55 protein-coding genes (1 of these 55 only partly in view) are annotated in these 57,178 nt (G+C 60.1%); 30 read left to right on the top strand and 25 right to left on the bottom strand.

Annotated elements, in window-relative coordinates; translation table 11 throughout:
- From H7H48_RS05275 to H7H48_RS05310, 8 genes are all read left to right on the top strand, one after another.
- Nucleotides 1-1,447, top strand: partial view of a LuxR C-terminal-related transcriptional regulator gene (locus H7H48_RS05275; RefSeq protein WP_229447735.1) — the 3' portion only. It extends 455 nt beyond the left edge of the window; 1,447 of the gene's 1,902 nt are visible here — the last part of the coding sequence; its start codon lies beyond the left edge, outside the window; the stop codon is at nt 1,445-1,447.
- A 131-nt stretch (nt 1,448-1,578) separates the two neighbouring features.
- Nucleotides 1,579-2,607 (top strand): ABC transporter permease, encoded by a 1,029-nt coding sequence (locus H7H48_RS05280; RefSeq protein WP_229447736.1) that lies wholly within the window; start codon nt 1,579-1,581, stop codon nt 2,605-2,607.
- On the top strand, nt 2,607-3,482 hold the full coding sequence (locus H7H48_RS05285) for an ABC transporter permease (RefSeq protein WP_229447737.1): 876 nt from the start codon (nt 2,607-2,609) through the stop codon (nt 3,480-3,482). Before H7H48_RS05280 ends, H7H48_RS05285 begins: the two co-directional genes overlap by 1 nt.
- Nucleotides 3,483-3,484: 2 nt before the next feature.
- Complete coding sequence (locus H7H48_RS05290) at nt 3,485-5,164, top strand: ABC transporter ATP-binding protein (protein ID WP_229447738.1); 1,680 nt, start codon at nt 3,485-3,487, stop codon at nt 5,162-5,164.
- A gap of 29 nt (nt 5,165-5,193) precedes the next feature.
- On the top strand, nt 5,194-6,750 hold the full coding sequence (locus H7H48_RS05295; protein ID WP_229447739.1) for a hydantoinase/oxoprolinase family protein: 1,557 nt from the start codon (nt 5,194-5,196) through the stop codon (nt 6,748-6,750).
- Entirely contained in the window at nt 6,743-7,861 is a 1,119-nt protein-coding gene (locus tag H7H48_RS05300; RefSeq protein ID WP_229447740.1) for a DUF917 domain-containing protein, read from the top strand. Before H7H48_RS05295 ends, H7H48_RS05300 begins: the two co-directional genes overlap by 8 nt.
- A complete protein-coding gene (locus tag H7H48_RS05305) occupies nt 7,858-8,943 on the top strand; it encodes a DUF917 domain-containing protein (RefSeq protein ID WP_229447741.1) in 1,086 nt (361 codons plus the stop codon). The genes H7H48_RS05300 and H7H48_RS05305 overlap by 4 nt, the downstream gene beginning before the upstream one ends.
- Before the next feature lie 43 nt (nt 8,944-8,986).
- Nucleotides 8,987-10,558: an ABC transporter substrate-binding protein gene (locus H7H48_RS05310; RefSeq protein ID WP_229447742.1), complete on the top strand. Its 1,572-nt coding sequence runs from the start codon at nt 8,987-8,989 to the stop codon at nt 10,556-10,558.
- Between the two features lie 91 nt (nt 10,559-10,649).
- Here H7H48_RS05310 and H7H48_RS05315 read toward each other — a convergent pair whose 3' ends face one another.
- Nucleotides 10,650-11,666, bottom strand: a complete 1,017-nt coding sequence (locus H7H48_RS05315; RefSeq protein ID WP_229447743.1) for a glycosyltransferase — start codon at nt 11,664-11,666, stop codon at nt 10,650-10,652.
- Nucleotides 11,663-12,562: a glycosyltransferase family 2 protein gene (locus H7H48_RS05320; RefSeq protein WP_229447744.1), complete on the bottom strand. Its 900-nt coding sequence runs from the start codon at nt 12,560-12,562 to the stop codon at nt 11,663-11,665. Before H7H48_RS05320 ends, H7H48_RS05315 begins: the two co-directional genes overlap by 4 nt.
- A 130-nt stretch (nt 12,563-12,692) precedes the next feature.
- Here H7H48_RS05320 and H7H48_RS05325 point away from each other — a divergent pair, with 130 nt between their 5' ends.
- A complete protein-coding gene (locus tag H7H48_RS05325) occupies nt 12,693-14,513 on the top strand; it encodes a glycosyltransferase (RefSeq protein ID WP_229447745.1) in 1,821 nt (606 codons plus the stop codon).
- A gap of 52 nt (nt 14,514-14,565) precedes the next feature.
- On the opposite strand, the gene H7H48_RS05330 is transcribed toward H7H48_RS05325, so the two are convergent.
- The 9 genes from H7H48_RS05330 to H7H48_RS05370 all read right to left on the bottom strand — a co-directional run bounded on the left by H7H48_RS05330 (nt 14,566) and on the right by H7H48_RS05370 (nt 23,207).
- On the bottom strand, nt 14,566-15,522 hold the full coding sequence (locus H7H48_RS05330; protein WP_229447746.1) for a putative nucleotide-diphospho-sugar transferase: 957 nt from the start codon (nt 15,520-15,522) through the stop codon (nt 14,566-14,568).
- Nucleotides 15,523-15,547: 25 nt separating this feature from the next.
- The gene (locus H7H48_RS05335; RefSeq protein ID WP_229447747.1) at nt 15,548-16,576 is read right to left on the bottom strand and encodes a sulfotransferase; all 1,029 of its coding nucleotides are present in this window, start codon (nt 16,574-16,576) and stop codon (nt 15,548-15,550) included.
- Nucleotides 16,577-16,629: 53 nt separating this feature from the next.
- The gene (gene glf / locus H7H48_RS05340) at nt 16,630-17,772 is read right to left on the bottom strand and encodes a UDP-galactopyranose mutase (protein WP_229447748.1); all 1,143 of its coding nucleotides are present in this window, start codon (nt 17,770-17,772) and stop codon (nt 16,630-16,632) included.
- Nucleotides 17,773-17,949: 177 nt separating this feature from the next.
- A complete protein-coding gene (locus H7H48_RS05345) occupies nt 17,950-18,675 on the bottom strand; it encodes an ABC transporter ATP-binding protein (RefSeq protein ID WP_229447749.1) in 726 nt (241 codons plus the stop codon).
- A complete protein-coding gene (locus H7H48_RS05350) occupies nt 18,672-19,466 on the bottom strand; it encodes an ABC transporter permease (RefSeq protein WP_229447750.1) in 795 nt (264 codons plus the stop codon). Before H7H48_RS05350 ends, H7H48_RS05345 begins: the two co-directional genes overlap by 4 nt.
- 411 nt (nt 19,467-19,877) lie before the next feature.
- Complete coding sequence (locus tag H7H48_RS05355) at nt 19,878-20,549, bottom strand: helix-turn-helix domain-containing protein (RefSeq protein WP_229447751.1); 672 nt, start codon at nt 20,547-20,549, stop codon at nt 19,878-19,880.
- 67 nt (nt 20,550-20,616) lie between these two features.
- Nucleotides 20,617-20,979, bottom strand: a complete 363-nt coding sequence (locus tag H7H48_RS05360) for a DNA-binding response regulator (RefSeq protein WP_229448119.1) — start codon at nt 20,977-20,979, stop codon at nt 20,617-20,619.
- Between the two features lie 130 nt (nt 20,980-21,109).
- Entirely contained in the window at nt 21,110-21,727 is a 618-nt protein-coding gene (fixJ, locus tag H7H48_RS05365) for a response regulator FixJ (RefSeq protein WP_229447752.1), read from the bottom strand.
- On the bottom strand, nt 21,720-23,207 hold the full coding sequence (locus tag H7H48_RS05370) for a PAS domain S-box protein (RefSeq protein WP_229447753.1): 1,488 nt from the start codon (nt 23,205-23,207) through the stop codon (nt 21,720-21,722). The genes fixJ and H7H48_RS05370 overlap by 8 nt, the downstream gene beginning before the upstream one ends.
- 176 nt (nt 23,208-23,383) lie before the next feature.
- On the opposite strand from H7H48_RS05370, the gene H7H48_RS05375 reads away from it, so the two are divergent.
- On the top strand, nt 23,384-23,662 hold the full coding sequence (locus H7H48_RS05375; RefSeq protein WP_255663331.1) for a DUF6455 family protein: 279 nt from the start codon (nt 23,384-23,386) through the stop codon (nt 23,660-23,662).
- Between the two features lie 364 nt (nt 23,663-24,026).
- Here H7H48_RS05375 and hemN read toward each other — a convergent pair whose 3' ends face one another.
- The gene (gene hemN / locus H7H48_RS05380) at nt 24,027-25,403 is read right to left on the bottom strand and encodes an oxygen-independent coproporphyrinogen III oxidase (protein WP_229447754.1); all 1,377 of its coding nucleotides are present in this window, start codon (nt 25,401-25,403) and stop codon (nt 24,027-24,029) included.
- Nucleotides 25,404-25,559: 156 nt separating this feature from the next.
- Here hemN and ccoN point away from each other — a divergent pair, with 156 nt between their 5' ends.
- The 14 genes from ccoN to H7H48_RS05450 all read left to right on the top strand — a co-directional run bounded on the left by ccoN (nt 25,560) and on the right by H7H48_RS05450 (nt 38,423).
- Nucleotides 25,560-27,200 (top strand): cytochrome-c oxidase, cbb3-type subunit I, encoded by a 1,641-nt coding sequence (ccoN, locus tag H7H48_RS05385; RefSeq protein ID WP_229447755.1) that lies wholly within the window; start codon nt 25,560-25,562, stop codon nt 27,198-27,200.
- A 12-nt stretch (nt 27,201-27,212) separates the two neighbouring features.
- Nucleotides 27,213-27,944 carry a cytochrome-c oxidase, cbb3-type subunit II gene (ccoO, locus tag H7H48_RS05390; RefSeq protein WP_229447756.1) on the top strand — a complete coding sequence of 244 codons (732 nt, stop codon included), beginning with the start codon at nt 27,213-27,215 and terminating at the stop codon, nt 27,942-27,944.
- A gap of 12 nt (nt 27,945-27,956) precedes the next feature.
- Nucleotides 27,957-28,109 (top strand): cbb3-type cytochrome c oxidase subunit 3, encoded by a 153-nt coding sequence (locus tag H7H48_RS05395; RefSeq protein ID WP_229447757.1) that lies wholly within the window; start codon nt 27,957-27,959, stop codon nt 28,107-28,109.
- Nucleotide 28,110: 1 nt separating this feature from the next.
- Nucleotides 28,111-28,977, top strand: coding sequence for a cytochrome-c oxidase, cbb3-type subunit III (ccoP, locus tag H7H48_RS05400; protein WP_229447758.1), 867 nt, complete (start codon nt 28,111-28,113; stop codon nt 28,975-28,977).
- A 140-nt stretch (nt 28,978-29,117) separates the two neighbouring features.
- A complete protein-coding gene (ccoG, locus tag H7H48_RS05405) occupies nt 29,118-30,710 on the top strand; it encodes a cytochrome c oxidase accessory protein CcoG (RefSeq protein ID WP_229447759.1) in 1,593 nt (530 codons plus the stop codon).
- Nucleotides 30,707-31,204, top strand: a complete 498-nt coding sequence (locus tag H7H48_RS05410) for a FixH family protein (RefSeq protein ID WP_229447760.1) — start codon at nt 30,707-30,709, stop codon at nt 31,202-31,204. The genes ccoG and H7H48_RS05410 overlap by 4 nt, the downstream gene beginning before the upstream one ends.
- Nucleotides 31,201-33,456, top strand: a complete 2,256-nt coding sequence (locus H7H48_RS05415; protein ID WP_229447761.1) for a cation-translocating P-type ATPase — start codon at nt 31,201-31,203, stop codon at nt 33,454-33,456. Before H7H48_RS05410 ends, H7H48_RS05415 begins: the two co-directional genes overlap by 4 nt.
- Nucleotides 33,453-33,620, top strand: a complete 168-nt coding sequence (ccoS, locus tag H7H48_RS05420) for a cbb3-type cytochrome oxidase assembly protein CcoS (protein ID WP_025030519.1) — start codon at nt 33,453-33,455, stop codon at nt 33,618-33,620. The genes H7H48_RS05415 and ccoS overlap by 4 nt, the downstream gene beginning before the upstream one ends.
- A 73-nt stretch (nt 33,621-33,693) precedes the next feature.
- On the top strand, nt 33,694-34,107 hold the full coding sequence (locus H7H48_RS05425; protein ID WP_229447762.1) for an OsmC family protein: 414 nt from the start codon (nt 33,694-33,696) through the stop codon (nt 34,105-34,107).
- An 87-nt stretch (nt 34,108-34,194) separates the two neighbouring features.
- Nucleotides 34,195-34,992, top strand: a complete 798-nt coding sequence (gene pcaD / locus H7H48_RS05430; protein ID WP_229447763.1) for a 3-oxoadipate enol-lactonase — start codon at nt 34,195-34,197, stop codon at nt 34,990-34,992.
- Nucleotides 34,993-35,032: 40 nt separating this feature from the next.
- On the top strand, nt 35,033-37,105 hold the full coding sequence (locus H7H48_RS05435; protein WP_229447764.1) for a 3-hydroxyacyl-CoA dehydrogenase NAD-binding domain-containing protein: 2,073 nt from the start codon (nt 35,033-35,035) through the stop codon (nt 37,103-37,105).
- A gap of 98 nt (nt 37,106-37,203) precedes the next feature.
- On the top strand, nt 37,204-37,626 hold the full coding sequence (locus H7H48_RS05440) for a YeeE/YedE family protein (protein ID WP_229447765.1): 423 nt from the start codon (nt 37,204-37,206) through the stop codon (nt 37,624-37,626).
- Nucleotides 37,627-37,629: 3 nt separating this feature from the next.
- Nucleotides 37,630-38,061 carry a DUF6691 family protein gene (locus H7H48_RS05445; protein ID WP_229447766.1) on the top strand — a complete coding sequence of 144 codons (432 nt, stop codon included), beginning with the start codon at nt 37,630-37,632 and terminating at the stop codon, nt 38,059-38,061.
- A gap of 23 nt (nt 38,062-38,084) precedes the next feature.
- The gene (locus tag H7H48_RS05450) at nt 38,085-38,423 is read left to right on the top strand and encodes a TIGR01244 family sulfur transferase (protein ID WP_229447767.1); all 339 of its coding nucleotides are present in this window, start codon (nt 38,085-38,087) and stop codon (nt 38,421-38,423) included.
- A gap of 27 nt (nt 38,424-38,450) precedes the next feature.
- Here the strand turns inward: H7H48_RS05450 and H7H48_RS05455 are convergent, their stop codons facing one another.
- The 4 genes from H7H48_RS05455 to H7H48_RS05470 form a co-directional block, all read right to left on the bottom strand.
- Nucleotides 38,451-39,773 (bottom strand): TRAP transporter large permease, encoded by a 1,323-nt coding sequence (locus H7H48_RS05455; RefSeq protein WP_229447768.1) that lies wholly within the window; start codon nt 39,771-39,773, stop codon nt 38,451-38,453.
- Nucleotides 39,770-40,300 carry a TRAP transporter small permease gene (locus tag H7H48_RS05460; RefSeq protein ID WP_229447769.1) on the bottom strand — a complete coding sequence of 177 codons (531 nt, stop codon included), beginning with the start codon at nt 40,298-40,300 and terminating at the stop codon, nt 39,770-39,772. The genes H7H48_RS05455 and H7H48_RS05460 overlap by 4 nt, the downstream gene beginning before the upstream one ends.
- 170 nt (nt 40,301-40,470) lie before the next feature.
- Nucleotides 40,471-41,520 (bottom strand): TRAP transporter substrate-binding protein, encoded by a 1,050-nt coding sequence (locus tag H7H48_RS05465; RefSeq protein WP_229447770.1) that lies wholly within the window; start codon nt 41,518-41,520, stop codon nt 40,471-40,473.
- Between the two features lie 205 nt (nt 41,521-41,725).
- A complete protein-coding gene (locus tag H7H48_RS05470) occupies nt 41,726-42,193 on the bottom strand; it encodes an Lrp/AsnC family transcriptional regulator (RefSeq protein ID WP_229447771.1) in 468 nt (155 codons plus the stop codon).
- A 146-nt stretch (nt 42,194-42,339) separates the two neighbouring features.
- Between H7H48_RS05470 and hppD the strand changes: the two genes are divergently transcribed.
- The 3 genes from hppD (at nt 42,340) to H7H48_RS05485 (ending at nt 45,679) form a co-directional block, all read left to right on the top strand.
- Complete coding sequence (gene hppD / locus H7H48_RS05475) at nt 42,340-43,452, top strand: 4-hydroxyphenylpyruvate dioxygenase (RefSeq protein WP_229447772.1); 1,113 nt, start codon at nt 42,340-42,342, stop codon at nt 43,450-43,452.
- Between the two features lie 219 nt (nt 43,453-43,671).
- Entirely contained in the window at nt 43,672-45,258 is a 1,587-nt protein-coding gene (locus H7H48_RS05480) for a flavin monoamine oxidase family protein (protein WP_229447773.1), read from the top strand.
- A gap of 25 nt (nt 45,259-45,283) precedes the next feature.
- Nucleotides 45,284-45,679 carry a cytochrome c gene (locus tag H7H48_RS05485; RefSeq protein ID WP_229447774.1) on the top strand — a complete coding sequence of 132 codons (396 nt, stop codon included), beginning with the start codon at nt 45,284-45,286 and terminating at the stop codon, nt 45,677-45,679.
- 35 nt (nt 45,680-45,714) lie between these two features.
- Here the strand turns inward: H7H48_RS05485 and H7H48_RS05490 are convergent, their stop codons facing one another.
- The 6 genes from H7H48_RS05490 to hmgA form a co-directional block, all read right to left on the bottom strand.
- Nucleotides 45,715-45,912, bottom strand: a complete 198-nt coding sequence (locus H7H48_RS05490; protein ID WP_229447775.1) for a DUF2783 domain-containing protein — start codon at nt 45,910-45,912, stop codon at nt 45,715-45,717.
- Between the two features lies 1 nt (nt 45,913).
- Nucleotides 45,914-47,530, bottom strand: a complete 1,617-nt coding sequence (locus H7H48_RS05495) for an FAD-dependent oxidoreductase (RefSeq protein WP_229447776.1) — start codon at nt 47,528-47,530, stop codon at nt 45,914-45,916.
- Nucleotides 47,531-47,864: 334 nt separating this feature from the next.
- Nucleotides 47,865-48,815, bottom strand: coding sequence for an MBL fold metallo-hydrolase (locus tag H7H48_RS05500; RefSeq protein WP_229447777.1), 951 nt, complete (start codon nt 48,813-48,815; stop codon nt 47,865-47,867).
- 24 nt (nt 48,816-48,839) lie between these two features.
- Nucleotides 48,840-49,175 (bottom strand): hypothetical protein, encoded by a 336-nt coding sequence (locus tag H7H48_RS05505; protein ID WP_065816258.1) that lies wholly within the window; start codon nt 49,173-49,175, stop codon nt 48,840-48,842.
- A gap of 3 nt (nt 49,176-49,178) precedes the next feature.
- Nucleotides 49,179-50,195: a fumarylacetoacetate hydrolase family protein gene (locus tag H7H48_RS05510; RefSeq protein WP_229447778.1), complete on the bottom strand. Its 1,017-nt coding sequence runs from the start codon at nt 50,193-50,195 to the stop codon at nt 49,179-49,181.
- A gap of 91 nt (nt 50,196-50,286) precedes the next feature.
- Complete coding sequence (gene hmgA, locus H7H48_RS05515; protein WP_229447779.1) at nt 50,287-51,600, bottom strand: homogentisate 1,2-dioxygenase; 1,314 nt, start codon at nt 51,598-51,600, stop codon at nt 50,287-50,289.
- Nucleotides 51,601-51,708: 108 nt separating this feature from the next.
- Here hmgA and H7H48_RS05520 point away from each other — a divergent pair, with 108 nt between their 5' ends.
- The 3 genes from H7H48_RS05520 to H7H48_RS05530 are packed head-to-tail and all read left to right on the top strand — an operon-like array spanning nt 51,709 to nt 52,914.
- Nucleotides 51,709-52,200: a MarR family winged helix-turn-helix transcriptional regulator gene (locus tag H7H48_RS05520; RefSeq protein ID WP_229447780.1), complete on the top strand. Its 492-nt coding sequence runs from the start codon at nt 51,709-51,711 to the stop codon at nt 52,198-52,200.
- 52 nt (nt 52,201-52,252) lie between these two features.
- The gene (locus tag H7H48_RS05525) at nt 52,253-52,510 is read left to right on the top strand and encodes a type II toxin-antitoxin system Phd/YefM family antitoxin (protein WP_229447781.1); all 258 of its coding nucleotides are present in this window, start codon (nt 52,253-52,255) and stop codon (nt 52,508-52,510) included.
- Nucleotides 52,507-52,914, top strand: a complete 408-nt coding sequence (locus H7H48_RS05530) for a type II toxin-antitoxin system VapC family toxin (RefSeq protein WP_229447782.1) — start codon at nt 52,507-52,509, stop codon at nt 52,912-52,914. The genes H7H48_RS05525 and H7H48_RS05530 overlap by 4 nt, the downstream gene beginning before the upstream one ends.
- Before the next feature lie 4 nt (nt 52,915-52,918).
- Here the strand turns inward: H7H48_RS05530 and tdh are convergent, their stop codons facing one another.
- The 3 genes from tdh to H7H48_RS05545 all read right to left on the bottom strand — a co-directional run bounded on the left by tdh (nt 52,919) and on the right by H7H48_RS05545 (nt 57,050).
- Nucleotides 52,919-53,953, bottom strand: coding sequence for an L-threonine 3-dehydrogenase (gene tdh, locus H7H48_RS05535; RefSeq protein WP_229447783.1), 1,035 nt, complete (start codon nt 53,951-53,953; stop codon nt 52,919-52,921).
- A gap of 40 nt (nt 53,954-53,993) precedes the next feature.
- The gene (locus H7H48_RS05540) at nt 53,994-55,181 is read right to left on the bottom strand and encodes a glycine C-acetyltransferase (protein ID WP_229447784.1); all 1,188 of its coding nucleotides are present in this window, start codon (nt 55,179-55,181) and stop codon (nt 53,994-53,996) included.
- Nucleotides 55,182-55,838: 657 nt separating this feature from the next.
- On the bottom strand, nt 55,839-57,050 hold the full coding sequence (locus H7H48_RS05545) for an acyl-CoA dehydrogenase (RefSeq protein WP_229448123.1): 1,212 nt from the start codon (nt 57,048-57,050) through the stop codon (nt 55,839-55,841).
- Between the last annotated feature and the right edge of the window lie 128 nt (nt 57,051-57,178).

Genomic DNA, 57,178 nt, shown 5'->3' on the forward strand with positions numbered 1-57,178 from the left:
CATGGCGCTTGCCATGCACGCGCTCAAGGCTGGCAACGTCACCCATGCACGCTATCTCATGGCCCAGCATTTCGGCAACGAGATGCACAGTCTCGAAACTGTCATCTCCGCGCGCGGGCGCTACCCGCTGGCTGTACGCCAATTCCGGTTCCTGATGGCGATCTATGAAGATCAACCCATCTCCAATCAGCTGCGCGAAAAGCTCTTCGACATGCTGGCCGAGCTACCGATCGACGATCATCTGCATCGCGGCAGTTTCTACAACGCAATGCTTGCGGTCTGCCTGCAGCGGCGGGAACTGAACGAGGCTGAGGAGATCGCCAAGCGCGCGCTTTATCACTATCAGCAGGCACAGGCTCATCTGCTCGTCTTTTACATCGAACTGCATTGTGTCGTCTTTTCGTTGCAACGCGGCATGCTTTCAGAGGCCGAGCTCCGTGTGCAGGCAGCGCAGGAGGCCCTTGAGCGCGTGCCCTTCGACGTCCCCGCCGATCGTAGGCTTATGTCCTTGCTGGAAGGTGTGCTCGCCTATGAAAAAGGGGAGGCCGAATATCTGGTCCGCTTCGTGGCCGAAGAATTCGACAAATTCGCCTATGGAGAAATCTGGCCAGCCGTGGTCGAGCTTGCGCTTGTCTATTGCTCTCAGGTTGTCAGCCGCCAGGTGGGGCTTGGCGCGGCGATCAGTTTTCTGGACAAGTGGCGCGTGCAGGAATGGCGATCCCGTCGCTTCAACACGGCGATCACCATGCGCGAAGTCGAGCTCTTGCAGAACGCCAATCGCTGGCAGGCCGCCGCCGACCGGCTCATGGCGGTGCAGTCGCGCATCAACCTGACATGGGTGGAAACGGCAGAAGAAGCACTCTCGCGCCTGGTCGACCCCATCGAGATCGAACTAGCGATGGCGTGGCTTCGTCATCTCATACAACACCTTCCCCGAAGGCCTCTGCTGCGCGCCCAGATCGAAGCGCTGCTGCGAAATGAACATATTGGCGAGAGAGACAAGGGCCGGTTGCGGCTTTGGGCCGCCTACCTCGCGCGGGTCCACAGGGACATGACCCGGGCGCGCCACCTGTTTGCAGAGCTTCTGGACGAACTGGCCCGCATCGGCGTCATCACTCACCTGCTCGGCGACATAGGCCTGGTGGATGCTCTCGTGGATGACAAGCGGGTGGGCTCACAGGTGATCTCGACCGCCGAGCGACGTGCGACATTGCGCAAACTCCACGGGTTTTCTCCCGGGCGCGAAACGAAATCCACGGTGCTCACCGCACAGGAACTGCGCGTTTTGCGCCTTGTGGCGGAAGGCGGCACCAACAAATTTGTTGCGCGGCAGCTGCGGCTTGCGGAGGTGACCGTCAAATTTCATCTCACCAATATCTATCGAAAGATGGGTTGTCAGCGTCGCGCAGAGGCGGTCGCAGCAGCGCGGTCCCTCGGATGGCTTTGAGGCAAAAACCTATACCAGATTGATCAAAACCTAGACTCTTGAGGCGTTGCGACGGAACGCCTCCCAGCCGCAGGATACCAAGAACAAAGATCGCACCGATCCAGGTGCGGCGGTTCGGGGACCAAGGCTGCATGCAGGAGAACTATCTCTACACCTTTGCCAAGCGCATTGCCGGTTTCGTCGGCGTGCTGTTCGTTCTGTCGCTGATGATCTTCATTCTCGCCCGCGTGGTACCGGGTGATCCTGCGCGCATCGCACTCGGCCCAAGCGCCTCGCAGGAGCAGGTTGACGCAATGCGCATGGAAATGGGGCTCGATCGTCCGCTGTTCGAGCAATATGTCACCTATGTTACCAACGCGCTGCAGGGGGACCTCGGCCGCTCGCTTATCTCCGGCCGCGCCGTCAGCACCGAAATCGCCAGCCTGCTTCCGGCGACCCTGGAACTGGTTCTGGTCACCGTTATCCTGATGGCGTTGCTGGCCATTCCGCTTGGCGTCATCACCGCACGCTATCGCAACACCTGGATCGACAATACTGGACGGCTGTTTTCCATCGTCGGCGTCACCATGCCGAGCTTCCTCTTCGCCATACTTCTCCAGCTCTTTGCAGCATATTTTCTGACGGACTGGCCGATCATCGGCCGGATTGACCATTCGCTGGCCGCACCCACGGGGCCCACAGGGCTGCTCTTGGTGGATTCCCTTGTTCACGGACGCTTCGATGTGTTCCTGGACGCGCTTCAGCGCATTCTGTTTCCCGCGCTTGCGCTCGCCATGTCGGGTATCGGCCAGATCACCCGCATAACCCGGTCCGCAATGATCGAGAACCAGCGGCGTGATCATGTGCTGACATTGCAGTCCTTCGGCGTGCCCGATCGCGTCATTGTCTTCCGCTATTTGCTGAAACTGTCTTCCATCGCACCGCTGACGATCATGGGACTGGAGTTCGCCTCGCTGATCGGAAACGCTTTCGTGGTCGAACTCGTCTTCTCCTGGGGTGGGTTTGCTTCCTATGGCCTCAACGCCATTCTCCAGAAGGACCTCAATGCGGTGATGGGCGTTGTCCTCTTGTCAGGCCTGTTCTTCATCGTCGCCAATATCGTTATCGACATTATCCTGCTCATGCTTGATCCGCGTCTTCGTCTCAAGGAGGCGCGCTGATGTCCTCCAGCAGGCCTCTTGAACTCGAAGCTCTCACGCCGCGCTACATGGCGTGGTACCGCTTTACGCGCAATCCCACCGCCATCATCGGCGCGGCCATGGTGCTGTCGGTCATTCTGCTGGCGATCCTCGCTCCATTGATTGTGCCCTATCCCGAACATGTGGGTGCGGCGGTCAATTTCCGGGCACGGCACGCCGCACCTGACCTTGCCTATTGGCTCGGCACCGACAAGGTGGGGCGTGACATTCTCACCCGCGTCATTTTCGGGTTCAGGGTTTCCCTTCTTCTGGTTGTCGGTGTGCTCGCCGTGGCGGTTCCGCTTGGCGCAGCACTGGGGCTGGCGGCAGGCTATTTCGGCGGCTGGACAGAGCGCCTCATCACCGGTCTCACCAATGTCATGCTGGCCATCCCGCCGCTGGTCATGGCGCTCGCGGTCGGCAATGTGCTCGAACCCAATCTCGTCAACGCGATGATCGCCATCACCCTTCTCTGGTGGACCTGGCATGCGCGTCTTGTCTATCGCGTTTCCAAGTCGATCGCGGCTGAAGATTTTGTCGAGGCTGCGCGCCTTGCCGGCGCAAGCCACTGGCATATTCTGACCCGCGAGATCCTGCCGAACTGCATCTCCGTCATCTCGGTCAAAACCACCCTGGATGCTGCCTTCGTCATCCTGTTCGGTGCGACGCTCTCCTTCCTGGGCCTCGGGGTCAAGCCACCGACGCCGGACCTTGGCTCCATGGTGGCAGACGGTCGGCAGTTCCTGCCGGAAATGTGGTGGGGCGTTCTGGCACCCGGCTTTGCCATCTTCTACGCCACCCTCGGTTTCAACCTGCTGGGCGACGGGCTCCGCGACATGTTCGACGTGGAGGTTTGACGATGACCGCACTTCTCGACGTCTCCGGCCTTAACGTCGCCTTCCAGACCTATGGACGCCGGCACCATGTGTTGCGGGATGTTGCTTTGACAATCCCGCAAGGTGGCCGTGTCGCCCTGATCGGGGAAACGGGGTCCGGAAAATCGGTTACCAGCAAGGCTATTCTCGGAACGCTGCCGCGCAACGCACGGGTGGAAAGCGGATCGATCAAGTATCGCGATGAGGATGTTCTGAGCATGCCGACAGCCCGGCGCGACGCGCTCAAGGGCACCGCCTTTTCCGTGATCATGCAGGACCCGCTTTCCTCGTTCAATCCGGTCTTCAAGATCGGCAGGCACCTCGATGACGTCCTGTATCATGCCGACCGGCGTCTCGGACGCAGAACGGGCGCGGCGGAGCGTCAGAAGAGGATCTTCGAAGTCCTGAGCCGCGTTCAGCTGAATGATCTGGAGCGGATTGTCTCCGCCTATCCTTCCCAGCTTTCCGGCGGCATGCGTCAGCGCGTTCTGATCGCGCTTTCCCTTCTGCACCAGCCGGATCTCCTGATCGCCGATGAACCGGGAACCGCGCTCGACGTGACGACGCAGGATGAGATCATGAAACTCATCAACCGTCTCGTCGATGAAAACGGCCTCTCCCTGCTGATGATTACTCACAATCTCGGTGTCGTGCGGCAGATGGCGGACGATGTCTATGTGATGCGTTATGGCGAGATCGTTGAGCACGGGCGTCTCGGTGAAATCTTCTCCGCACCGCGCCAGGACTATACCCGTGAACTGATCGATGCGATCCCGCCCCTTTACGGGAAGAAGGTGGAAGACCAGAAGCCCGCCACAGCTGCGCCCATCGTGGAGATGCAGAACGTTACAAAGGTTTTCGAGCAGAAACCCCTGATCGGTCGGCGGACCAGACATGTGGCCGTTTCGGACGTGTCGCTATCGGTGCGGCGCGGAGAAGTCTTCGGCCTTGCCGGCGAATCGGGTTCGGGAAAAACCACCGTCGCGCGCATGGTCATGGGCCTGATCGATGCCTCCAGCGGTATAGTGACCGTCGACGGAAAACCAGTCGCCAGCGAGCGCGGCAGCGATGCCTTCCGGCGAAAGATCCAGATCGTTTATCAAAACCCCGGCACCTCTCTCAATCCGAAGCGCACCGTGGGACAGACGCTTGCGGTTCCCCTCACATTTGCCGGATTGAACGGCAAGGCGCGGGACGCACGCATCACCGAGCTTCTCGCACAGGTCGACCTGCCGGCCAGCTATGTCGGAAAATACCCGCATGAGCTATCCGGCGGGCAGAAGCAGCGTGTTGCCATTGCCCGCGCCCTCGCCGCCGATCCGGAGATCATCGTCCTTGATGAACCGACATCCGCGCTCGACGTCTCCGTGCAGAAGAATGTCATCGCGCTTTTGACGCGGCTGCGTGAAGAGCTTGGGTTGACCTATCTCTTCATCTCTCACGACCTGTCATTGATGCGCAATTTCTGCAGCCAGATCGCGATCATGCTGCGCGGCGAGATAGTCGAGGCCGGTGAACCGCGCACACTGTTCCAGGCACCACAGCACCCATACACCCGCGCGCTCATCGCCGCCGTTCCGGTGATCAGCGACGAGGAAGAAGCCCACAAACCCCGCGTGAGCGATGAGGAGCGGCGACGCTACCTCGTCGACACGGCGGCCTGAGAACCCTTCAGAAAGGCAGGACCAGAAAAATGTATCGTCTAGGGATCGATGTTGGCGGCACGAACACCGATGCGGTGATCATGCAGGGCCGCAATGTGCTTTCCGGCGTCAAGGCCTCGACAACCGAGGATGTCACCTCCGGCGTGCGCGAAGCGATGGAAGCGGCAATTTCCAAGGCCGATATCGACCGTTCGAAGATCACGACCGTCATGATCGGCACAACACACTTCACCAACGCGGTGATCGAGCGCCGGCATGTGAATCCGGTGGCAGCGATCCGGCTTGGCCTGCCGGCAACCGCTTGCCTGCCACCGATGGTCGACTGGCCGGACGACCTGCGCGAAGCAGTCGGGGGCCATGGCTATCTCGTGCGTGGCGGCTACGAGTTCGATGGCCGCGAGCTTGCCGCACTCGACCTTGAGGAAATCGACCGGATTGCCGACGACATCAACGCCAAGCGCATTGGAGCCGTCGCAATCACATCCGTGTTCGGTCCCATCAATGCGCAGATGGAAGAGGAAGCCCGCAAGCGCCTCCTGACAAAGTGCCCTGACATCCCGGTGGTCCTCTCCAGCGAGATCGGCCGCATCGGCCTCCTCGAGCGCGAAAGCGCTGCCGTCATGAATGCGAGCCTGCTTCAGCTCAGCGCTCGCACGGTAGAAGCCTTCGCTGATGCCCTGAAATCGGCCGGCCTTCACTGCCCGTTCTTCATCACCCAGAACGATGGCACACTGATGGGGGCGGAGACGGTAAAGCGCTTCCCGGTGCTGACCTTCGCGTCAGGCCCGACCAATTCCATGCGCGGGGCCGCCTTCCTCACGGGTGTGCGCGACGGCATCGTTGTGGACATCGGCGGCACCACCACCGATATCGGGTCGCTCCAGCACGGCTTTCCGCGCCAGGCGGCCACGGTGGTCGACATCGGCGGTGTGCGAACCAACTTCCGCATGCCTGATGTTTTCTCCATCGGGCTGGGCGGCGGCTCGCTTGTGCGCCAATCGGGCGACCAGGTCACCGTTGGCCCGCAATCCGTGGGCTACCGCATCACGCGGGAAGCACGCGTCTTTGGCGGTGACACGCTCACCACGACCGACATCGCCGTGGCCCGAGGCGAAGCGGAGGTGGGTGACCGCGCCCGCGTCGCCGACCTCGACCCGGCTCTGTTGGAAGCAGCCCGCGCCGAGATGACCAGCATGCTGGAGCGCGCCATCGAGCGCACGCGCCTTTCTCCCGACCCTGTCCCTGTCATTGCGGTCGGCGGCGGCTCGATCTTGATGCCGGAGCAGATCGGCGATCTGAAGGTCATGCGGCCTGAAAATTTCGCCGTGGCCAATGCCGTTGGCGCTGCGATCGCGCAGATCAGCGGAGAGGTCGACCGCATCTTCTCGCTGGAGAAAGGACTGACGCGCGAAATCTGCCTCAAGCAGGCCGAGGACGAGGCGCGCGAAAAAGCCATCCGCTCCGGTGCCGTTGCTGAGACGATCGAGACCATCGAACGCGAAGATGTACCACTGGCCTATCTGCCGGGAAATGCGACCCGCATTCACGTCAAGGTCGTGGGCGAGATGGGAGGTCACGATGCTTGATCGCCAGGACGGCCGGTGGCGCCTCGATGAGGCGATGGTCGATGCGCTGGAAATCGGCTCGGGCATTCTCGGCACGGGCGGCGGCGGTAATCCGTATATCGGCAAATTGCGGGTGCGCCAGGCTTTGCGTGATGGCCATGTCATGGAGATCATCCCTCTGGAAAGCGTTCCCGACGAGGCACGCATCGTGGCGATGGGCGGCATTGGCGCTCCTCTCGTTTCGCATGAACGCATCAAGGAGGGACGCGAAGGGCTGCGCTGTGTCAGGGCGCTGGAAGAGCGTCTTGGCATAAAGGTGGACGCGATTGCCTGTGAGGAGATTGGTGGTCAGAATTCAATGGAGCCCTTGATCGCAGCCGCGATGGCTGGTCTGCCTGTCGTCGACTGCGATGGCATGGGCCGCGCGTTTCCTGAAATGCAGATGACCACCTATGCCATTTACGGGCATCGCTCGACGCCAAGCGTCATGTGCGATCCCCACGGCAACGTGGTGATTTTCGACCATGCGATTTCAGAACTCTGGCATGAGCGGATGGCGCGAGCCTGCGTCGTCTCACAGGGCGGCGCCTCGACGCTGGCAAGCGCTCCCATGTCGGGAGAATTCATCAAGCGCTACGCCATTCCCCATTCCTACAGCAAAGCCATTTCGCTCGGGAACGCCGTTCTCGATGCCCGACGCGAGCACCGCGACCCTGTGGAAGCGATCTGTGAGAGCGAAAACGGCGAAGTGGTGTTTCGGGGCAAGATTGTCGATCTGAAACGCCATCTGGCCGGAGGCTTCGTCCGCGGCGAAGCAATCATCCAGGGTTTTGACACCTATGATGGCGATCAGGCCTCCATTCACATCCAGAACGAGTTCCTGATCTTCTCGCGCAACGGCGAGATCGAGGTCATCGTCCCTGATCTGATTGTCGTCCTGGATGCCGACAGCGGCGAGGCGATTTCCACCGAAATGCTGCGATACGGCCAGCGCGTTGCCGTGCTCGCCCTTCCCTGCCATCCGCTCCTGCGCAGCCCCGAAGCGCTTGATGTGGTGGGCCCGAAAGGGTTCGGCTTCGGAGACATCGCCTTCAAGCCGATGGACACGAACGACAAGAAAGGTGCGGCATGACCTCCTTTTCTGTGAACGCGGATGACATGGACGCCATCGCGCTCGGCGGTGCATTTCTGGGCACGGGCGGCGGTGGCGATCCGTATATTGGAAAGTTGATGGCAAAGCAGGTCATTGCCTCGCACGGGCCGGTCACCGTCATTTCCGCCGACGAACTTCCCGACGACGCCTTGTGCATCCCCGTCTGCATGATGGGAGCTCCGACCGTGATGGTCGAGAAACTGCCCAATGGCGAGGAAGCCCGCGAGGCCCTCAGCCAGCTCGAGACCTTTCTGGGCCGCAAGGCCGATGCCCTCATCTGCATCGAGGCGGGTGGCCTGAATTCCACCATCCCCTATGCCGTTGCAGCCGCCACCGGGTTGCCGCTGGTCGATGGCGACGGGATGGGCCGGGCATTCCCGGAGTTGCAGATGGTGACGCTGACGATCCACGGCATCTCGGCAACACCGATGGTTTTGGCCGATGACAAGGGCAACAGCTCGGTGATCAATGCGATCTCCAACCGCTGGACCGAAAGGCTGGCACGCTGCCAGACGGTGGAAATGGGCGGCGCGGCGCTTGTCGCACTCTACCCCATGAGCGGAGCAGAGGTGAAACGCGGCATTCTCCACGGCACCATGTCACTGATCAAGGAGATCGGCGAGACGATGGCGGCGGAGCGCAAGGCAAGCCGCAATCCTGCAGCCGCCCTTTTGAAGCGGCTGGACGGCAAACGCCTGTTTACAGGCCGCGTCGTCGATATCGACCGGCGAACCGTCGGAGGCTTCGCCCGCGGCAAGGCTCTGTTCAAAGGGATCGACGAGGATGAGGGACGGTCCTTTGAAGTCGAATTCCAGAACGAGTTCCTGGTCTGCCGCGACGATGATGGCCTGCTGGCTGTCACACCCGATCTGATCTGCGCGCTCGACGCCGATGGCGGCCTTCCCGTCACAACAGAGCAACTTCGCTACGGGCTGGCGGTCAATATGATCGGGCTTGCCTGTGACCCGCAATGGTCGACCCCCGAGGGGCTTGAACTCGTTGGGCCCCGATACTTCGGCTACGAGCATGACTACGTGCCGCTGAACCAGATGTCCCGGTGAGAAGGACGCAACATTGATGGAACCAGAGAAGAGGAACAGGACAATGAGACTTTTGAAACATGCGCTGGCCGGTGCGGTTCTCGCTGCCACCACAGCGTTGACTGCGCCGGCTATGGCTCAGGACAAGCTTTCGCTTGTCGTCAACGTCGTGCAGATTTTCGGTACGGTCGACCCGGCCAAGATCACCGACTACACCGAGTATATGGCTGCCGTGAACCTCTATGACGGTCTCACAACCGTCAGCAGTGGCGGTGAGGTGGTGCCCCAGCTCGCGGAAAGCTGGGAGGTCTCCGACGACAACCAGACCTACACCTTCAAGCTGAAGCAGGATGCGACTTTTCAGGATGGCAGCCCGGTGGAAGCCAAGGACGTTGTCTATACCCTGCAGCGCCTTCTTTCGCTGAACGAGGGTCCGGCCTATCTCTTCTCCGATCTCGTCGATCCGGAGAACGTCAAGGCGCTCGATGACCATACGGTTGAAATCCGGATCAACCGCGTCTACGCGCCGTTCATTTCCATCACGCCGCTGGTTCTCGTGGTCAATTCTGATGTGGCCAAAGAACAGGACGGCGAGTGGGGCGAGGACTACCTGGCCGAAAACAGCCTGGGCGCCGGCCCCTACAATCTCAGCGGCTGGACCCGCGGCGCCGAGATGATCATGCAGCGCTACGAGGGCTACCACGCCGGCTGGGCCAAGGATCGTCCGATCGACGAACTTCGTTTCGTCGTCACGCGCGACGAAGCCACGGTGCGCGCGCTCGCCCAGCGTGGCGAGCTGGGTCTCTCCTCCCAGTATCAGAGCAGCGAGACCTACAAGGCCATCGAGGCGCTCGACACCTACAAGCTGATCGAGGCCAGCACCGCGACGGGCTTCTACCTCAAGGTCAACAACCAGCTCCCACCCACCGATGACGTGCATATCCGTCGCGCCATCGCCTATGCGCTGGATTATGCGACCATCCGCGAGGTCATCTATCCGGGTGGCGAGATGAAGAGCGTGCTTTCCTCGCTGTTCTCCGAAGCGCATCTGGACGAGCTCCCCTCCCCCGAATACAGCCTCGAGAAGGCCGCCGAGGAAGTCGCCAAATCAAAATATGCCGGCGACAAGCCGATCAAGCTCGGCCATGCCTATGTCGCCAACACGGCGTTCGAGGAGGAGATCGGGCTTCTCTTCAAATCGACGCTGGAGACCATCGGTTTCGAGGTCGATCTGCAGCCGGAGCCGTGGAACCGCATCACCGAGCTCGCCACCAAGGTGGAGACAACGCCGAACACGGCGCAGGTGTTCTACGGTCCGACCTATCCTTCGCCCGATTCCGTGTTCTTCGTGCAATACCATTCGCGCGCGGCGGGCACATGGTCCTCGATGTCGTGGGTGAACGACCCCGAGGTCGACGCGATGATCGACAAGTCCCGTGCGACGGTGGATGAGGCGGCGCGCAATGCCATCTACAAGGACATCCAGGCGCGCCTGCACGAGAACATGGCCGAGATCCCTCTTCTCACCCAGTTGAAGCGCATGGCAGCCCATTCCTGCCTCCAGGGCTATGCGGAAGTGCCCATGCAGAGCTGGGACTATGACTTCTCGCGCATGTGGTGGTCCTGCGAGGGCTGAGCCATAAGCGGCTCATCCCACCGCAACCGAAGCCAGCAGGCCCCGAAACCGCTCGGGGCCTGTTTTCGTTGGCCATCAGCTTTTTTGCCGGTCAGGATCGGGCCGAGGCTTTTTGCGTGTGCGAAGGGGCAGCGCCTGCCGCCGTTTCCGGCAGCCCCGACCACGCATCGTCGCGCGCAATGCGCCGCGCCTCGCGCATGCCCCGCGTGATGCTTCCCATCCCCTTCAACCGGCGCTCCACGGCCACCAGCCGCAGGATTTCCTTGAGGGCGACGAGCGCCGTACCGAAGGCGAAGGGTATCGGCCTGTAGCGGCCCTTTGCGCGCAGATAGTGCACGAGCAGCCCGCGATTGCGCATCATGTAGAAGCGCGAGAGATCCGATGCCTCGGCCAGATGCCGCACGCCCAGGCTGATCTGCCGCTGATGGCGCAGGCGCTGCAGCACCACCCCCTTCACGCACACGACATCGGTCACATGCGAGGCCAGCCAGCCATAGGCGAGATCGTCCCAGGTGATGAAGAAGCGCGGATCGGGAAAGCCGATCGCATCGACCACCGAGCGGTGCACGAAAAGGCCCTCGAACGTGGCGAGGTTCGTGTGCCACACATCGGCGCGTCGAAAGAGGTTGCCGGGGCGCGGCAGCGCCACGCCGAGGGCGGGAAAAAAGACGTTCTGGAAGAAGAACGGCCTGCCGTCGCTGTTCTCCCGCTCTCCCATCAGGCAGCGATATCGGCCGGCATGGGCAAGCAGCGTCTCGAGCCCGGAAGGGGCGAGCGCCACATCGTCGTCCATCAGCCACATCCATTCCGCGCCGGCCGCGTGGGCCAGGCGAACCCCTTCGTGAAAGCCGCCTGCCCCGCCCAGATTGCGCTCAAGCAGGCGATAGTCGAGCTCGACCGGCCCAAGGGCAGCGCGCGCCGCCTCCACCACGGCGGGCGTCTCGTCGCCGCTGGCATTGTCGATGATGACGAGGCGCTCCGGCAAAAGGGTCGAGCCCGCCACGCTTTCCAGCAATTGCGCCAGCATGGCGGGCCGCCGATAGGTGACGACCACCACCGCCACGCCCCTGGCGATCCGCCTGCCTTTGCCCGTCTCGACGCCGGTCACGGGTTCAGATGCGGCGCGCGGTCGAAGCGATAGGCCAGTCCGTCGCGGAAGGCCCGCCACCAGAAAGCGAGCCCCGCCCAGTCGAACCGCCGCTTGACGATATAGACAAAAGGATAGAGCACCAGATCTCCCACAAAGCTCTTCAGCCGCCTGTGCCGGCGCGCCAGATAGCCGCGATTGCGGAAGAAGTAATAGCGCTTGAACTCGGTTTCGGGAATGAGAACATTGACGCGGCCGGAAATGATCGGGACGATCTCGCCCCAGCCCGGCGGGTGGGCCACCACGGCATTGGTGACCGTGCCGAAGCGGATGCCCGCGCGCCTGAGCCGCACCATGAAATCCACCTCATCGCCGCGGATGAAGAGCCGCATGTTGGGCAGGCCGACCTTGAAGAAGACATCGCGGTGCACAAGCGCACCATTGAAGAACTGGGCCATGGAGGGGATGAAGTCCAGCGTCTCCACCGCCGCGCGGTCATGCGTCAGCTTTCCGCGCACGCGGAAGGGAAAGGACAGGCGCTGCTGGTCCTCGGGCGCGACGATGATGGGCGAAACAACCTCCAGCCCCCGCGCCTTCGCCTCTTCCAGAAGCGTTTTGAGGCAATCCTCACCGACCGGAAAGGCATCGTCATCCATGATCCAGACCCACTCGGCCCCGCCGGCCAGCGCCGAGAGGATGGCATAGGAAAACCCGCCGGCACCGCCCATGTTGAGGCGGGTGGGGATGGAGTTCAGGGCAAAGGCCGTCTCCGGCTGCGCCTCCCCCGTCACCACGCGGACAACATCTCCGGCCAATAGTCCTTGCTGCCGCGCAAGCACGCTTTCTTCCGGCAACGCGGGATCCATGGAGACGACCGCAACGCGTATGCGCAAACCGGCCCTGCTTTCATTAGCCATCAAAATTTTCGACACTTTCCAACGTGGATAAAACAAAATTTGAGTTGGTTCATACATAAACCTGTTGGATTTTGCGACCGGATCGTTCAATACACCTCATGATTGTGCCTCCCCCCAAGGTAAGTGATTCATGATTACCCTCCAGAACCTGGTTTTTCCGGAATACGAAATCTGCACTGAAACCGAGCTCTATTTTCGTACCAGCGGCATGGTCGCAGCAAGTTTCGAGAAAAGAAATTTCCACTTTTCTCCTGGAGGAAAACTATCATTCGACACCTACTTCAATGCCCTGAGCATCGGAAAGTGGTCACGCCTGTGTAAGTTGGGAAAACTGTTTCTTCGGCTTGCAGGCACTGGCCGTTTTCAGCTTCGGGTACGCTGCGCTTATCTGAATCGCTCATGGGAAGTTTTGTACAACGATGTCGTCTCGCTCGAGCCGGAAGTTCCCCTCTCCGTCGAACTTGACGGGAGCGATGAACAATGGCGCAACGGCGTTCTTTATTTCGAGCTGACAGCGCTCTCTGAAGGGACGCTGGAGAGCGCAGCTTTTACGACAGACACACAACCCTTGCGCGACATAAAGCTTGCGATCTCGATAACGACCTTCAAGCGCGAGGCTCAGGTGGAGGAGACCACGCGACGCCTGCGCCGTTATCTGGCAAACCATCCCTACAGCGCAGATATCGGCGTGTTTGTGGTGGACAATGGCAAATCGGCGAAGATCGAGACCGACAACCAGATCCGCTATATCGAAAACCCGAATTTCGGCGGATCAGGCGGCTTTGCGCGCGGGCTCCTGGAAGCAAGCGATTCGGGCTTCTCCCATTGCCTGTTCATGGACGACGACGCCTCGTTCCATATGGAAAACCTTCACCGCACCTACTCGTTCCTGCAACTGGCGCGGAAGGAGAATACTGCGATTGCCGGCGCGATGATTGCGAACAACTACAAATGGCGAATGTGGGAGAATGGAGCGCTTTTTGACAGGCTTTGCCGGCCCCGCTTCAAGGGGGCTGACCTCCGGCTGTTTAGCTCTGTCATTGAGATCGAGCGCGAATCGCTCAATTCCCAGCCTGCGAACCTTTATGGCGGCTGGTGGTTTTTCGCCTTTCCCATTGCCAGTGTGCAGCACTATCCTTTCCCGTTTTTCGTGCGGGGTGACGACGTCAATTTCTGTTTGACGAATGAATTCTCCATCCAGACACTCAACGGCGTTGTCTCATTCCAGGATGATTTCGACGAGAAGGAAGGCGCGCAAACCGTCTATCTGGATTTCCGCAGCCATCTGATCCACCATCTCACCTCTCACAAGATCAGCCGGTCTCCCTTACATGCCATAAGGATCCCCCTTTGGTTCGTTTTGCGAAACATCGTGAAGATGCATTATGAGACCGCTGATGCCGTCCTCCAGGGTTGGAGAGATGTTCTGGAGGGGCCGGAGTACTTTCGAGAGAACATGACGCATGAGCGGCGGCGCGAGTCGCTGAAGTCTCTTCTCAATCAAGAGCTTTGGAGAGAATGCGCAGACCATGAACCTCTCCCACATGCGGCTGTTGCCCTCCCTCTTTGGCAAGCCCACCTGATGAAATTCACCTTGAACGGGCATCTGATACCAGGCTTCACTTTATTTGCTCGAGAAACGACCCTTCCATCAGAGAAGAAAAATCACCTGTCGCTGATCTGGGGCGCGAAAAAAATTCGAATAATAAAGTCAGATGACACGAAATATTATACAGTCAGTCATCAAAAATTTAGAGGCATCAAACAAGTCGCCAAGGCTACCCTTCTAAGCGTACATACTTTTTTTATTTGGGGTCGCCTTAGAGCAGCGTATACACAAGGACACCGTGAATTGACGTCTCAGGAGTTCTGGTCTTCAGTTTCTCTATATAAAAAAGAAATCACCCGCTCTTCAAATCAATCTTTTCATTCAAGCCGCGAGTCGATTTGATTTAAAACCATACAATTACCAGCAATACCTACGTAATTTCTCCGCTTTACATTCAAATTTTTTCTTTGAATACCTCGCGGTATATACAAAATAAGGCCGGCCGCATCCAAAACTCTCCGTGGTTGAAACGTGCATGAAAACCGGAGAGCAGAACGACATTATGATGGGGATCATAATAGTGCCTAGTCAATACACCAGTCCGCCGGCGGTTTTTATCAAAAAGCACAAGAGAACTACCTTCTACCTTCCAAAAGGCTTCTGGTGAATTTTCTCCAAGAGCACAGCTACCATCGGCAGCAAACCATGCTTTCTGAAGAGAACTTTCATTAAGGGTTATGCTAGTCCAGTTTCCTACAGGAGAGAATTGTTGTCCAACGGGGCGCGTAAAACCCAAAAGCTGTTCAACTACATCCATTTGCCTCCACTTTTCATCTAGGGCGGAAGTACAGTTCGCATGATGACAAAAAAGCTGTTCAGGAATCCTACCAGACGACCAGTTCCAGATAGACCTCGGCAATACACCGATCCTCGGGAATTTGGAAAAAATTGACCGGGTAGCCTTTGACTCTGCAAAAAGGTCGTTCACAACCTTCTGATCCCACTCGCCGGTTTCCAGAACCCTCTTTCTAACCTCTTCCCAGAACTGGATCACGGCCTTTGACGGACGAAGACCTATAACCCCGATATTTACCCCCTCCTTGTCCGTCTCCTGCTGGAAAACAAGATCATGCTCGCTCATACTCTGAGCCAAGACCTCGAAGTGTCCGGGGAAAAACTGAATGTCTATATCCAGCATAAAAAAGAACGGCTCTTTTTCGTATTTCTTTATCGATGAAAGAAGAAGGTCTATTTTCGATAGCCAAATATTCTTACCCCCACCCGGGTTCTCATCAATAATGGCATCTATGCCAGTATAATCTATCAGAAACCGCTCATCGAGTGTGGCTCCCATTCGGTGGAGCAGCGGAGCAAAATTTCTTGTACCAAAACACACTACAGGAACTCTCATAAAACCAGCCTTCCCAACTTCTAGATCAGCGCATCAAGCCGACGTTAACTATGCTCTTGTAGGTTTCCCAATCTGCAACCCGATCACGCAGATGATCAATATGAGTTAGCTGAATAATATCAGCAATATATGGTCGCACGAGGTTTCTTATGGTCGCAGGCTCGAGGTTTGCCGACCAACCTTGACCTTCGGCTATGCTCACTCTTTTCCTTGCGCTTTCCGAATGCTTGATCTGATCTAGGTAAGCTTGGGTCGGAGCGCCCACATCCAGTATGAGATCACCTAAGTCTACCAGTTCGATAAAGCCAACAGATTTTGTTTGATTGGCATGATCAGCCTTCTCAACGCCGTCAATTCTTAGAAAATCAGACAATAATTTAAGCCCGTCATTCTGGTAAATATTTTCATATGTCGAAATAAAAGCGTTATATCCACCGTAATTTAGATGACGGACTATTTCACTATATTGCCCCTGTCCAGAAATCGACCAATAAAATTCCCACCCTCGTTTCAACCTGTTAATCTCATACGAGTAAGTTTCCAAAATTGTCTCGGGACCTTTCCTTCCAAAAACAGATTTATAATTTGAAAGAGCTCGGGAAACTGGGTCACGAGGTAAAAATACGATAGCTGGATCTGCACAAATATTCTCTACATTCTTAAGAAAGAGATCAAAATAAAAGCTATAAGACGGAGATATATCTACCGCCCATTTCTCGGACTTCCTGTCATCATAGAGAGCGATATAATCACTTATACTAGATGTAATAGAGCAGTGCTGTTTCTCCCCCCTGGAAAAAGCGGGGAAATTAATACCGCTATGAAATATCGATTGCTCTCCAGGTCCAACAAATCGCCTATCAAAGCATGTTAGAAAGTTCGTCTCCTTAAGACCCGGTGTAAATATATCTTTCGATTTATCACAATAACCAAAAAAAGATGTTGATCCTGACCTCGATGGGCCAATATAGAAAAGATTTGGTAGTTTTCTTAATTTCCCTCTTTCTATATTTGCATGTATTTCGGAGTAGGTTCCAGCAAGTTTTATATTCATAGAATCTCGCACGCAGTAACTTTGTGCGCCCCTAATTTTAATCATCCGACAACTTAAAGTGCCTTCTTTACCTCACTCTCGAAGCACTTCAGCGCAGCCCCGATCGCCTGGTGCATGTCGAGATAGCGATAGGTGCCGAGGCGGCCGCCGAAGATCACATTCTCCTCCGCATCCGCCAATTCACGATAGGCCCGGTAGGTCTCCTTGTCCTGCGCCGTGTTGATCGGATAGTAGGGCTCGTCGCGGCGCTCGGCAAAGCGGGAATATTCCCGCGTGATCACCGTCTTTTCCGTCTGGTAGTTGCGCTCGGGGTTGAAGTGGCGGAACTCCAGAATGCGCGTATAGGGAATGTCCTCATCGGCATAATTCATCACCGATGTGCCCTGGAAGTCGCCCACGTCGAGCACCTCTTCCTCAAAATCGATGGTGCGCCATTTCAGCTCGCCCGCGCGGTAGCCGAAATAGCGGTCGATAGGGCCGGTATAGACAACCGGCGTGCCCGCCGGGATCTGCTCGCGGATCTCGAAATAATCGATGCCCGTGCGCACCTCGATCCGTTCATGGTCGAGCATGCGTTCGAAGATCGCCGTATAGCCGTCCACCGGCAGGCCTTCATACGTGTCGTTGAAATAGCGGTTGTCGAACGTATAGCGCACCGGCAGCCGGGTGATGATCGACGCCGGCAGCTCGCGCGGGTCTGTCTGCCATTGCTTGGCCGTGTAGCCGCGGATGAACGCCTCGTAGAGCGGACGGCCGATCAGCGAGATTGCCTTTTCCTCCAGATTCTGCGGATCGTGGCCGGCCAGCTCGCCTGCCTGCTCGGCGATCAGCGCGCGCGCCTCGTCCGGGCTCATCCGGCGGCCGAAAAACTGGCAGATCGTGCCGAGATTGATCGGCATCATATAGGCCTGCCCCTTGTAGGAGGTGAAAACGCGGTGGCGATAATCCGTGAACGCGGTGAAGCGGTTCAGATAATCCCACACAACCTTGTTGGGCGTGTGAAACAGATGCGCGCCATATTTGTGGATCTCGATGCCCGTGCGCGGGCAGGTGTGCGTGTAGGCATTGCCGCCGATGTGATCGCGTCGGTCGATGACGAGAACGCGACGGCCGAGCTCGTTTGCGGCCCGCTCCGCGATGGTGGCTCCGAAAAAGCCCGCACCGACGATGACCAGGTCGTACTGACTGAAATCCACGTTTGCTACCCCTGATAGATGAAACGGACTTTCCGGCACAAAGAATCATTGCCGGGCATGGCAGTAAAGCCGGTGCTTTTCCTATCGCGCCATGTCGCGCATCTCAAGGGTTACAGACGGAAATTGTTCGTGACCATCCATTGGGCAACGCGCCGTTGCAGGCAGACGCGTTACACGCTAGGCGCGTTTCTTCTCCAGCGGCGCGAATTTCTTTACCCGCCCCTTTTCCAGCACCAGAACCTTGTTGCAGACCCGGCGGATCAGCTTGTCGTTGTGGCTGGCCAGCACCACGATGCCCGCCTGCCCGGTCAGTGCGTTCATCCGCTCGCCCGCCTTTTTCTGAAAGGCCGCATCGCCGGCGCCGATCCACTCGTCCATGAGCAGGATTTCCGGCGTCAGCGTCGTCGCCACGGAGAAGGCCAGCCGCGCGGCCATGCCCTGGCTGTAGGACTTGAAGGGCATGTCGATAAAGTCGCCAAGCTCGGAGAATTCGATAATCTCCGGCATGGCCTCCTCGATCTGTTGCCGGGTCCAGCCATTGATCAGCCCGCGCAGCTCGATGTTGCGCCGGCCGGTGGCTTCCGGCCTGAAACCAAGATTGATGTTGAACAGCGCATCGACACGGCCCGAGATCGATAGGCTTCCCGAGGTCGGCTCCATGATGCCGTAGAGCATTTTCAGCAGGGTCGTCTTGCCGGCCCCGTTGGCGCCCACAAGCCCCAGCCGATCACCGGCAGAAAGCTCGAAGCTCACATCCTCCAGCGCCTGCACATGCTGGCGGCGGCCGGAGCCGGAGATCGTCCCGCCCGTCTTCAGAAGCCTCTTGTCCTTCGGCCGCAGGGTGAGCGGGCGCAGGATACGATAGCGCAGCCCGACCGATTGGGCCTTGATCGAAACCGTCATACGACAAACACCACTTTCTTGCGCAATGCCCCCAGCAGGAAGAATGCCAGGACCCAGGCAAATGCCGAGATCCCCAGACACAGGACAAGCTCCATCACCGGCAGCTCCCCGCTGATGATGGGTTGGCGGACGATGGCGAGGAAATGCGTGAAGGGATTGTACTCATAAAGCATCTGCCGCAGCCCGCCGTCATTGCCGTGGATCCAGAAGATCGGCGTCAGGAACATGCCGACCCGCACCAGATTGCCCGTTATGAACTCGAAATCCGGGAAAAAGGCGCCCAGCAGGGCAAAAATGGTGATGACGGCCGGCAGTGCCAAAACGATCACGGCCAGCCCGGCAAAGGCCATCAGCCATTGCTCCAGGGAGGGCTGGACAAGGAACAGCATCAGAACGATCCAGCCCGCGCCGGAATAGGCGCCCCGAATCACCGTCTGCATGGCAAGGCGCATCACATAGACGAACAGCGGCAGCGTCGTCCCCTTGATGTAGTTGGCTTCCCGCCGAAACAGCGGCACGGCCATGTTGATTGTCTCGGACATCAGCAGCCAGACATAAAGCCCGGTCGCCACATAGGCCGGAAAATTCTCGATCTCGTTGCGGTGGCCGAACACGACCACAAAGGCACCGGCGAAGAGAAAATAGTTCAGCACAAGCCAGAGCGGACCCAGGGTCGTCCGGCGATGCTGGTCGCCAATGCTCTCGCGGGCCAGAGCCACCCAGACCGGGTAGCGCCGAAAACCCGATGCGATCTCCGCGAGCGCCCCTTTGAACACCTCTTGCAAGGTCATCCGCATCAACCCCGTTCACACAGCATGGAGTAACGGCATTGCCGGTTAGCCCTAAATAGCCGGGCTGGCGCAATGCCCTTCCACAATCCAGGTTTCCAAGCGGGACGCGCGCAATCGGGCGACCGCGGCGGAAATACCGCCTGCCTCGCGTCAAACGGAATAAACCCGTGAAAGTGAACCACCCGGCTCTGGTCTGTCCGCAAACCTGCGTTCATGCTGACACGTCCAACTGGCAATCCAGCCGCGTTCCCTGCTTTGGTTGAGCCGAGCGCATACAACGTCTGATCCAGGGTGACCAGCCCCTATGGACGTCTGCGGCAGAACAATCCCCGCAGAAGCGCGCCGGTCATCTGACGCAGCCGCTGTCCTTCTTCTGTTGGGAGAGCGGCACTGTGGCCGGCAGGAAGCACCTCAGTCACACATCGCGCGAAGCGCTGCCACATCCCTGATTTCGACCGTGCGCGTGTTCACCAGGCGCACGAGCCCCCTGGAGCGGAATTTTGAGAAGGTCCGCGATACGGTCTCGATCGTGAGGCCGAGATAATCACCGATGTCCGTGCGTGACATGGGCAGTTGCACTGCGCCGGCGCTGTTCTGGCGTTCCATCATGTCGAGCAGAAAGGCGGCAACGCGCTCGGCAGCATTCTGCCGACCGATCACCAGCAGGTGCTCCTGCGCCCGTACCAGTGCTGCCAGAGCCGCCGCGAGTGTCTGGCGCCAGTTCGTTTCCCCGGCCGGCTGCCGAAAAACGCGGATGCCGGCATGCCCGACCGCCTCGGCAAAGAAGTGATGCTTACCATCAGCTTCGAAACCAAAGACCTCGCCGGCCACATGAAAGGCACTGATTTGACGCCGCCCGTCGGCGAGAAGCCGGTAAAGGCGAACCGCGCCGAACTCGACCTGATAGAGCGCAGTGGCTTGTTCGCCCTGGGCATAGATCTCCTCATTCGCATCGTAGAAGACGACCTGATGAGGTTGATCCGGCGAGAAGGATACGAAGCTCCCCCTGCGTGTCTCGGCATGATGCTGACCAGCGCCAAAAGGAGAATTGAGCGTTGGTGCGGTCGCGGCCTGTGCAAGCATGAGTGCCTCCTTGGTGGGAGGCCCATATGTGCCGCGTTCGCCGGCTGCGCGAAATTCGGTTTTTCCCCTACGGGAATCTACGTAGCGCCTGGTTTTCCTTGTGGGCTGTCGTGTCCAGAAGCGCCCGAACCGCGTTCACGACGGCGCTGCCAAGAAGCGGTTTTTCGATCGTACGGATGTGTTCGGCCTGAGGCATTTCTTCAAGCGTGTCCGCAAGCAGAAGCACGGGGCCTTTCTCCTCCGACAAATGCGCCACAGTGATGGCTGCTGCCGCCAGAGTGTCATGATCCACGATCATGCAGTTCGCTTTTCGCCGCAAGAGGCGGGCATCTTCGAAACTGCTTGGCACGACCACGTCGAACCCCTCCGCTTCAAGCATGAAACGCAGCGACAGGCGAAAGGCGGTATCAGGCGCCACCACGAGAATCATTCCAGGCACGTCCGGCATCTCCTCACTGCCGGGAGAATGCGTGTCATCCGCCACGGCAGCACCCACTGTGGACCATCGCCCACTCCAGCGCATTGCGCTGGATCAAAATGCCGCACGAAGGCGACGCATCTCAGCGCGCTGCATTGTCTGCCAGAAGCGCCATCCGGACCAGCTCGGGAAGGTTCCGGGCCTGCATCTTGGTCATCACGTTGGCCCGATGCACTTCAACTGTACGCGGTGAAATGTCGAGTTCGAAAGCAATCGTCTTATTGGGCAGTCCGGCGACAATGCGATGCATGACCTGCTGCTCACGCTCGGTCAGCAGCGAGACCCGCTCTCGGACGATACTTGCATCCGCATCAGCCTGTGGTCTCGTTTCCAACTGCTGGATGGCGCGTGAAACGGCGTCCAGAAGAACCTCATCGGAGAAGGGCTTTTCAATGAAGTCCAATGCGCCGGCCTTCATGGCTTCGACCGCCATCGGCACATCTCCGTGACCTGTAATGACGATGGTAGGCAGGAGATTTCCCTCCTGGACGAGCTGACGCAGCAATTCGACGCCGCTCATATCCGGCATTCGCAGATCGGTGATCAGGCACGCATTGCGAAGTCCGGATGCGGCCTGCAGAAATGCACTCGCCGAGTCATGCACCCTTGCCACATGCCCCGACATGGTGAGCAGAAAGGCAAGTGATTTGCGAACCGGTTCCTCGTCGTCGACAATGTGGATGACCACGTCTTCAGGCATTGTGCATTTCCTGTTCTTCCAAAGCCGGCAGTGTGAAACGGAACCTGCTTCCCGCGGTGGAACTCTTCATCAGTCTCAACGTGCCGCCATGGGCTTCAGCAATTCTCTTCGATATCGCAAGGCCGACCCCCATACCGCCCCGTTTTGAGGAAACGAACGGTTTGAAGAGATTTTCGGCAATATCACCCGGCACGCCGGAGCCCGTGTCCGACACGTCGATGTCGATCGAGCCGGAACCATCGGACGTCACAGAGACCGTGAGCTCGCGCTGCTCGCTCTCACGCATGGCTTCCATCGCGTTCCGCATCAGATTGATCAGGATCTGCTGGACCTGAACCCGGTCCACAAAAACATTCCCGATATCGGGTTCGAAGTTGAATACCGTTCGAATGCCCAGTTCACGCGACCCCATCAGCGCCAGCGCTGCGGCCTCCTCCACGAGATCCTGCAGGTTTTCGGCTTGCTTTTCGCTTTCCCCGCGCGACACGAATTCACGCAGATGGCGGATAATCTGCCCTGCGCGTAACGATTGCTTTGTGGTTTCTTCAAGGGCGTCGCGCATACGCTCAGCGACGGGATGATCGAGATCGTTGAGAAGACGCCTGCACCCCTGAACGTAGTTCGAAACCGCTGAGAGCGGTTGATTCAGCTCATGCGCGAGCGTCGACGCCATTTCGCCCAGTTCGTTCAGCCTCGCAAGACGGGCGAGCTCGGCCTGAACCTGTTCCATTTTTGCCTCGGTCTCGGCCCGTTCCGTCAGATCGCGGATGAAGCCGGTGAAATAGGTATGCCCCCCGCTTTGCATCTCCCCCACAGCAAGCTTCATGGGAAAGGTGGAACCATCTTTCCGGCGCCCCACCACCACCCGATCAATACCAATGATGCGTCGCTCGCCCGTGCGTTTGTATCGCTCAATGTATCCGTCGTGCTGCCCTTGATACGGTTCGGGCATCAACATGCTTACGTTCCGTCCGCGTGCTTCCTCCTCAGAATAGCCAAACTGGCGCACCGCAGCGCGGTTGAACGCGACCATGATGCCCTTGTCGTCGATCACCACCGTTGCATCCGGCACTGTGTCGAGAATGGAACTGAGATGCGCATCCCGCGCGGCCAGTTGCCGGCGCACCTGTCTGCTTGCATCCTGGGCGCTGAAATAGGCGCCGCCAACATGGGCGAGCAACACGAGAAACGCGACAAGCGCGGCAAAGACCGGCATCGATACAGGCAGTGAGGTCAAAGCGCCGATTAAAGCGATGACCCCGGCAATGAGCGCCACAGCCACCAGGCCGGCGGCCCGACCGCCGAAGATCGCGGCATAGAGTGCGGTCAGGGACGCAAGGAAAAGAATCCACGTGCTGCCAAAAACCGTGTCCAGCCAGAGCCGTGCAACGAATAGAGCAACGCTGCCCCCCACGGCGATAGCGTAACCCGTATGGCCGGCGCGCCGCGCCGGGTCGGTCAGATTAAATTCAGGACCCACGTTCGCCCCTCGCCCGCCGCGTCTCGATCCACGCATTATTTCCATAGGTGGGTCATCCCGCAAGTGACGTGCTGACGCGGACGTCATATGGCACCGCCCGGAGCCGGAGTTTGATCCAGCGCAAAGACAATTGCGCTGAGGCACGCCAGATTGATTGATCAAAGAGGATCTTGGACATGACGCGCATTTCTGGGAACATCGAACCCCGTGCGAAACTTATGGGCAAGATGATGGATCGTTGTGATGTTGATATCCAACATCTCGCCAAGGATCGGTTGGGGCTTACGCTGGCTTCTGCGATCCGGTCGTGCCGGCTTTGCAGCAACGCCACTTCATGTGAAACATGGCTGGCCGCAACGGCCGGAGAAATAACCCATAGGCCCCCGGCGTTCTGCCCCAATGCCAGAATATTCGCAGCGATGTCACAGGCTGACGGGGATAAAAGCGCCCGTTAATCCTCCACCAGACATGCCAACTGTTGGCTGCGCAGGCTGTGCTCCCTCCCTTGGGTGAGCAATGTCATTGCTGCAGGATTTGCTGCAGCGTATCCACCGAGAAAAGAAAGCTTCACAGGCGTGTGGTGGGCCGGGCGGATGCTGCCCCCTGGTCCGCCCGGCCGCCGCCATGTCGCTGCTGCCGATCAGGCTGCAGCACCATCTGCCGTGAAACATGACGGCAGACATGACGGCAATTTTGAAAGTTGCATATGCAGCAAAGCGAGTTCGCGCTTCCACGCTCTGCATAGCGCGCTGTCGAGACAAAAATTTTGCGCTGGCGCAAAAATCCAAAAATAAAACAGTGAGGTCAACGCGCTACACATCACACCGCCACCGAGTGACGCGCTCCACCCCGTTTCAAATACTGATCGAAGAGCGCTGCCGTCGAGCGGACCAGCGGTCGCGCCTCCTCCTCAACGATAAAAACACCATCGTTTTCCCGCAGACCCGATGCGATCCCCCGTTCACGCACCAGCGTCCGGGCCTCGGCGACGATCCTTTGCCCGCAGGCGCCGAAACGGTGCACGGCTTCATTGCCCGAAAACGCAAAATCGCACATCAGCCGCTCGATCACCCAGGCGCGGGCGTGATCCTCGTCGCTGAGCGCAATGCCGCGAACGGTCGCCAGATTGCCTTCGCGCGCCATCCGCTCATACTGCGTGGTCGCCGGCATGTTTTGGGCATAGCCCTGCGGCAGCCGTGAAACCGAGGAAGGACCAAGACCGATCAGCGTGCGGCACGCATCCTCGGTATACCCCTGAAAGTTCCGGAAGAGCCGCCCTTGCCGCGCGGCCACCGCCAGCGGATCGTCCGGCTTTGCGAAATGGTCAATCCCAATCGCCTGATAGCCCGCTTCCCGAATGATGCGCGCTGTCTCCTGCTGCTGCTCGAAGCGCTGCTCGGGCCCAGGCAGCCATGCCTCATCGATCATGGTCTGGTGCTTCTTGAACCACGGCACATGCGCATAGCCGAAAAGCGCGATCCGGTCCGGTGAAAGCGTCAGCGCCTGGCGGATCGTAACGGCGACGCTCTCGCATGTCTGGTGCGGCAGCCCGTAGAGCAGGTCGAGATTGACCGACCGCACGCCCCGCGCCCGCACGCCATCCACCACCGCTTTTGTCTGTTCAAATGTCTGTTCGCGATTGATCGCCTTCTGGACCCGTGGGTCGAAGTCCTGAACACCGAGACTTGCCCGTGTCATGCCGATTTCGGCGAGCGCGTCGAAGCGCGCCTCGTCCATGTCGTTGGGGTCGAGTTCCACGCTGATTTCGGCATCATTGGCGAAATGGAATGCACGCTTCAGTGCCGCTCCCAGCCGAACGATGTCATCCGCACGCAGCATGGTCGGCGAGCCGCCACCGAAATGGAGCGCACGGACACGCCCGCGCCCCTTCAGGATGTCACCCACCGTGCGGATCTCGCAGAAAAGCGCATCGAGAAAGGCAGCCACGGGCTCATAGCGGCGCGTCATCTTTGTGTGGCAGGCGCAGAACCAGCACAGCCGGTCGCAGAACGGGATGTGCACATAGAGCGAAAGAGCCTCTTCCTCACCCGTCTCGGCCAGCCAGCCACGAAAGGTTTCGCCGGTCACGCCCGCATGAAAATGCGGCGCCGTGGGATAGCTCGTATAGCGTGGCACCGCCTCCGCATAGCGGGCGGCAGCCCCCGTTTCGCTGATCTGTTCTCCTGCGCGCTGCATCGCAATCATCCCCTGATGTCCGAAAAGCGTCTTTCCACGCAGCCGCGCCGTTGGCTTTGACGCAGATCAAGGCGCCGCCGCCCCCATTGCCCGAAGTGTGACGCGTGAGAATCGGGGAACGGATTCCCGCAAGCTTTTTGAACTGGGGAAACAGCAATGAGATTTGGCACCGAGATCGTACTGGTCAGCCTGGCTGCGTTTGCAGCGCTGGCCGCTGCGGGTCTGGCGCAGGATTCAGCCTTTCAGGCCCATATGTGGGTTCTGTTCTTTGTCCTGCTCGGATCGGCGATCGTATTGATGCGCAACACGAGCTTTGCGCCCGCCGGCGCAGCATCAATCCCGCTCAGACGGGATACGGATGGCTATATGGATGGCCCGGTGCGCTATGGCGTCATCGCCACGACCGTCTGGGGCATTGTCGGATTTCTGGTTGGCGTGCTGGTGGCACTGCAGCTCGCCTATCCCGATCTCAACATCGAGCCCTGGTTCAATTTTGGCCGCACGCGCCCGCTGCACACATCGGCGGTGATCTTTGCTTTCGGCGGCAATGCGCTCATCGCCACATCCTTCTATGTGGTTCAGCGCACCTGCCGGACCCGCCTCTTCGGCGGCAATCTCGCCTGGTTCGTGTTCTGGGGCTATCAGCTCTTCATCGTCATGGCGGCAACCGGCTATCTGCTCGGCATCACCCAGAGCCGTGAATATGCAGAGCCAGAATGGTATGTGGACCTGTTCCTCACCATCGTCTGGGTCGCCTATCTGATTGTCTTCCTGGGCACGATCTTCAGGCGCAAGGAGCCGCATATCTATGTGGCCAACTGGTTCTACCTGTCGTTCATCGTCACCATCGCCATGCTGCATGTGGTGAACAACCTGGCGATGCCGGTCTCGCCCTTCGGTTCCAAGAGCTATTCGCTCTTCGCCGGCGTGCAGGATGCGCTGACTCAATGGTGGTATGGCCACAATGCGGTGGGCTTCTTCCTCACCGCCGGCTTCCTGGGCATGATGTACTACTTCATCCCCAAGCAGGTGAACCGCCCGGTCTATTCCTACCGCCTGTCGATCATCCACTTCTGGGCGCTGATCTTCCTCTATATCTGGGCTGGCCCGCACCATCTCCACTACACCGCCCTGCCCGACTGGGCGCAGACGCTCGGCATGGTGTTCTCCATCATGCTGTGGATGCCTTCCTGGGGCGGCATGATCAACGGTCTGATGACGCTTTCGGGCGCCTGGGACAAGCTGCGCACCGACCCGATCATCCGCATGATGGTTCTGGCCGTCGCCTTCTACGGCATGTCCACCTTCGAGGGCCCGCTGATGTCGGTCAAGGCGGTCAACTCGCTGTCGCACTACACGGACTGGACCATCGGCCACGTGCATTCGGGCGCACTCGGCTGGGTCGGCATGATCACCTTCGGCGCGCTCTATTATCTCGTTCCGAAGCTTTGGAACCGCGAGCGGCTTTATTCGCTGCGGCTTGTCACCTGGCACTTCTGGCTCGCAACCCTCGGCATCGTCGTCTACGCGGCCGTCATGTGGGTGTCGGGCATCCAGCAGGGCCTGATGTGGCGCGAATACGACGATCAGGGCTTCCTGGTCTACTCGTTCGCCGAAACCGTGGCCGCTATGCACCCCTACTATGTGGTGCGGGCGCTGGGCGGTGTGCTCTTCCTGCTCGGTGGCCTCGTCATGGCCTACAATCTGGCCATGACCATCCTTGGCCACGAGCGCAAGGAAGCGCCGATTGGCGGCGCCGTCGCCCAACCCGCCCGTTCCCTTCAAAGTGCCGGTTAAGGAGCCCTGACGATGGCATTGCTGGACAAACACAAGATCATCGAAAAGAACGCCACGTTCCTTCTGGTCGGATCGTTCCTGGTGGTGACAATCGGCGGCATCGTCGAGATCGTGCCTCTGTTCTATCTGGAGAACACGATCGAGAAGGTGGAGGGCATGCGCCCCTATTCACCGCTGGAGCTCGCCGGTCGCAACATCTACATCCGCGAGGGCTGCTACACCTGCCACAGCCAGATGATCCGTCCCTTCCGCGATGAGGTGGAGCGCTACGGCAATTACAGCCTCGCCGCCGAATCCATGTACGATCATCCCTTCCAGTGGGGGTCGAAGCGCACGGGGCCGGATCTCGCCCGTGTCGGCGCCCGCTACTCCAACGAATGGCATGTGGATCACCTGATCGAGCCGCGCTCCGTGGTGCCGGAATCGATCATGCCCAGCTACGCGTTCCTCAAGGACACGCCGCTGGAGATCAACGATTTCTCCACGGAGCTGATCGCCAATCTGCGTGTCGGCGTGCCCTACACGGAAGACATGATCGCCAACGCCAATGCGGATATTCGCGCCCAGGCCGATCCCAACGCGGACACGTCCGGTCTCGAAGAACGCTATCCCAAGGCGGTGCTCGGCGATTTCGACGGCAACCCCGATGCGCTCACCGAAATGGATGCGCTCGTCGCCTATCTGCAGATGCTCGGCACGCTGGTCGATTTCTCGACCTATGACGAAGCCGCCGGCTACCGCTGAGGAGAAAAGATCATGGAAGCCTATACCGCGCTCCGCCAGTTCGCCGATAGCTGGGGCCTTCTCTTCATGGCCGTCTTTTTCGTCGGCACGGTTCTTTTTGCCTTCCGCCCGGGAAGTGGAAAAAGCGCCGAGGAAGCCGCCCGCATCCCGCTGAAGGACGATTGAGATGAGTGAGAAAGAACATATCGACGAGGTCTCCGGCGTCTCGACCACCGGCCATGAGTGGGACGGCATTCGCGAGCTCGACAATCCCATGCCGCGCTGGTGGGTGTGGACCTTCTATGCCACGATCGTCTGGTCCATTGGCTACACGGTCGCCTATCCGGCATGGCCGCTGATCAGCGACGCCACCAGGGGCGTGCTCGGCTATTCGAGCCGGCAGGAACTTACCACCACCATGGAGGCCGTCTCGGCTGAGCAGGCGGATTTGCGCGCAGCCATCGCCGAAAAGCCGCTGGATGAAATCCTCGCCGACGAAACGCTGCGCCGTTTTGCCACCGCCGCAGGCGACGCCGCTTTCAAGGTCAACTGCTCGCAGTGCCATGGTTCAGGCGCGCAGGGCTCTGCCGGTTATCCCAACCTCAACGACGACGACTGGCTGTGGGGCGGCGACATTGAAGCGATCCATCAGACGATTGCGCACGGTGTCAGGTTTGACGGCGACGACGACACGCGCTTTGGCGAAATGCCGGCCTTCGGCGACATTCTGAGCCGTGACGAGATCCGTCAGGTGGCGGCGCATGTCGTCTCCTTCACCGGGACACCGTCCGACCCGGCTCTGGCGGAGGCCGGAGCGCAGGTTTACGCGGACAATTGCGCCTCCTGCCATGGCGATGCCGGTCAAGGCGACGTCACCTTCGGCGCACCGAACCTTGCCGATGCGATCTGGCTCTACGGTTCCAGCGAAGCCCAGATCGCAGCACAGGTGCGCCAGCCCAGACACGGCGTCATGCCGGCCTGGCAGGAGCGGCTTGGCGACCCGACGGTCAAGCAGCTTTCGGTCTACGTCTATTCGCTCGGCGGCGGCGAGTAGCCCCCCAACAACGCACAGCGAATCCCGGCCAAACAGGCCGGGGTTCGGCCTCGCAGCCTCCCGCTTTGATCGGGATCAATGCCCGAGATGTTTCCGGCCGCTAGACGATAGGCTCAAAGAGCAGTTTGCGAGCCGCCGAAATGACACTTGCCACCGAAAACGCAGCCAGCAGCACCGCTTCCCGAGAGGCCGTGGAGCGTATCGACGCCGAAGCGGTAAACACTGCCGGCAAACGCCAGCCGCTCTACGCTCCGCGCAAGAAAATCTTCCCGAAACGCGCTTCCGGGCAGTTCCGCCGTTTCAAATGGCTGATCATGTTCGTCACGCTCGGCATCTACTATCTGACGCCATGGCTGCGCTGGGATCGCGGCCCCTACGCACCCGATCAGGCTGTTCTTGTCGATCTCGCCAACCGACGGTTCTATTTCTTCTTCATCGAGATCTGGCCGCAGGAATTTTTCTACATTGCCGGCCTGCTTGTCATGGCCGGCATCGGCCTCTTTCTCATCACATCCACGGTCGGTCGGGCGTGGTGCGGCTATACCTGCCCGCAGACCGTCTGGGTCGACCTCTTCCTCGTGGTGGAACGCGCCATTGAGGGCGACCGCAATGCCCGCATCAAGCTCGATGCCGCACCTTTCTCCGCCGGCAAGCTCGCCAAACGCTCCGCAAAACACTTGATCTGGGTGCTTATCGCCGTGGCGACCGGCGGCGCGTGGGTCTTCTACTTCGCCGACGCGCCATCGCTTTTCGTCGATATCGCAACCGCTCAGGCGGCTCCCGTTGCCTACATGACCATCGCCGTTCTCACCGCCACGACCTATGTGTTCGGCGGCCTCATGCGCGAGCAGGTCTGCACCTATATGTGCCCGTGGCCGCGCATTCAGGCCGCCATGCTGGACGAAAACTCGCTCACCGTCACCTATAATGACTGGCGCGGCGAACCGCGTTCGCGCCATGCCAAGAAGGCAGCCGCCGAGGGCAGAACCGTGGGCGACTGCGTGGACTGCAATGCGTGCGTCGCCGTCTGCCCCATGGGCATCGACATCCGCGACGGTCAGCAGCTCGAATGCATCACCTGCGCGCTATGCATCGATGCGTGCGACGGCGTGATGGACAAGCTCGGGCGCGAGCGCGGTCTCATCTCCTACGCAACACTTTCCGACTACAACGCCAATATGGCGCTGGCGACAGCCGGCGGCACGGAGACCATCAATCCCGACCGCGTGCGCCGGGAAGGTGGCGGGCTCTCCGATAAGGTCGCGCATTTCCACTGGCGCAAGATCTTTCGCCCGCGCACCTTCGTCTATTTCGGTGCGTGGTCGCTTGTCGGGCTCGTCATGCTCTATGCCCTGCTGACGCGCGACCGGCTGGAGGTCAACGTGCTCCACGACCGCAATCCGCAATATGTGCTTCTGTCGGATGGCTCGGTGCGCAATGGCTATACGGTCAAGCTGTTGAACATGATCCCGGAACCGCGCGTCATCCTCGTGTCGCTCGAAGGCCTCACCGGCGCAACCATGAATGTGGTCGGGCTCGACCAGCCGGACGACCGTTCTGCAGCCGTGCCTGTCGATCCGGATCGTCTGCGCGAGGTGCGCATCTTCGTCACCCTGCCGGCAGACCGGCTGAGCGAGGCAGACACCTCATTCCGCTTCGTCGTCGAAGACAAGGCAAGTTTCGAAAGCGATGTCTACAGGGCAAGCTTCAACATCCCGGAGGGTTCACGATGAGCGGCAAAGTGCGGAAACAGAAGGAATTCACCGGCTGGCACATGCTCGCCATCATGGTCGCCTTCTTCGGCGTCATCATCACGGTCAACCTGACCATGGCCTTCTACGCGCAGTCGAGCTGGACCGGCCTGATCGTGAAAAACACCTATGTGGCGAGCCAGACCTTCAACGAGCGCGCGGAGGAAGGCCGCCAGCAGGCAGCACTCGGCTGGAAGGGCGAGCTTTCCGTTGAGGGAGACGCAATCACCTACCGCCTTCTCGATGCGAGCGGCGATCCGATCCCGCTCGAGAGCGTCACAATGGTGATGCACCGTCCTGTCACCGCCGACGAAGACGTTACCCTTCAAATGCAACGTCGTCCCGATGGCGGCTTCGGCGTGGATCACGGCCCCGGCGACGGCACCTGGGTCATCAACATCACCGCAGAAGCGGGCCTCGCCCATCCGTATCGTGATGTGCGGCGCATCACCATTGCCGGCGGAGAACTCAGATGAGCTGCTGCGCCCCCGGCACCGAAATGGCGCTGGAAGCCGAACAGGCCCGTGAAGCCGGTCCGCGCGCCGAAGAACTCGTGCTCGCAAGCCGCTCTGTCGGCGATGGGCTGAAACAGACCGATCTTTCCGTTCCCGGCGTCCATTGCGGCGCGTGCATTCAGACAATCGAATCCGCCCTTGGCAGGCTCGACGGCGTGGCAGGTGCGCGCGTCAATCTTTCCACCAAGCGCGTCAGCGTGAAGTGGCGCGAGGGCGCACTGCCGCCTATCATCGACACGCTGAACAGGCTCGGCTACGCCGCCCACCTTTTCGACAGTGCCGAGACCGGCAGGGATCCCGTTCTCTCCCAGCTCATCCGCGCCGTGGCGATCTCCGGCTTCGCCGCCGGCAACATCATGCTTCTTTCCGTGTCCGTCTGGTCGGGTGCGGAACAGGCGACGCGCGATCTCTTTCACTGGCTTTCAGCGTTGATCGCCCTGCCCGCGCTGGTGTTTGCCGGTGGCATCTTCTACCGCTCGGCCCTCAATGCGCTCCGCCACGGACGCATGAACATGGATGTGCCCATCGCCCTTGGCATCTCGCTGGCCTACGGGCTCAGCCTCTACGAGACCGTCAACAGCGGCCAGCACGCCTATTTCGATGCCTCCGTTTCGCTTCTCTTCTTCCTGCTGATCGGCCGCACGCTCGACCACGTGATGCGCGAGCGCGCGCGCACCGCCGTCAAGGGGCTCGCCCGCCTGGCGCCGCGCGGCGCGCTGGTCATTGCCGAGGACGGCGGACGCGATTATCTCCCCTTGCCGGAAGTCGCGCCCGGCATGAAGCTGGTGGTCGCCGCTGGTGAGCGCGTGCCCGTTGACGGCATCGTCATGAGCGGTGTGTCCGAACTCGACTGCTCCATGGCCACCGGCGAAAGCGCACCGCAGCCGGTGAAACCCGGCAGCGATCTACGCGCCGGCATGCTCAATCTCACCCAGCCGCTCATCGTTGAGGCAACCGCCACCGCCGAGACCTCCTTCCTCGCCGAGATGATGCGCCTGATGGAGGCGGCAGAAGGCGGGCGCGCGCGCTATCGCCGGCTGGCGGACCGTGCCTCGGCACTCTATTCGCCCGTGGTTCACGCCACCGCCTTCCTCACCTTTTTGGGCTGGATGGTGGCAAGTGGCGACTGGCACCGCGCCATCACCATCGCCATTGCCGTGCTCATCATCACCTGCCCCTGCGCGCTCGGCCTTGCCGTTCCCATCGTTCAGGTGGTTGCCGCGCGGCGGCTTTTTGAAAACGGCATCATGGTAAAGGATGGCGCGGCGATGGAGCGCTTCGCCGAGATCGACACTGCCGTCTTCGACAAGACCGGGACGCTGACGCTCGGCATCCCCGAGCTGCGCAATGCGGACGAGATAACGCCGGATACATTGTCAACCGCCGCCGCCCTTGCCGCCCATTCCCGTCACCCCTTCTCGCGCGCCATCCTGCGCGCTGCCGGTGCGCTGCGGGCGACGGATTCCTTCGACAGTGTTGAGGAAATGCCGGGCCTCGGCATCGAAGCCCGCGCGGGCGAGACCGTCTGGCGGCTTGGCCGCGCGGGCTGGTCGCTCGGCAGCCCGAATGCGCATGAGAACCAGGCAGGCGGCACAGTCCTTTCCCGCGATGGCGAGGAATGCGCCACGTTCCGGTTCGAAGACCGGCTTCGCCCCGGGGCGAAAGAGGCAATTTCTCACCTGAAAGAAAACGGCGTCGCCGTGGAAATCATCTCCGGCGATAGCGCCGATCAGGTGAAGGATATCGCAGCAAGGCTGGGCGTGGAGAACTTTCAGGCAAGCGTCCTTCCCGGCGACAAGCTTGAGCGCATGCGTGCGCTCGCCTCCGATGGCCGAAAGGTTCTGATGGTCGGCGACGGGCTGAACGACGCCCCCGCCCTTGCCGCAGCCCATGTCTCCATGGCGCCTGCCACGGCGGCAGACATTGGCCGCAACGCCGCCGATTTCGTTTTCCTGCGCGAGACCATGCTGGCCGTGCCGCTCGCCCGTGGCGTCTCACGCCGCGCCGGTCGCCTGATCCGGCAGAATTTCGGCCTCGCCATTGCCTATAACCTGCTGGCCGTGCCGATCGCTGTTCTCGGCCACGTCACGCCGCTGGTGGCGGCCATCGCCATGTCGCTCTCCTCGCTGATCGTCATCGGCAACGCGCTGCGCCTGCGCGCTGGCAGTCGTCACCGTATGGCCGGGCAATCCCCGGTCGAGGCAACACAATGACCAATCTCGTGGTGCTGATCCCGATAGCGCTTTTTCTGGGAGCCGCCGGCCTCGCCGCCTTCCTCTGGTCGCTCAAGAGCGGCCAGTATGACGATCTCGATGGTGCCGCCGAGCGCATCCTCTTCGAAGACGAGCCATCACGTCAGCGAGAAGACAGCCCCTGAAGCACTGCCGCTGGACGCGGTCACGCCACACCACTACATGTGAGCGGTCTGAATTGCCTTTCTGGAGTTTCTCATGGCGATCCGCATCAAAGCAAAAACCTATGGCCCCTTCACCACCGCCATCGGCCCCGGCAAGGTGATCCATGTCGACACCGCGCCCAAGCAGAATGTCGCCATCACCTCGCCCTCCACGGAAGAGGCGGGAACGCCGGTCGATTTCATGATTTCCGCGCTCGGTGCCTGCCTTGCACTCTCCTTCCATCACGCCGCACAGGAGATGAAAATCGATGTCGGGCAGGTCTCCGTCCAGGTTTCCGGCAAGAAGGCGGAGGATCTGCCCGACCGCATCGGCAGCTATGACGCCACCGTCTCGCTCGACATCATGCCCGGCGAGGAAGAGTGCGCTGAGCTGATCAAGCGCGCCAAGGCCCGCTGCACGGTCTCCAATTCGCTCAATGGCGAAGTCAACATGAAGATGGCTGGCTAACGGCGTTTCGGTCTTCAAATCATTGACGACGCCTTTCCCTTCTCTCATACAGAACCCGCCTTGCGGCAAACCATGGGAGGCAGGTGCATGAACTTCACGCGCGTCAATGGCGTCGTCATTCATTTCGAAGTGCGCGGGACGGTCGGCAAGCCGGTTCTCGTGTTTTCCAATTCGCTCGGAACCGATTTTCGCATCTGGGATGCCGTCGTTGAACGGCTGGAAGCCGACTACCGCATCGTCCTTTATGACAAGCGCGGCCATGGTCTCTCCGAAGCCACGCCCCAGCCCTATGCGCTGACGGATCACGTCGACGATCTCGCAGCCCTGCTCGAGCATCTCGACATCACAGGCGCGACCATCGTCGGCCTGTCCGTTGGCGGCATGATCGCGCAGGGGCTTGCCGCGCGCTGGCCGCATCTCGTCTCCCGCCTCGTGCTCTGCGACACGGGCCATAGAATAGGCCACGACGATCTGTGGAACAGCCGGATCGATGCCGTAAACGAAAAAGGCATCGCATCCATTGCCGACGGTATTCTCCAGCGCTGGTTCACGCCCTCTTTCCGCGCACCGGACAACGATGCTTTCGTCGGCTACACGGCCATGCTCACCCGCACCACGGTCGATGGCTATGCAGGCACGTGCTCGGCCCTGCGTGACGCCGATCTCACCGAATCCACCCGCGCCCTGAAACTACCCACGCTCTGCATCGTGGGCGACCAGGACGGTTCCACCCCGCCAGACCTCGTGCGGGAACTGTCGGATCTGATCGAAGGTGCCCGTTTAGAAATCATTGCAGACGCCGGCCACCTGCCCTGCATCGAGCAACCAGAGGCGACGGCCGTCCTCATCGCAGATTTCCTGCGCGAAACAACACCCGACGCCTGAGCCGCCGCGCCCCGCATATAGGATGACAAGAGGACCCTGAATGAGCGACACCGTAAAGATCACCCGCGACAATGGCATTGCCGTCCTCACTCTGGACAATCCGCCGGTCAACGCACTCGGCCACGCGCTGCGTGCGCCGCTCTTCGAGGCGCTGGGCGAGATGAATGCAGACGATGCGGTTCAGGCCATCGTCATCGCCTGCGCGGGTCGCACCTTCATTGCCGGTGCCGACATTTCCGAGTTCGGCAAGCCGCCGAAGGAGCCAAGCCTTCCCGACCTGATCGAGAAGCTTGAAAGCATCGACAAGCCCACCATCGCCGCGATCCATGGCACCGCACTTGGCGGTGGGCTGGAGCTGGCACTCGGCTGCCACTACCGTATTGCAGACAGGTCCGCGATGATCGGCCTGCCCGAGGTGAACCTCGGCCTCATTCCCGGCGCCGGTGGCACGGTGCGCCTGCCGCGTCTGGTGGGGCCGGAAGCCGCGCTGAAGATGATCGTTTCCGGAAAGCCCATCGGCATGGACGAAGCCGTACGGCTCGGAGCGGTCGACCGCGTGGCCGAGAGCGATCTTCTGGCCGAGGCCGTGGCGTTCGCCCGCGACATGGCGGCATCGAAAAAGCCGCACATCCATATCCGCGCGCGCAGCGAAAAACTTGCCGTCAACCTCGCCGCCTTCGATGAGGCCGTGAAGGCAGCGACGAAAAAAGCGCGCGGTCTCACCGCGCCGCACACGGCGGCAGAAGCCGTCCGCAACGCCATCACCATGGAATTCGATGCGGCACTCGACCGCGAACGCGAGCTCTTTCTGGAGCGCCGCGACAGCGAAGAATCCGCCGCCCAGCGCCATCTCTTCTTCGCCACCCGCGAGGCAACCCGCGTGCCCGGCATTCCGCGCGAAACCGAGGCGCGAAAGATCGCGCGCGCCGGCGTCATTGGTGCCGGCACCATGGGTGCGGGCATAGCGATGGCGCTTGCCAATGGCGGCATTCCCGTCACCATTCTGGAGATGAACGAGGACGCCATCGCGCGCGGTCTCGCCCACATCGACAAGACCTATGCGGGATCGGTAAAGCGCGGCTCTATCACGGCTGAGGAAAAAGAGGCCCGCACAGGGCGCATCTCCGGCACCACCCACTATGCCGACCTTGCCGATTGCGACATCGTCATCGAGGCCGTGTTCGAGGATATGGGCGTCAAGCGCCAGGTCTTCACCGCGCTCGACGGCGTGCTGAAGCCCAGCGCCATCCTTGCCTCCAACACTTCCTATCTCGATGTGAACGAGATCGCCGCCACCACGAAGCGTCCGCAGGATGTGGTCGGCCTCCATTTCTTCTCGCCCGCCCATGTCATGAAGCTTTTGGAGATCGTGCGCGGCGAAGAAACGGCCCCCGATGTCATCAAGAGCGCGCTCGCGCTCGCCCGAAAGATCGGCAAGGTTCCCGTCGTCGTCGGCGTGTGCAACGGCTTTGTCGGCAACCGCATGCTCGCCGCCCGGCGCGAACAGAACGAGGACCTGCTCCTTTCCGGCGCGACGCCCGAACAGGTGGATAAGGTTTTCACCGATTTCGGCTGGCCCATGGGCCCATTCCAGATGGTCGACCTTGCCGGTCTCGACATCAGCTGGAAACACCGCCAGTCGCAGGGCCTCACCGCCCCCATCGCCGACACGCTGTGCGAAGCCGGCCATTTCGGCCAGAAGTCCGGGCGCGGCTTTTATCTCTATGAGGAAGGCTCCCGCACGCCAAAACCCGATCCCTTCGTTCAGGAGCTTATCGAGAAGAAGGCAGCCGAGCTTGGCGTGGAACGACGCGAGATCAGTGCGGACGAGATCACCGAGCGCACGCTCTACCCGATGATCAACGAGGGCGCGAAGATCCTCGAAGAGCGCATCGCCGCCCGCGCCTCCGATATCGATGTCGTGTGGGTCAATGGCTACGGCTTCCCGGTTGCCAAGGGCGGGCCGATGTTCTGGGCCGAGCGTTTCGGCATCAAGACAATCGTCGAGCGGCTGGAGCACTGGCACCGGAAGACCGGCAATCGCGTTTTCGAACCCGCTCCCATCCTTCGCCAGCTCGCGCTGACGGGCGGCGGGTTCGGGGATCTTGTGTAAAATTTACCCTGGGCAACTGCGCCACCATCAACCCTTGGCATTTTGACGGGCAGCCCCATATTCAGAGCGCTGTCCATTCAGATAACGGAGCGGTCAGGATGACCGAGTTTACCCCCATAGCCTCACTCGCCGGTGGCGCGCTGATCGGTCTTGCCGCAGTGGTGCTTATGGCCTTCAACGGCCGGGTGGCCGGCATGACGGGCATTCTGTCAGGCCTCCTTCCCCCACAGGAAAACGCGTGGCATTGGCGCGCCGCTTTCATCATCGGCGCCATCGCCGCGCCCCTGTTTCTGATGCTGAGCGGTGCGGCAATCCCCTTCCAGGTGCCCGTCTCCACCGCCGCGCTCGTCATCGGCGGTGTTCTTGTCGGCGTTGGTGTCACTTTCGGCAATGGCTGTCCGAGCGGGCACGGTGTCTGCGGCATTTCGCGTGGTTCCATCCGATCCATCGTTGCCGTCATCACCTTCATGGCCACCGCCCTCATCACCGTGTTCATCATCCGCCACGTGATCGGAGGCTGATCGATGAAACAGCTCGTCGCAGCCCTCATCGCCGGCCTTCTGTTTGGTGCCGGCATCGCGCTATCGGGCATGATCAATCCCGCAAAGGTGCTGAATTTCTTCGATCTCGCGGGCACCTGGGATCCAAGCCTCGCCTTCGTGATGGGCGGTGGGCTTGCGGTCGCGGCCCTCGGCTACCGCCTCCTCTTCGGCGCGCGCGAAAAGCCCTTTTTTGCCGAGCGTTTCCAGCTTCCGACGCGAAGCGATCTCGACCCGCAGCTGATCGGCGGTGCCGCCGTATTCGGCATTGGCTGGGGCATTGCCGGCTTCTGCCCGGGTGCGGCGATCCCGGCCCTTGGGCTCGGCTATTCGGACACGATCGTGTTCCTCGCCTCGCTCATCGCCGGCATTCTCGTTGCCAAATCCCTCAAACGGCGCTTCTTTGCCGCCGGTTAACGCGTCACTCTGTGAGGAAAACCATGGATATCAAGAAAATTTCGGACGACTACGCGGTATCCCCGCAGATCGCGCCGGAAGACATCGCCGCCATCAAGCAGGCCGGATATAAGAGCATCGTCTGCAACAGGCCCGATGGTGAGGACGCCGGACAGCCCACGGTCGAGACCATATCAAAGGCCGCCGAAGAAGCGGGCCTCGCCTTCCGCCATGTGCCGGTCGTTTCCGGTGCGATGACAATCGATGAAGTCACGGACATGGCCACCGCCCTCAGGGAACTGCCGGGCCCTGTCTTCGCCTATTGCCGCAGCGGCACCCGCTCGGCCAATCTCTACGGCATCATTCAGGAGCGCGGTCTTTAATCCGTCAAAGGCCGCCCTGATGCGCCGTCAGTAGAGCCAGCGCATCAGGAACAGCGAGATCGCCGGGAACAGTGTCAGGAGCGCCACGCGCAGAATGTCGCTGATCACGAAGGGCATCACGCCGCGATAGGTCGCCGAAATCGGCGTGTCCTTTGCCATGGAGTTGAGCACGAAAAGGTTCATACCCACCGGCGGCGTGATCAGCCCCACCTCCACCACGATCAGAACGAGAATGCCGAACCAGATGGCAAACTCCTCCGCCCCCAGACCGAAATCGAGGATCGTGACGATCGGGAAGAAGATCGGGATCGTTAGCAGGATCATGGAGAGCGAGTCCATAACGCAACCGAATACGAGATAAAGCAGCAGGATCAGCGTCAGCACCATCCACGGGCTGTAGCCCTGCTCGCTCACGAACGCCGCCATCTGCTGCGGCACCTGCGCCAGCGCCAGAAACGAGTTGTAGAAGCCGGCCCCCAGCACGATGAAGAAGATCATCGCCGTGGCGGTTGCCGTGGCAAGGATCGATTCCACAAAGGTCTCGCGGGTCAGTCCGCCATTGACGAGCGCAATCAGCCCGGTGCCGGCGGCCCCCACGGCAGCGCCTTCCGTTGGTGTGAAAACGCCAAGATAAATGCCACCGACCACCGCCAGAAACACCACCAGAACGGGCCAAACATCAAGCAGCGCCCGCATCCGTTCCGAATAGGGCGCACGCTCTCGCGTACCGGCAGAGTCCGGCCACAGCCGCACATAGATCGAGATCGCCAGCATATAGCCGAAGGCAGCCAGCACGCCTGGCACGAAAGCGGCGACGAAAAGCTTGGCAATGTTCTGCTCGGTCAGGATCGCATAGATGACAAGGATGACCGATGGCGGAATGAGAATGCCAAGCGTGCCGCCTGCCGCGAGCGTTCCCGTGGCCAGTGCACCCGAATAGCCATAGCGGCGCAGCTCGGGCAGCGCCACCTGGCTCATGGTTGCAGCCGTTGCCAGCGACGATCCGCAGATCGCGCCAAAGCCCGCACACGCACCCACAGCCGCCATGGCAACACCGCCGCGCTTGTGCCCCATCCAGGTTTCAGCCGCCTTGAACAGCGCCCGCGACATGCCGCCCAGCGTTGCAAACTGCCCCATCAGCAGAAACAGCGGAACGATGGAGAGCGAGTAACCGGAAAAGGTGGAGTAGGTTTCGTTCTTCAGCTTGGCCAGCACAGGCGTCACATTGCCGAACACGATCCAGCTTCCGCCAAGCCCGCACAGAAGCATGGCAAGACCGATGGGCAAGCGCAGAAAAATCAGAAGAAGCAGAAGCGGAAAGGACCAGAGGCCGATTTCAAGATTGGTCAATGGATGCTCCCCTGTCCGGGCTCCGGCATCGGTGTGCCCACCTTCAGTTCGCGATAGCGCACCAGGATCATGTAGAACGACACGATCACCGCAATGACTGCGGCCAGCAGACAGGCTGCATAGGGCCACCATAGCGGAAACTGGAGAATGAAGGTGGTCTCGTTGTAGCTCAGCTTGTCAAGCATGCCGTAATAGAGCTGAAGGGCGATCAGCACGAGAACCAGCGTCATGATGATCTCGGTCACCAGGTCGATCATGTGGTTGACGCTGTCCGGCAGAAAGGTGGTGAAAATGTCCACCGTGGCATGGCCACGATTGAGCTGACACCATGGCAGGAACGCGAAAACCGCAAAGCCAACACCCGCCTGAACCAGTTCAAAATCGCCGGGCAAGGGTCCAAGGCCAAAACGCACCAGAGCGCGGCCGGTGATGCTCGCCACGGTCATGATGATGACGGCCGCCAGAACGATGCCGCCCAGAATGGCCATCACTCTGGCCAGCCAGACAACGATGATCGATAATCTCATGCCCCGTCCCGTTCCATGGCTTTCCTGCGAAATTTTCTCATTCCCGCGTCGGGTTCGAAAACGTTAGCCAGCGGTTGCCGCATTCGCAAGCGTGGGTCCCGACACAAAACCGTTTCCAAAAAACGGGGCAGGCCTTGCAGCCCGCCCCGTCTCTTGTAGCCGGTTCAGCCTCACTGATTGGTATATTGGTCGATCAGGGCACGGGCCTCGTCGATCAGCATCTGACCGTCGATCCCCTTGTCCTTCATCTCCGCCACCCACTGTTCATAAACGGGGGCAGCTGCCTCTTTCCAGGTTTCCGTGTCTTCAGCGCTGATCTCGATAATGTTGTTGCCGCGATCAACCGCGATCTTTCGGCTGGGAACATCCGCGCCCGCCTGTGTTCTGCCGGCAAACGCCGCAAATTCCTGACCGGAATTATCGTCCAGCACCTTTTTCAGATCGTCCGGCAAGCTGTCATACTTCGCCTTGTTCATCGCCAGAACAAAGGTGGTCGTGTAAAGGGCGTGATCGCCGCCGAACTCCGTGTGGTTCGATACGAGCTCAGGCACTTTCAGCGCCGGCGTGACTTCCCAGGGGATTACGCATCCATCGATCACGCCTTTGGAAAGCGCCTCGGTGATCTGCGGCACCGGCATGCCGACCGGCGTCGCGCCAAGCTGGCCAAGCAGCGAGTTGATGATGCGCGTGGGTGCGCGGATCTTCATGCCCTTCAGATCCTCGAGATTCTCGATCGGCTCCTTGGAGTGAAGCATGCCAGGGCCATGAACCCAGACACCCAGAACATGTGTGTCCTTGAACTCGGTGTCCTTCATGTGCTTCTCGAACAGATCCCAATAGGCACGCGAAGTCGCCTCGGCATTCGTCATCATGAAGGGGAGTTCGAACACTTCAGTCGAGGGGAAACGACCCGGATTGGAGCCCGGCAGCGTCCATACGATGTCGACGATGCCGTCACGCGCCTGATCGTAGAGCTGCGGCGGCGTGCCGCCGAGCTGCATGGCCGGATAGCGCTCGATCTTGATGCGCCCGCCCGATTCCTGCTCCACCTTGTCGGCCCAGGGATCGAGCACCAGCTTCGGCACATTGGCCTGCGGCGGCAGGAACTGGTGCAGCCTGAGCGTCACCTCCTGCGCGAATGACGAAGCCGAAGCCCCGATAAGCCCGGTTGCTGCGACAGCAGCCGCCAGGGCCAGTTTTCTGACGGAAAATGGTTTCATGCTTCTCCTCCCGATTGCATGTCCCGAAACGTCGGTGATGACGCTCTATATTCTGCGGCAGGACCGCGCCCGGTCTCTCCAAGCCCTGCGCGACCGCCTGAGAGCCGAGTATCCACTGGAATCCCGCCTCCCGTCCACCGAGACTTTAGCGGAAATTATGTAACAATAAAGAGGCATTTCCGGCCATATTCGTAACAAAAAAACATCAAAGCGGCAGGGCACCGGTTTCCTTGAGTGTTTCGAGCACGATGGCACTCTTCACGTGCTGCACTGAATCGTGCGGGAGAAGCACACCGTTGACGAACTCCGACAACGATTTCAGGTCGGGCGTCACCACTTTGAGAATATAATCCATTTCACCGGTGAGCGCGTGCGCTTCCTGCACTTCCGGCAGCCGTGCCAGCAGCTCACCGAAACGACGCGCATTGTCGGGATTGTGTGTCGCCAGCGTCACGGTGATGATATTGACGAGCGGGAAGCCCAGCCTGTCCCGATCGAGCATGGCCGCATAGCCGCGGATGTATCCCTCTTCCTCCAAACGCTGACGGCGGCGCGAACATTGCGAGGGCGAGAGGTTCACCCGTTCCGAGAGATCGTTATTGGTCAATCGCGCATCCACCTGCAAGAGAGATAATATCTTGCGGTCATAACCATCAACACGCGCATCAGCCATGCAATACTCCTCTTATATGCATGATAAGTGCGCATTTCTCCCAAAATACGACCCACAATGCAAGCCGTGTGCGGCCCAGGAGGCGTAAAATGTGTCCATGACGTGTGAACACGTCCAAATGTTCTCAGACGAGGAGGATTGAAGCCATGGGTCCGTTCCCGCACGATGCACCACCACCCAGGATCAGCGAAGAAAACCCCGCCGGCACTGACGGGTTCGAATTCGTCGAGTTCGCTCATTCGGAGCCGGAAAAACTCGCCGAACTGTTCACCAAAATGGGCTACACCGAAGTCGCCCGACACAAGACAAAGAAGATTTCCGTCTGGCGGCAGGGCGACATCAATTATATCGTCAATGCTGAGCCCGGCAGCCACGCCATGCGCTTTGTCGAGGATCACGGCCCATGCGCGCCCTCCATGGCCTGGCGTGTGGTCGACGCGAAACACGCTTTCGATCACGCGGTCTCAAAGGGTGCCGAGCCTTATGAAGGCGATGACAAAACACTCGACGTGCCCGCCATTGTCGGCATTGGCGGCTCGCTCATCTACTTCATCGACACCTATGGCGAGAAAGGCTCGGCCTACGACGCGGAATTCGAATGGCTGGGCGAGAAAAACCCGCGGCCTGAAGGCGTCGGCTTCTACTACCTCGATCACCTCACCCACAATGTCTATCGCGGCAATATGGACAAATGGTGGGATTTCTACCGCGAGCTCTTCGGCTTTTCGCAGATCCACTATTTCGACATCGATGGCCGCATTACGGGCCTCGTCTCCCGCGCGATTACCTCGCCTTGCGGCAAGATCCGGATACCGCTCAACGAGTCCAAGGACGACACGAGCCAGATCGTCGAGTATCTGAAGAAGTACAAAGGCGAAGGCATCCAGCACATTGCGGTGGGCACCGATGGCATCTACGACGCCACCGACAGGCTCGCCAACAACGGGCTCAAATTCATGCCTGGCCCACCGGAAGTTTACTACGAGAAGAGCTTCGACCGTGTGCAGGGCCATGACGAGCCAATCGAGCGCATGAAAAAGCACGGAATCCTGATCGACGGCGAAGGCGTGGTGAATGGCGGCGTGACCAAGATCCTCCTGCAGATCTTCTCGAAGACCGTCATCGGACCGATCTTCTTCGAGTTCATACAGCGCAAGGGCGACGAAGGCTTCGGAGAAGGCAATTTCCGCGCCCTCTTCGAAAGCATCGAGGAAGACCAGATACGCCGCGGCGTCATCAAGGTCGACGCCGCCGGTTAGCCCACCCGGACAATGCCGGGAAACAAATAAGAAAGGCCGTCTCAAACGGCCTTTTTTATTTGCCGACTATATTAAATACAGGAAAAATACACCCGGCGACCACGATTACTCCTATAAAAAACATGAAATCGTTCAAAACCTTTACTCAATATTACCTTTTTTGACGTGACGGACGGCGCGATGATGTTTCCTGGCCAAAAAGGTAAGGAGCGCAACATCATGCTAAGGGCATTAGGACAGGTGTCACGCCGCGAACTCCTGACGATGATCGGTGCAGCCGCCGGCAGCGCCGCCCTCTATCAGGCTATGACGACGCTTGGACATGCCCAGCCATCCCCGTATCAGGGTCCAGTCAAGCTCCAGGGCGACCCGGGGACGGTAAAGGTTCTCATTCTCGGTGCGGGCCTGGCCGGAATGGTGGCTGCGCTGGAATTACGGGCGGCCGGCTATGAAGTCGAGGTGCTCGAATACCGGGAGAAAGCGGGGGGCCGGTGCTGGACCTTACGTGGTGGCGATACCTATACCGAGCTTGGCGATTTTCGTCAGGATATCGGGTTTGCCGAAGGCAATTATTTTAATCCTGGGCCTTGGCGCATTCCCCATCATCATCACGCAATTCTGGATTACTGCCGGCGTCTTGACGTCAAACTCGAACCTTTCATTCAGAAAAATCACAACGCCTATCTCCACTCCACCACCGCATTCGGCGGCAAACCCCAGCGGTTTCGAGAGATCGCTACGGATTTTCGTGGTCACACCTCCGAGCTACTCGCGAAGGCCGTCAACCAAGGCAATCTCGACGAGATGGTTAGCCAGGAGGACAAGGAGAAGCTTCTCGAAGCCCTGCGCACAAACGGAATGCTCGACAAGGACTTTGGCTACGTCAAAAGCCAGCACACCAGCGAATTCCGCGGTTTTCAGACATGGCCAGGCGGGGGCGCGAAACCAAATCCTATCCCCTCCGATCCGATCGCGCCGGGCGACATTCTTCAATCAGGCCTGTGGAGATGGCTGGGTGTAGCGGAAACGGTCGATCATCAGGAAACCATGTTTCAGCCGGTCGGTGGCATGGACATGATCGCCCAGGCGTTCGAACGCGAGATCAAGGATCTGATCCGCTACAATGCGAAGGTCACCTCCATCAAACAGGATGAGACCGGCGTCACCGCCATCTATCAGGACATCAGCACCGAAGGAGAGCCCCTGGAAGCCCGGGCCGATTGGTGCATCTGCACCATCCCGTTTTCCATACTCGGGCAGATCGAGAACAATTTCTCAGACGGGATAAAGAGCGTGATCGACAAGGTTCAGTACGCCGGTGCCGTCAAGATCGGGCTCGAGTTCAACCGTCGTTTCTGGGAAGAGGACGAGCATATCTATGGCGGCATCTCTTACACGGACCTCCCCATCGCACTGATCGGCTATCCGTCGAGTGATTATCTTTCCACCGGTAAGGGTGTTCTCGTCGGCGCTTATAATTGGGATACAGCAGCCTACCAGTTTGCCTCTATGTCCCCGGAAGAGCGCATCAGCAAGGCTCTCGAGGATGGCGCGATGATCCACCCGCAATACCGCAAGGAGTTCTCCAGCGGCGCAAGTGTCGCATGGTATAGGGTGCCTTGGGCGCTCGGTTGTTACGGTGTCTGGGACGACAGGGAGGCAGACTATACCCAAGCGACCGCCCTGGATGGGCGCACCCTGATGGCCGGCGAGCACCTCTCTTATCTGCCGGGATGGCAGGAAGGTGCCATTCTTTCAGGGCTCGATGCGATTTCGCGCCTCCATGCCCGGGTCATGAGCGGTTGATCCCCTTTAAAAAAAGGAGCCTGCCATGCAATTGAAAAGCAAAGCGCTTTGCATCGCCGCTTCAGTGTTTTTCGTGCCGCCATCGCATAGTGAGGAAGCCGCATTCTTCGGCGACCGTGAGAAAATAACCGTTACCGGCGGTGAAAACATTTACAAGGCCATTTGTCAGGGGTGTCATATGCCGGACGGCAAAGGCGCCAGCGGCGCCGGCCGCTACCCCTCACTGGCAGAGAACAAAAACCTGGAACATCCAGAGTATGCGATTTTCGTCATCAAGAGCGGGCAGAAAGCCATGCCGGCAATGGAAAACCTGCTCAGCGATCAGCAAATCGCTGATGTGGTCGCCTATATCCGAACCAACTTCGGCAATGATTATTCCGGAGAGGTCAGTGTGGATCAGATCGCTCCACCCTGGCCCTGATGGTTGACGTACGAGCGCCCATCCATCCCTCTCGCCTATTTCTCTTGCGCCGCCTTCAAGACGGCGTGGATCACCCCCAAATCACCCACCTGGTTGGCCAAAAGCAGCACCAGTTTTGCGTTGAGGTGTGCGCTTTCCTCAAAGCTCAGCCCCTCATGCGCCTTCATCAGCGCCGCATAGAAATCATCGCCTGCCGGTCCCAGCCGGTCCTGGCCGATCTCGCTTTTCTCCATCTCATTCCCTCCCCATCGCCCGGGTCATGGCCGCGGCGATCTCATGTGCGTCGGGCGTCTTGAAAATTGCCGCGACATGCTGGTCCGGCCGCACCAGATAGAGCAGCCCCGCGCCGTAGCGGGCGGCAACAGCGCCTTCGCAATCCTCCACATATGCCAGGCCATCCATGCCTCTCCCGCCGGGCCTTGTTACCTGCACCACGTGCAGCCCCGCCGGCAGACCAAGCGGTGGTTCGCAATCGACCGCCAAAAGCACGAAGCCGCCACCCGTCTCACCGAGCAACCAGGAAGGCTTCCCACCTGCCAGCACCGGCGCATCGGCAAGCGCCATGCCCGGCGCAAGCGGCCCCTCGCCCTGCCATTCTGTCTGAAGCCGGCATCCCTCCAGCGAACAGGGCTTTGAAAGCCTGCCCGAATTCACCAGCCGCCGCGCGAAATCGTGCTTTGCCGAAAGGGCCAGAACACTGTCGCGGAAGATGCGCTCCATCCCGCTCTTCGGCGTCATGAAAGAGGTCGAGCGCGCCGAGTGGAGAATGTTCTCATCCGCACCCAGAATGCGCTCTTCGTCGTAGGTCGCAATCAGCGAGGCCGGTGCCTCGCCCTTCACCACGAGCGCCAGCTTCCAGCCCAGATTGTCGATGTCCTGAATGCCGCCATTGCCGCCGCGCGCGCCAAAGGGCGAAACGATATGCGCGCTGTCGCCGGCAAAGATCACCCGGTCATGCACGAAGCGCTCCAGCCTGCGGCACTGGAAGGTGTAGACCGACACCCAGTCGAGTTCGAAATTCGAATGGCCGATCACTTTCTCGATGCGCGGTATGACATTCTCCGGCTTCTTTTCCTCATCCGGATCGGCATCCGGGCCAAGCTGCAGGTCGATACGGTAAATGTCGTCCGGCTGCTTGTGCAGAAGTGCGGACTGCCCGTTGTGAAAGGGCGGCTCGAACCAGAACCAGCGTTCGGAGGGAAAATCCGCCTTCATCTCCACATCGGCGATCAGAAAGCGCTCCTCAAACACCTGCCCTGCAAAGTCGAGCCCCATCATGGAGCGCACGGGCGAGCGCGCGCCATCGCAGGCGATCACCCAGGCGGCGTCCATCTCATAGGCGCCGTCCGGCGTTTCCACCCGAAGGCGCACATCGCCGCCCGTCTGCTCAAGCCCGACAACCCGGTTTTTCCAGCGCAGATCAATCCGGTCGGAAAGCTCACCCGCCCGTTCCACCAGATATTGCTCCACATAATATTGCTGCAGGTTGATGAAGGCGGGCATCTTGTGCCCCTCCTCCGGCAAAAGGTCGAAGTTCCACACCTCACGGTCGCGGTGAAAAAGCCGCCCGACCTGCCAGGTCACGCCCTTCTCAACCATGCGCTCGCCCACACCCAGCCGGTCGAAGATCTCAAGCGTGCGTTTGGACCAGCAGATGGCCCGGCTGCCCAGGGACACAACGTCGTTGTCGTCCAGCACGACCGCGGAGACGCCGCGCTGTGCCAGGTCGATCGCGGCCGCCAGCCCCACCGGCCCCGCGCCGACGATGACCACCGGATATTGCCCCACATGCCCGCCGGCAAGCTCCGGAGGCTTCGTGTATGGAAAGGGGTTGTACGCGTAACGCGGCATTGAAATTCACCCTCCCTTCAAAGCCGCTTCTCCTCAGAAAAGAAGCGGCTCATACCTCTTCCAGTTGACGACCCTCAACTCCGAGCATGAGATCGACGGTCGTAAAAAAACAGCGCCAGCGCCGCCGCCCCCTTCTCCCCGCAAGCGGGGAGAAGGTAAGGATGAGGGGCAAGCGCCGTCGGCAATCAGCGGATGCACGGCAAAACCATCCTCAATCAGGTCGCAGCCAGCCCCTCATCCCCCTGCCGGGACCTTCTCCCCGCGAGCGGGGAGAAGGAAGCCGGGATCGCGAGAGGCGCGTCCTTCAAACGTCGCGCCAGCCCGCTTCATCACGTTACCCCTGCAATGCCTCCCACATCTGCCGGTCGCGCTCTGCCGTCCAGATGCGCGGCGTGTCGATGCCGAGCGCCTCGTCATAGGCCCTCGCCACATTGAAGGGCAGGCAATGTTCGTAAATCGCATAGTCGGAGAATTTCGGATCGCACACCGCACGGCAGGCGTCCCACGCTTCCTTCAGCGTGCCGCCGCCCTGCGCCACGCGCGCCACCGGCTGATAGGTGGACATCACAAAATCGCTGGTCAGATCCAGTGCCTCATTGACCATGCCCTGCCCCACCAGCGCGCCCCCGCGCCCCGGCGCAATGGCATCGAGATCGAAGGCGCGGATTTCCTCCAGCGTCGTCGGCCAGTCGTGAAAATGCCCGTCGCCGCAATAGCAGGCCGAATGATGCTCCACGATGTCTCCGGTGAACATCACATTGGCATCGGGCACGAACGCCACGATGTCGCCAGCCGTATGCGCCCGACCAAGGAACATCAAGTCCACCCGGCGCTTGCCCAGATACACCGTCATGGAACTGGAAAACGTGGTCGTCGGCCAGGTCAGGCCGGGGATCGATTCATGGCCCTGAAAGAGACGCGGGAAGCGCACGAATTCTGAATCCCAGTCTTCCTGGCCCCGCTCCACCACCATGGAACGGGCCTTGTCGCTCATGATCACGGTCGGCGCCTTGTAGGCAGAAGCACCCAGCACACGCACGGCATGGTAATGCGTCAGCACCAGATGGCTGATCGGCTTGTCGGTGACAGAGCGCACCTTCTCGATCACCTTCTCGGCCAGCCTCGGTGTCGCCTGTGCCTCGATGACCATCACCGACTCATCGCCGATGATGATGCCAGAATTGGGATCACCCTCGGCCGTGAAAGCCCATAAATCCCTTCCGATCTCGTCAAACGAAATGGTTTTTTCTGTCAGGTCACCTGCGGATGCGAACTCTTTGGCCATAACGCGCCTTTCTCATTGACTACACTATGCCCCGACGACGACTGCCAGGGACTTCAGGATGTTCCAGGGATCAAGCGCACTGAACAAGACTGCGGACACCGCCGAAATCAGCGTCCAGGCGATCATCAGGCGGGTCAGTATCGAACCACTGTCGATCCGGTATGCCCGCCTCGAGAGCCATACATTCACGCCGATGACGGTTATCACGAAGATGAAGGACAACGTGATGCCCAGCCATTGAGGCGCGGTGGTGTAAAGCGCATCAAAAACTGACTTTAACAACCACGCCAGGATGGAAATCCCGACAAGATTGAATACCGCGAAAATAAGCGCCGTGCGCTTGAGAGGGGTCAGTGCCATTCTTTAGGGCTCCTGATATTCCTCGACGCGTTGTTCGATCGCACCGAAGATGGAATGGCCCCCACTGTCTTTCATCTCGATACGCACCGTATCCCCAAAGCGCAAGAAAGGCGTCTTCGGTTTACCGTGTGTTATCGTCTCGATCATGCGGATTTCGGCAATACAGGAATAACCGACACCACCTTCCTCGACCGGTTTGCCCGGGCCCCCATCGAGCTTGTTTGAAACCGTGCCCGAACCGATGATCGCGCCGGCGCAGAGCGGGCGGGTCTTGGCGGCATGGGCAATCAGCGTCGGAAAATCGAAGGTCATGTCGATGCCCGCATCGGCCCTGCCAAAGGGTTTACCGTTATAATCCACACAGAGCGGCAGCGAGACCTTGCCGCCATCCCATGCATCGCCGAGTTCATCAGGCGTTACCGCAACCGGCGAGAAGGCCGAAGACGGCTTCGACTGGAAGAAGCCGAAGCCCTTGCCGAGCTCCGCCGGAATCAGCCCGCGCAGCGATACGTCGTTCACCAGCATCACCAGTCGGATCGCATCCCGCGCCTGTTCCTTTGTCGCGCCCATCGGCACGTCGTCGACGATGACCGCCACTTCGCCTTCCATGTCGATGCCCCAGGCCTCGTCAGCCATGCGAATGGGGTCGCGTGGTGCCAGAAAAGCATCCGACCCGCCCTGATACATCAGCGGATCTTCCCAGAAACTCGAAGGCATCTCCGCCCCACGCGCCTTGCGTACCAGCTCCACGTGATTGACGTAGGCCGAGCCGTCCGCCCACTGATAGGCGCGCGGCAATGGCGAATGCGCATCATGCTCGTGAAAGCGTTCGGCAGGCACCGAGCCGTGCTCCAGGCTTTCGGAAAGGGCTGCCAGATGCGGCGCGATGCGCGCCCAGTCGTCCAGTGCCGCCTGCAGCGTCGGCGCAAGGAAGGATGCGTCCGTGCAGCGTGTCAGATCACGGGAGACGACAACCAGCCTCCCGTCGCGCGTTCCGTTCTTGAGCGTGGCGAGTTTCATGCAGTGTCCTTTATGCGTTGGGGGAGACGCGCAATCGGCGCAGGTCCAGCGAACCGGCGCCGATCATATCTTTTGTGGCCGCTCCGGTCGATCAGGACCAGTCGCCTTCCGGCGTGCCGTTGAAACGCTTCTTCAGATCCTTCCAGCAGTCGATGTAGTTCTCCTGCAGCGTGTCCGTTTCAGCGGCGTAGCGCGTCAGATGCTGGGGAAAGCGTGTCTCGAACATGAAGGCCATGGTCTCTTCCAGCTTGACCGGCTTCAGATCCGCCTGGCTCGCCTTCTCGAAGCCGAAGGCGTCCGGCCCGTGCGGAAGCATCATGTTGTGCAGTGAGGCGCCGCCCGGCACAAAGCCCTCTTCCTTGGCGTCATACTGGCCTTTTATCAGCCCCATGAACTCGCTCATGATGTTGCGGTGATACCAGGGCGGGCGGAATGTGTGTTCGGCCACCATCCAGCGCGGCGGGAAGATCACGAAGTCGATATTGGCCGTTCCCTCTTCGCCCGAGGGGGCCGTCAGCACGGTGAAAATCGATGGATCGGGATGGTCGAACAGGATCGCACCGACCGGTGAGAAGGTAGAAAGATCATACTTATAGGGCGCGTAATTGCCGTGCCAGGCCACCACGTCCAGCGGCGAATGATCGATCTCGGTCACATGGAACTGGCCGCACCATTTCACGAACAGCCGGCAGGGCTTTTCCTTTTCCTCATACCAGGCGACCGGCGTCTTGAAATCGCGCGGGTTGGCGAGGCAGTTCGCGCCGATTGGCCCACGATCCGGCAGAGTGAACTTGGCGCCGTAATTTTCACACATATAGCCGCGCGCCGGCCGGTCCATCAGCTCGACCTGAAAGATCATGCCGCGCGGCATGACGGCGATTTCGCCGGGCTCGATCTCGATGATGCCCATCTCGGTCTTCAGCCGCACACCGCCCTCCTGCGGCACCAGCATCAGCTCGCCATCGGCATTGAAGAAATACTCGTCCACCATCGAAATGTTGAAGGCATAGATATGGGCTGCCATGCCCACCTGCCCCTGCACATCGCCCGCCGTCGTCATGGTGCGCACACCGGAAAGGAAGTCGGTTTCCTGATTGGGGATGGGTGTCGGGTCCCAGCGCAATTGACCAAGCGCCAGTTGGTGGTCGTTCACATTGGGCGCAGATTTCCATTCATCGAAACGCACGGCCTTGAAGCGCCCCGTATGTTTCACACTCGGACGAATACGATAGAGCCAGGAGCGTTCATTCGTTCCGCGTGGAGCCGTGAAAGGAGACCCAGAAAGCTGCTCTGCATAAAGCCCATAGGCTGGCCTCTGCGGCGAATTCTGCCCCTGCGGCAGCGCGCCCGGCAGGCTCTCCGTCTCGAAATCATTGCCGAAACCCGGCATATACTGCACGGTCATACGATCCTCCATGCAAGAGGGAATTCAGGAATTGGTTGCAATCGTAACCATGGCGAATGTAACTATCAATGGAATCGGAGAGGAAACCGCGAAGGATCACAGTCTCCCATGTCTCAATCTTCCCAGTCTCAATCTTCGAAGTCTCAACCTTCGAAGTCTCAATCGACGACGCTTGCCCTTGAGAACTTCCTGCCCTATCGCCTGACCCGTCTCACCGATGCGATCAGCCGCGATTTCTCGCAGGCCTATCGTGCGCGCCTGGGTCTGACGCGGCCAGAATGGCGCACGCTCGCCACCATCGGTCAGTTCGGCACGATGACGGCAACCGAGATCGGCGCGCATTCCTCCATGCACAAAACCAAGGTGAGCCGCGCCGTCGCCTCGCTGGAGACACGCCGCTGGCTTGTGCGCACGCCCGATCCGCAGGACCGACGCGTCGAACGACTGACACTCAGCAAGACCGGCCAGAAAGCCTATGAAGACATGGTGCCCGTGGCCCGGTCCTTCGAAACGAAGCTGCTTGACCGCATGAAGCCCAAAGAGCGCGCAGCCCTGCTTGAAGGCCTTGAAGCACTGGAACGCACGACCTTGACGGAGTAGCGCTCGCATCCCATATTTATGGTCAAATTGACCAGTCAAAATGACCATCGTGATGAAAACACTGACTGCAACAGAAGCAAAATCGCGGTTCGCGGCCCTTCTTGGTGATGTGGAGCGGGGCGAGACCATACTCATCACACGTCACGGCAAGACCGTGGCGCGCATTGTCCCCGATCAGATCGAGACGGCTGCGCAAACACGCGCTGACAATGCGGTCCGGAAGCTGCGCTCCCTGCGCGACACCCTTCCCAAAACCGGAACCTCACTAGACGACATGCTTGCATGGAAACATGAGGGTCACCGCTATTGACGCGGTTCGTGCTCGATGCGTCAATTACTGCCGCCTGGCTTCTGCCCGACGAGGATCATGACCTGGCCCTGGCCGTGCAGGAAAGTCTTCTCACCTCGCAGGCCATCGTGCCGCCGATCTGGTGGTTCGAGATATGCAACCTGCTTGTCATGTGCGAGCGTCGAAAACGGCACACGCCGGCCATCACACAGACCATCCTCGATGCGCTTTTCGACCACCCCATCCTCGTCGATGACGACATCGACCCTGAGGCAATGCTACGCCTCAGCCGCGCGCACGGACTGACGGTCTATGACGCCTCCTATCTGGAGATTGCACAACGCCACGCCGTGCCGCTGGCGACGCTCGACCGCAGGCTGGCACAAGCAGCGGTCGCCGAAACGATCCCCCTGTTCGCCTCGTAAGCGGCTACCAGCTCATCACCACCTTGCCGGCCTTGCCGGAGCGCATGGCGTCGAAACCGTCGCGGAAATCATCCGCCTTGATGCGGTGCGTGATGAGATCGCGCACATCGAGCCGCGTCTGCACCAGCGCGATCATCTTGTACCAGGTCTCGAACATCTCGCGCCCATAGATGCCCTTCAGGTGCAGCATCTTGAAAATGACCTTGTTCCAGTCGATCTCGAAACCCGCCGGCGCGATGCCCAGAATGGCGATCTTGCCGCCATTGTTCATCGCGTCGATCATGTCGCGGAAGGCGGGTGCCGCGCCCGACATTTCAAGCCCCACATCGAACCCCTCGGTCATGCCGAGCTGGCGCATCACTTCCGGCAGAGTTTCGTCTGCCGCGTTCACCGTGTGCTGCACGCCAAGCTTCTTGGCAAGCTCCAGCCGGCCGGGATTGATGTCGGTGATCACCACCTTGCGCGCGCCCACGGCCTGCGCAACCAGCGCGCCCATGATGCCGATCGGCCCCGCCCCCGTCACCAGCACATCCTCGCCCACGAGATCGAAGGACAACGCGGTGTGAACGGCATTGCCCAGCGGATCGAAGATCGCCGCGATCTCGTCTGGAATGTTGTCGGGGATCGGCACCACATTGTGCTGCGGCAGAGCGATGAATTCGGCAAAGGCACCCGCGCGGTGAACACCCACGCCCAAAGTGTTGTGGCACAGATGCCCGCGGCCTGCCCGGCAGTTGCGGCAATGGCCACACACAATGTGGCCCTCGCCCGAAACGCGCTGGCCGGGCTTATACTCCGTCACCGCCGAGCCGACCTCCGTCACCTCGCCGACGAATTCATGCCCCGTCACCAGCGGCACCGGCACGGTGTTTTGCGCCCACTCATCCCAGTTCCAGATGTGCACATCCGTGCCGCAGATCGCGGTTTTCCTGACCTTGATGAGCACATCGTTCGGTCCCACCTCGGGCACCGGCACGCGCTCCATCCAGAGCCCTTCCTCGGGTCTGGATTTCACGAGCGCCTTCATCATGTTGGACATGGTCGATTATCCTTCCAAAACGAAATCTGCGATCCGCGCCCTACGCGATCACCCCAAGCTCACGCCCCACTTTCGCGAACGCCTCCACCGCGCGATCGATATCCTCGACCGAATGCGCCGCCGACATCTGCGTGCGGATGCGCGCAGCCCCCTTGGGCACCACGGGGAAGGAGAAGCCAATCACATAGATGCCCTCTTCAAGAAGCCGCGCCGCCATCTTTTCGGCAAGGGCCGCATCGCCCAGCATCACCGGAATGATCGGGTGATCTGCGCCCGCAAGCTTAAACCCGTTTTTCTCCATGCCCGCGCGAAAGCGTGCCGCATTGTCGTAAAGCCTTTTGCGCAAGGCCCCGCCGCCCGCCACCATGTCGAACACTTTTAGCGAAGCCGCCGCGATGACCGGGGCCAGCGTGTTGGAAAAGAGATAGGGCCGCGAGCGCTGGCGCAGCCAGTCCACCACCTCCGCCTTCGCACAGGTATAGCCGCCAGACGCCCCGCCCAGCGCCTTGCCGAGCGTGCCCGTCATAATGTCGACCCGGCCTTCCACGCCGCAATGCTCCGGCGTGCCGCGCCCGTTCTCGCCCACGAAACCGACCGCATGGCTATCGTCCACCATCACCATCGCATCGTATTTTTCCGCGAGATCACAAATGCCCTGAAGGTTGGCGATGATGCCATCCATGGAAAAAACGCCATCGGTGGCAATCAGCCTGAAGCGCGCGCCCTCGGCCCGTTTCAGACATTCCTCCAACTCGCCCATGTCGTTGTTGGCATAGCGATGCCGCTCGGCCTTGCACAGCCTGACGCCATCGATGATCGACGCATGATTGAGCGCATCGGAAATGATCGCGTCTTCCGGCCCCAACAGCGTCTCGAAAAGCCCCGCATTGGCATCGAAGCACGAGGAATAGAGGATCGTGTCCTCATAGCCCAAAAAGCCGGAAATCTTCGCTTCGAGCGCTTTATGCTCTTCCTGCGTACCGCAGATGAAGCGCACCGAGGCCATGCCATAGCCATAGCGGTCGAGCGCGGCCTTCGCCGCCTCGCGCAATTCCTCATTGTCGGCAAGGCCCAGATAATTGTTGGCGCAGAAATTCAAAACCGTCCGCCCGCCGCTCTCGATCTCGGCCGACTGCATGGAGGTGATGACCCGCTCGGATTTGTAAAGCCCCGCCTCCTTCAGGCCATCGAGTTCCAAGCGCAGATGGGAAAGAAAGGACGCGGTCATGAACACCTCGCGGTCGAGTGAAGACAGGCTTTCCCTCCTCTACTACAGAGTGATGCCGCTTTCGACCACTGACTTTTCTGCAAACTCTGTCCGCCACACCTCAAAGCCCTTCCACGTCATCCCGGCCGAGCGGAGCGAGAGCCGGGACCCATTGAGAAGCACGGCCGCGTGCCGCAGAAGGCTCACGGCTTGATGTCGAAGCGAGAACCGGGCCGCGCGCGACGTTCCCGTGCCTTCACCCCCGCCCTTCGACAAGCTCAGGATGAGGGCTGCGCCGGCTCCCCCCACCTCCCACGCCACCCTCAACCAAAAAAGGGACAGGCACCGCAGCACCCGCCCCTCACCCTTACCCTCTCCCCGCGCGCGGGGAGAGGGAGGCATCCACGCCGGACCCAAACTCAAACAAAGAGCCCAGCTTCTCCACCCCACGTCATCCCGGGCCAGACCCGGGACCCATTGAGAAGCACGGCCGCGTGCCGCAGAAGGCTCACAGGTTGATGCCGTAACGAAAACCCGGCCGCGCCCTGCCACATTCTGCCAATGGGTCCCGGATAGCCTCCGGCTTCCGGGATGACGTGGAGATGGTCAACCAAAAAAGAGGCAGGCGCCGCAGCACCCGCCCCTTCTCAATCCCAGCGCGATACGCGCGTCACCCGATCAGAAAAACGCCTGCAGCCCCGTCTGCGCGCGGCCGAGGATCAGCGCGTGAACGTCATGCGTGCCCTCATAGGTGTTCACCGTTTCCAGGTTCTGCGCATGGCGCATCACATGATATTCGATCTGGATGCCGTTGCCGCCATGCATGTCACGCGCCATGCGCGCGATCTCCAGCGCCTTGCCGCAATTGTTGCGCTTGACGACCGAGATCATCTCCGGCGCCATCTTGCCCTCGTCAAACAGCCGGCCAACCCGCAGGCTCCCCTGAAGCCCAAGCGCGATTTCCGTCTGCATGTCGGCGAGCTTCTTCTGGAAAAGCTGCGTCTGTGCCAGCGGCCTGTCGAACTGCTTGCGGTCGAGCCCATATTGCCGCGCCCGGTGCCAGCAATCTTCCGCCGCGCCCATCGCGCCCCAGGAAATGCCATAGCGCGCGCGGTTCAAACAGCCGAACGGCCCGCCAAGCCCTTCCGCATTGGGCAAAAGCGCATCCTCGCCCACTTCCACGCCGTCCATCACGATCTCGCCGGTGATCGACGCACGCAGCGAAAGCTTGCCGCCGATTTTTGGCGCGGAAAGCCCCTTCATGCCCTTTTCCAGCACGAAACCACGGATCTTGCCGCCATGGGCCGCCGATTTCGCCCACACCACGAACACATCGGCAATCGGCGAATTGGAGATCCACATTTTCGAGCCCGTCAGCCTGTAGCCGCCATCGATCTTGTCGGCGCGCGTCTTCATGCCGCCGGGATCGGAGCCCGCATCCGGCTCGGTCAGGCCGAAACAGCCGATCCACTCGCCCGATGCCAGTTTCGGCAGATATTTCCTGCGCTGTTCTTCCGAGCCATAGGCATGGATCGGGTACATCACCAGCGAGGACTGCACGCTCATCATGGAGCGATAGCCCGAATCGATGCGCTCCACCTCGCGCGCCACCAGCCCGTAGGACACATAGCCGGCCCCCACGCCGCCATATTCCTCCGGCACCGTCACGCCCAGAAGCCCCGCCGCGCCCATCTCGCGGAAGATGTCCGGGTCGGTTTCCTCGTTCATATATGCATGCTCGATGCGGGGGGCGAGCTTGTCTGCGGCGAAGGCGGCGGCCGCATCGCGGATCATGCGCTCTTCATCGGTGAGCTGCTCTTCCATGAGGAAGGGATCGTCCCACACGAAGGTCGATCTGGACGATTTCGCCGCGGATTTCTGTGCTTCCATGTTCATTCATGCCTTCCTGATGCGGTTGCGCTCTTTCGAGCCGTCTGCAGCCAGATGGTCTCACCTGACCTCCGCGCAAATGCGGAAAAACCATTCGCCAGAGGGTGCCTTGCGCGCCGCAAGGGCGC

It is taken from the genome of Nitratireductor sp. B36, from assembly GCF_020833685.1.
GTDB lineage: Bacteria > Pseudomonadota > Alphaproteobacteria > Rhizobiales > Rhizobiaceae > Nitratireductor.

Coding starts and splice junctions, on each gene's coding strand:
- H7H48_RS05280 (WP_229447736.1), top strand. CDS start 1,579: ATGCAGGAGAACTATCTCTACACCTTTGCCAAGCGCATTGCCGGTTTC.
- H7H48_RS05285 (WP_229447737.1), top strand. CDS start 2,607: ATGTCCTCCAGCAGGCCTCTTGAACTCGAAGCTCTCACGCCGCGCTAC.
- H7H48_RS05290 (WP_229447738.1), top strand. CDS start 3,485: ATGACCGCACTTCTCGACGTCTCCGGCCTTAACGTCGCCTTCCAGACC.
- H7H48_RS05295 (WP_229447739.1), top strand. CDS start 5,194: ATGTATCGTCTAGGGATCGATGTTGGCGGCACGAACACCGATGCGGTG.
- H7H48_RS05300 (WP_229447740.1), top strand. CDS start 6,743: ATGCTTGATCGCCAGGACGGCCGGTGGCGCCTCGATGAGGCGATGGTC.
- H7H48_RS05305 (WP_229447741.1), top strand. CDS start 7,858: ATGACCTCCTTTTCTGTGAACGCGGATGACATGGACGCCATCGCGCTC.
- H7H48_RS05310 (WP_229447742.1), top strand. CDS start 8,987: ATGAGACTTTTGAAACATGCGCTGGCCGGTGCGGTTCTCGCTGCCACC.
- H7H48_RS05320 (WP_229447744.1), bottom strand. CDS start 12,562: ATGGCTAATGAAAGCAGGGCCGGTTTGCGCATACGCGTTGCGGTCGTC.
- H7H48_RS05325 (WP_229447745.1), top strand. CDS start 12,693: ATGATTACCCTCCAGAACCTGGTTTTTCCGGAATACGAAATCTGCACT.
- H7H48_RS05330 (WP_229447746.1), bottom strand. CDS start 15,522: ATGAGAGTTCCTGTAGTGTGTTTTGGTACAAGAAATTTTGCTCCGCTG.
- H7H48_RS05335 (WP_229447747.1), bottom strand. CDS start 16,576: ATGAATATAAAACTTGCTGGAACCTACTCCGAAATACATGCAAATATA.
- H7H48_RS05345 (WP_229447749.1), bottom strand. CDS start 18,675: ATGACGGTTTCGATCAAGGCCCAATCGGTCGGGCTGCGCTATCGTATC.
- H7H48_RS05350 (WP_229447750.1), bottom strand. CDS start 19,466: ATGACCTTGCAAGAGGTGTTCAAAGGGGCGCTCGCGGAGATCGCATCG.
- H7H48_RS05355 (WP_229447751.1), bottom strand. CDS start 20,549: ATGCTTGCACAGGCCGCGACCGCACCAACGCTCAATTCTCCTTTTGGC.
- H7H48_RS05360 (WP_229448119.1), bottom strand. CDS start 20,979: ATGATTCTCGTGGTGGCGCCTGATACCGCCTTTCGCCTGTCGCTGCGT.
- fixJ (WP_229447752.1), bottom strand. CDS start 21,727: ATGCCTGAAGACGTGGTCATCCACATTGTCGACGACGAGGAACCGGTT.
- H7H48_RS05375 (WP_255663331.1), top strand. CDS start 23,384: ATGACGCGCATTTCTGGGAACATCGAACCCCGTGCGAAACTTATGGGC.
- hemN (WP_229447754.1), bottom strand. CDS start 25,403: ATGCAGCGCGCAGGAGAACAGATCAGCGAAACGGGGGCTGCCGCCCGC.
- ccoN (WP_229447755.1), top strand. CDS start 25,560: ATGAGATTTGGCACCGAGATCGTACTGGTCAGCCTGGCTGCGTTTGCA.
- ccoO (WP_229447756.1), top strand. CDS start 27,213: ATGGCATTGCTGGACAAACACAAGATCATCGAAAAGAACGCCACGTTC.
- H7H48_RS05395 (WP_229447757.1), top strand. CDS start 27,957: ATGGAAGCCTATACCGCGCTCCGCCAGTTCGCCGATAGCTGGGGCCTT.
- ccoP (WP_229447758.1), top strand. CDS start 28,111: ATGAGTGAGAAAGAACATATCGACGAGGTCTCCGGCGTCTCGACCACC.
- ccoG (WP_229447759.1), top strand. CDS start 29,118: ATGACACTTGCCACCGAAAACGCAGCCAGCAGCACCGCTTCCCGAGAG.
- H7H48_RS05410 (WP_229447760.1), top strand. CDS start 30,707: ATGAGCGGCAAAGTGCGGAAACAGAAGGAATTCACCGGCTGGCACATG.
- H7H48_RS05415 (WP_229447761.1), top strand. CDS start 31,201: ATGAGCTGCTGCGCCCCCGGCACCGAAATGGCGCTGGAAGCCGAACAG.
- ccoS (WP_025030519.1), top strand. CDS start 33,453: ATGACCAATCTCGTGGTGCTGATCCCGATAGCGCTTTTTCTGGGAGCC.
- H7H48_RS05425 (WP_229447762.1), top strand. CDS start 33,694: ATGGCGATCCGCATCAAAGCAAAAACCTATGGCCCCTTCACCACCGCC.
- pcaD (WP_229447763.1), top strand. CDS start 34,195: ATGAACTTCACGCGCGTCAATGGCGTCGTCATTCATTTCGAAGTGCGC.
- H7H48_RS05435 (WP_229447764.1), top strand. CDS start 35,033: ATGAGCGACACCGTAAAGATCACCCGCGACAATGGCATTGCCGTCCTC.
- H7H48_RS05440 (WP_229447765.1), top strand. CDS start 37,204: ATGACCGAGTTTACCCCCATAGCCTCACTCGCCGGTGGCGCGCTGATC.
- H7H48_RS05445 (WP_229447766.1), top strand. CDS start 37,630: ATGAAACAGCTCGTCGCAGCCCTCATCGCCGGCCTTCTGTTTGGTGCC.
- H7H48_RS05450 (WP_229447767.1), top strand. CDS start 38,085: ATGGATATCAAGAAAATTTCGGACGACTACGCGGTATCCCCGCAGATC.
- H7H48_RS05460 (WP_229447769.1), bottom strand. CDS start 40,300: ATGAGATTATCGATCATCGTTGTCTGGCTGGCCAGAGTGATGGCCATT.
- H7H48_RS05465 (WP_229447770.1), bottom strand. CDS start 41,520: ATGAAACCATTTTCCGTCAGAAAACTGGCCCTGGCGGCTGCTGTCGCA.
- H7H48_RS05470 (WP_229447771.1), bottom strand. CDS start 42,193: ATGGCTGATGCGCGTGTTGATGGTTATGACCGCAAGATATTATCTCTC.
- hppD (WP_229447772.1), top strand. CDS start 42,340: ATGGGTCCGTTCCCGCACGATGCACCACCACCCAGGATCAGCGAAGAA.
- H7H48_RS05480 (WP_229447773.1), top strand. CDS start 43,672: ATGCTAAGGGCATTAGGACAGGTGTCACGCCGCGAACTCCTGACGATG.
- H7H48_RS05485 (WP_229447774.1), top strand. CDS start 45,284: ATGCAATTGAAAAGCAAAGCGCTTTGCATCGCCGCTTCAGTGTTTTTC.
- H7H48_RS05490 (WP_229447775.1), bottom strand. CDS start 45,912: ATGGAGAAAAGCGAGATCGGCCAGGACCGGCTGGGACCGGCAGGCGAT.
- H7H48_RS05495 (WP_229447776.1), bottom strand. CDS start 47,530: ATGCCGCGTTACGCGTACAACCCCTTTCCATACACGAAGCCTCCGGAG.
- H7H48_RS05500 (WP_229447777.1), bottom strand. CDS start 48,815: ATGGCCAAAGAGTTCGCATCCGCAGGTGACCTGACAGAAAAAACCATT.
- H7H48_RS05505 (WP_065816258.1), bottom strand. CDS start 49,175: ATGGCACTGACCCCTCTCAAGCGCACGGCGCTTATTTTCGCGGTATTC.
- H7H48_RS05510 (WP_229447778.1), bottom strand. CDS start 50,195: ATGAAACTCGCCACGCTCAAGAACGGAACGCGCGACGGGAGGCTGGTT.
- hmgA (WP_229447779.1), bottom strand. CDS start 51,600: ATGACCGTGCAGTATATGCCGGGTTTCGGCAATGATTTCGAGACGGAG.
- H7H48_RS05520 (WP_229447780.1), top strand. CDS start 51,709: ATGTCTCAATCTTCCCAGTCTCAATCTTCGAAGTCTCAACCTTCGAAG.
- H7H48_RS05525 (WP_229447781.1), top strand. CDS start 52,253: ATGAAAACACTGACTGCAACAGAAGCAAAATCGCGGTTCGCGGCCCTT.
- tdh (WP_229447783.1), bottom strand. CDS start 53,953: ATGTCCAACATGATGAAGGCGCTCGTGAAATCCAGACCCGAGGAAGGG.
- H7H48_RS05540 (WP_229447784.1), bottom strand. CDS start 55,181: ATGACCGCGTCCTTTCTTTCCCATCTGCGCTTGGAACTCGATGGCCTG.
- H7H48_RS05545 (WP_229448123.1), bottom strand. CDS start 57,050: ATGGAAGCACAGAAATCCGCGGCGAAATCGTCCAGATCGACCTTCGTG.